Genomic DNA, 56,607 nt, shown 5'->3' with positions numbered 1-56,607 from the left:
TCCTGCTCAAGCCCGATGCGCTCGTGCGTGGCCTGGCGGGAAGGATCATCACCCGTTTCGAGGAAGCCGCACTGAAGATCGTCGGCACCAAGATGAAGTGGATGGACGAGGAGTTCACCCGGCGCCACTACTTCGATCTGGAGGAGCGGCTGGGGTCGGAGGTCTACCGCGTCACGTCGACGTTCATGCAGCAGGGACCGGTCATCGCTCTGGTGCTGGAAGGGTTCGACGCCATCGCCACGGTGCGGAAGATCGTCGGCAGCACGTACCCGAACCAGGCGCCGGCGGGGACGGTACGGGGCGATTTCTCGCACTACAGCGCCGCGGGCAGCATCGCCTCGGGCAAGGCCGTGGCCAACCTCGTGCACGCCTCCGGCAACAAGGAGGAAGCGCAGCAGGAGGTCGAGCTGTGGTTCGACAAGGACGAGCTGCACGACTACAAGACCCTCGCGGAGATCTACACCTACTAGCGGCGGGTTACGGCGTCACCGCGGGGACGCCGATGCGTTGAGCACCATCAGTGCACGACCGAACTTCAGAGGGGAATCCATGACCATCCAGACCCGCCTGGCCTCCGCCGAAGAGCTGGAATCCATCTTCCAGCGCGAACTGACGACTGACCGGTGGGCCGCCACCGAGACCGCGTACGCCCTGGCAGTACGCCACCGTGACCTGGGGGACCGGCCCAAGTCCCGTGAGTGGGTGCAGCAGTGCCTGCGACTCCTGGAGGGCTTCCCCAGCGACACCGAAGAGCAGGTCGCCACCAGCCGCACCTCGGTGGGCGGCGTCCAGCTCCCCACCTACCTGCACGAAGGCGTGGTCCGGGAACGCTTCGGCGACCTGGGCTGACCCCATGACCCACCCGGCGGGGTGGTGAACCAGGCCGAGCAGCGGCCACACCACCCCGCCCGTTCCCCCACAACCGCAAAAGCAGCAGCCGCCCGAACCGGCTACCCACCCCCTTGGCGCCGGTCCGGCTGGCTCCGTCATGCCTGATTCAGGAGGCGATACGCCCATGCCCATCGAGATCGAGATGCGCGCCCGCTTCAACAAGGAAGCCCGTGACCAGCTCGTCGACCGTCTGAAGAGGGACGGCGAGGACCTGGGCCCCGACGACAAGCACATCTACTTCTACGTACTGCCGGACCAGTTGCTGAAGGTCACCGACAACACGGCTGCCGGCACCGCCAAGATCACCCTCAAGGGAAGCAAGATCGGCCAGGGCGCCGCATTCGCGGAGACCGAGTTCGCCATCGCCCCGGCCGACGTGGACGCCGCGGTGAAGCTGTTCAACGCTCTCGGCTTCGAGGGAGCGATGCACGAGGCGTCCAATCTTCGGCACAACTTCCGCATCGACGGCGTCGAGATCGCGGTCAAGTGGAGCGAGGCATGGGGATACCACGCCGAATTCGAGGTCCTGCTGGACGACGACGCCCCCGACGCAGCCCGTGCCGAGGCAGCAGCCAAGATCACGAACGTCGCCAATGAGCTGGGCGTCACCCTGATGAGCGAGCAGGAGCTGGCCGAGTTCACCGCCGCCTTCGAAGCCGCTGAGAAGGAACGCAAGGAGCGCGAGCGGCAGGCCGCGCCCATCCGATAGGAGCACGTCACCGCGGAGACCACCAGGGGGTGGGCACTGATGAGCACGACCCCAACGACCGCAAGCCTGACCGATCTTGCTGCCCGCGGGCAGCTTCCGCTCCACCAGTACATGGACCGGGCCACCATCGACTGGATCACAGCGAACCGGCCCGATCTCCCGCCGTCACCGCAGCCGGCCCTCCGGCCGCTCTCGCAGTACCTCCTGCGGCGAGCCGCACTTCCGCGCGGCTGGATGGCCGAGCCCCGGCTGTACGACTCGATCCACGGCGTCCGGCACGCCATGCGCACCGCAGCACTGGCCGCCGTTCTCGCCGAGGCGAACGGCTTGGACGACGCCGACACCACCACCGCCATCGTTGCCGCCGCCGTCCACGACTGCCAGCGCCATCACGACAAGGACGACCGCGGACACGGGGAACGCGCGGCGATCTGGCTCGCCGCCAACGCGGACACCGTCTGGGGCCGCTTCGACCTCACGGCCACACCGCGACGCGTCACACGGGCCGCCACCGCCATCCGCCTGCACGACGTGCCCTACGGCGCATTCAGCCCCGACGACCAGGCCGACTACCTGCGGACCCAGATCATCTGCGACGTGGTGAAGGCCGCCGACGCCCTGGACCGCTACCGCCTGCCGAAGACCAGGTGGTGGCCGAACGCCCAGCACGTCAAAGAGCCCGCCTTCGACACGTTCCGCAGCCTCGCTTTCGGCCTCGTGAGCATCTCCGAGAAGGCCCATCTTGCCGGCGCCCACAGCCCGGCGGCCGTCCTGTACGCGCTGGCAGAGAAGGAGTTGGCGTGACCATGGACTTCCTCGACGCCTACCACCTCTGGGCCGACGCCCACGCCTTCTACGACACCACCCTCATCCCCAGCCCCGCTGACACAACCGACCCGCTGGCCCGGCAGTCGGCCACCTGGGACGAGCGGCTCGCTGCCACACCGAACGGGCATCTGCTGCGGCAGAACTCCCTCTTCGACGCCCTCAACGGCAACAGCACGCTGCACCTCCTCCACGTCACCCACGCCCTTGAACAGATCAACGAGCAAGGCGTCCTCTACCCGTCCGGCGGCTGCCTCGTCGGCAGCATCTACTGCGCCCCGCTCACGGCTACGGACCGGGGCCTGCGGATGCACAACCTGGCCGCGTACGTCCTGACCAAGGAGGCGCCGGCCTTCCTGGCCAAGCTCGGCGTCACCGACCGGGTACCCACCCCGCTGATCTTCGAGATCAACACCCCACCGCAGGCGTACCGAGGGCTGGCGGGAGTGGACTATCTGCGACTGGGCCTCATCCACCTGCGGATCTACTGCCACCTCGAATACCTGCTGAGCAAGAACGAACGCCACCGCTTACGCGAGACCGTCGTGGCCAGAGTGAAGAACTCCGCCGCCTTCCTCGCCACCGCGGGGGCCGTTGCCTACCAGGGCACTCGCATCGCGGCCAGGCCCTTCCTCGGCCTGCTCGACGAGACCATCCCCCGCTTACCGATCCTCGGCTACCTGTACTTCGAGGCGCTGGCGGAGTACCTGATGCTCCACTCAGGCTCGCAGCACACGCGACGCCTGGCTGACATCGGAGAGCTCAACAACTGGCTGTACAAGGAGCTGCTCTTCGCCTCCTACCCGAACATGGCCGGCAAGTTCGACCTCGCGAGGTTCCGCCCCAGGCCCAGCCAGCTTGCCGACCTCATCCACCAGGTCGATCCGACCATCGAGATCAACCACGCGACCGACTACCTGGTCGAACGAATCAGCCACCTCATCGCAGCCCGGCTCTTCGCCCCCGGGGAAGCCCCGGAAGCCTGGCACCACACCCGCTGGGAATTCGACGCTCTCTCCACCCAGCTCGGCCCCCTGCTGGGGCATCTCATCCACCGGGAACTGCGCACTTTCGGCCGCTACCCCGACTTCTACTTCTACTTCGACCAGTACAAGGCCCTGCAAGCCTGGAACTACTGGAACCACATGGACATCGTCGCCCCGTTCAACGGCACGATGCCCAAGGGCGAGATCGGTATCAACCCCGCCTATCCCAACCTCGACTACCGCGTCTGGCGCGCCGAACAGGACGACGCCGGCCATCTCCACCCGGCCGAGCAGCTCTCCCTGACCATCGCCCCGCGGCTGGTGGACATCAAGTACACCCTCATGCGCAACAACCAGTGGACCGCCCCGGCGCCCAGCGCCGCGTAGCCACCACTGTCCTCAGTACCGGCTGCCCCGCAGCCTCTCCCAAGGAGCCCCGCCATGAGTCACTTCGGTATGCCCTCCCTCGACTACCTCGGCGCACAGATCCAGACCGTGCTCAGCGCCCCCTCCACCACCCACGGCCTGGCCCGAGCACTCCGCAACGCGGCTAAGGAGATCGAACTCCACCGCCACCACCACGCCACCCAGCGCGCCTGGCCTGACGGCCGCATCGACCAGAAGCCCACCAAGGTCCAGATCGGCGGCGGAACCCACCGCATCGAGGACTTCTTCAATATCGACGCCGTCCCGCCCGCCGACCTCCTCTGGGACGTCCGCGAAGGCATCCCCCTTCACGACGGGACCGCCGAGCTGGTCTTCTCCGAGCACTTCCTGGAGCACATCGACTACCCACGCTCGGCCAAGAATTACGTCCGAGAGGCCCACCGCGTACTCGCACCGGGAGGCCGGATCATCACCGGCGTCCCCGACGCCGCCTTCGCCCTCAGCCAGTACCCCAGGCCACTGAACCCCGCAGACGAGATGATCGACCGCTGGTACGCCAAGCGCGACTGCCGCAACGACATCAACACCCGGCTCGACCTCGTCAACCTCGTCTTCCGCGACCAGGACGACGACCCCAAGTACACCCCACACCTCTGGGCGTACGACTACGAGAAGCTCGATCAACTCTTCACCGAGGCGGGTTTCTCCACCGTGGAGCCGTGGACCTTCGACCCCACGATCGCCAACCCGAAGCGCCGTTGGGGAAGCGTCTACGTCATCGCAACGAAGTAGCTCTACGCCGATCACTAACCATCCGGTGGCGGCCCTTCGGCCACCTTGCCTCCGTGAGGCTTGCCTACCGACAGAGGTCGGCATGCGGTACGCGCCAACCCCCAGCCATCCCTGCTGTGGGAGGCATCCCCGTGCATCAGGTCACCCGCCGCTCAGCTATCTCCCTCTCGCGGCCCCCGCCTCAAAGCCCCAGTCCGAAGTCCGTTGAAGGGTCTCCGGCATGCGTCTCCACAGCCAAAGCTTCCTTCTGGTCCGCGACCCGACCTCGGTGCCGACCAGCCGTCGCCGTCTCCAGGATCTGGTGAAAATGTGGGGGCTCCGCCTCGACGAGTCCTCCGATACCGCGCTGGCTGTTGTCACCTCGGAACTGGTCACGAATGCCGTAAGGCACGGCACTGGCACGGTTCTTACCATCACGGTGTCTGCCAATGTCAGCCGACGACGAATCCTGATCGAGGTCTACGACGGTTCGCTCATCCTGCCCGTTCCGCACTGGGCGGGCACCGCGGACGAGACCGGACGCGGTATGGCACTCATCGACCGCCTATCGCTCTGCCACGGGGCCGATCGCACCACCTGCGGCAAATGCGTCTGGGCAGAGATCGCCATGCCACCGCAGCGAGTCACTAGACAGCAGCTCATTCCCCACCCTCGACGAGCCGCCCGAGCCATCGCCCGCCGTTTGGGCACAGTGCGCCAGCCCCGGACGGCCGTACGCGTAGACAGCCGTTCTGGCCACGGGCGCCATGCATGGGCCGTTCTGCGCGAACTCTCATCGTCGCGGCCTGGTCACGAGCAGCGGCCGCAGGTCCGTGATCAGGAGGAAGGGGACCGGTGAGCCGCGGGACAAGGCCCGAAAGCTGCGAGAAGGCTACGCCCGTCGAGGCCGACACCAATCCGCCGAGCATGCGCGCGGATCCTGGCGAGGGCTGTTCTATTGCGTGGCGTCGCACGTTTCGCAGCGACTGACCCCGGCGAGGCTGACGTTGCCCTCGGTTGGCCGGAGCGGGTTGGCAGCCGACAGTCGCCTCCATGTGCCTGGAGCGGGATCGAGCACCCAACCGAACTTCGGCGCCTGGATGGCGCTTACGCTCAGGTGGGCACACCCGGGTAGGTGTGCTTTGCCTTGATCGTGAATGATGATCGCGCCTCTCGGCCAGCCTGCCCATGCCGGCTGGCCTGCGGCAGTTCGGCGGCCCGCACGTCGTATTCCGCCGTCGGGAGCGCAGTCGGCGCAGTTGTGCAGTTCATGGCGCTCGCAGTACAGCACGGCCATCCCCCTGTGTGTACGTCGTCCAAGCGTCCAGCCTAGAAGCGGCGTACCCGGCCCGTTAGACGATCTCGTCGATCAATCCGCGGATGCGCTGTTCGATCTCGTCGCGGATAGGACGGACGGCCCCAACTCCCTGCCCGGCGGGGTCGGGCAACTGCCAGTCGAGGTAGCGCTTGCCCGGGAAAACGGGACAACTGTCGCCGCAACCCATCGTGATCACGACGTCGGACGCCTGGACAGCTTCGGCAGTGAGCACCTTGGGCACTTGGGCGGAGATGTCGATGCCGACCTCGGACATCGCTTGCACGACGGCGAGGTTGACCGTGTCGGCAGGGGCGGAGCCAGCCGAGCGCACCTCGACGCGGTCGCCCGCGAGGTGAGTGAGGAAGGCCGCAGCCATCTGGGAGCGGCCGGCATTGTGGACACAGACGAACAGCACGGACGGCAGGGCGGCGGTGTCAGACACAGGTGGTTTCCTCCTGCGGTGCGGCGAGGGGTGAGGAGTAGAAGCGGCGGGCCCACAGGGCGACGTAGACGAGGCCGATGAGGACCGGTACCTCGATGAGGGGGCCGACAACGCCGGCGAGGGCCTGTCCAGAGGTGGCGCCGAAGGTGGCGATGGCGACGGCGATGGCCAGTTCGAAGTTGTTGCCCGCGGCGGTGAACGCGAGCGTCGTGGCTCGTGGGTAGTCCAGGCTGGCCGCGCGTCCGAGGGCCATGGATCCGGCCCACATGACGGCGAAGTAGACCAGCAGCGGCAGGGCGATACGGGCGACGTCCAGGGGACGGGAGGTGATGGCGTCGCCTTGCAGAGCGAAAAGGACGACGATCGTGAACAGCAGCCCGTAGAGGGCGAACGGGCCGATCTTCGGCAGAAGCGTGGACTCGTACCAGGTGCGGCCCTTGGCGCGTTCGCCCAGGCGGCGCGTGAGGTAGCCGGCGGCGAGGGGGATGCCGAGGAAGATCAGTACGCTGCGGGCGATCTCCCACACCGAGACGTTGAGGCCGGCCTGTTCCAGGCCGAGCCAGCCGGGGAGGACGGAGAGGTAGAACCAGCCGAGGGCCGAGAACGCGATCACCTGGAAGACGGAGTTCAGGGCGACCAGGACGGCGGCGGCTTCGCGGTCGCCGCAGGCCAGGTCGTTCCAGATGATCACCATGGCGATGCAGCGGGCCAGGCCCACGATGATCAATCCGGTGCGGTACTCGGGCAGGTCCGGAAGGAACAGCCAGGCCAGCGCGAACATCACGGCCGGACCGACGATCCAGTTCAACAGCAGGGACGGCAGGAGCAGGCGGCGGTCGCGGGTGACGGTGTCGAGTCGGTCGTAGCGGACCTTGGCCAGGACCGGGTACATCATCACCAGCAGGCCGAGCGCGATGGGCAGCGAGACGTCGGTGACGGTGACCTTGGCCAGCGCGCCCCCAAGGCCCGGCACCAAGCGCCCCAGACCCAGCCCCAGTGCCATCGCGGCCAGGATCCACACAGCGAGGTAGCGGTCGAGGAACGACAGGCGGCCGGCCACCCCCGACTCGGGTGCGGCGGCGCTCACGAGCAGCCCCCGGCGGTCTCGGTGCTCACGGGGAGGGGTTCGCCTGCGGGGCGGGTGAGGATGCCGGCGAGGCGGTCGGTCATCTCCGGCAGCAGCCAGTAGTAGACCCACGTGCCCCGCCGCTCGCAGTCGATCAAGCCAGCCTGCCGCAGGAGCTTGAGGTGGTGGGAGATCGTCGGCTGGGAGAGGTCAAAGGCGGGAGTGAGGTCGCATACGCAGACCTCGCCGCCAGCCCGGGAGGCGATCATCGACAGCAGCCGCAGCCGGACCGGATCGCCCAGCGCCTTGAACACCTTCGCCAGCTCCACGGCCTGCCCCTCATCGAGGGGGGTCGTCAGCAACCCCGGGCAGCAGGCATCGGCCACGCCGTCCTGGCCGAGCACCTCAAGCTCTTGATTCGACATGTGTCTATGTTGACGTTCTTCGATTCAGAGCGCAACCTTGCATCGACAGACTTCAATGCAAACCGATCGGAGGCATACCGTGTCCCGTGCCCAGCTCGCCCTGCGCGTCAGCGACCTGGAAGCGTCGATCACCTTCTACGCGAAGCTGTTCGGCACCGAACCCGCCAAACGCCGCGAGGGCTACGCCAACTTCGCCATCACCGAACCGCCCCTGAAGCTCGTCCTGATCCAGGGCGAGCCCGGGCAGGAGACCCGCCTCGACCACCTCGGCGTGGAAGTCGATTCAACGGAGCAGGTGACAGCCGCAACCAACCGCCTCAAGGAGGCGGGCCTGGCCACCTTCAAGGAGAACGACACCTCCTGCTGCTACGCCCTCCAGGACAAGGTCTGGGTCCACGGCCCCGGCAAGGAGCCGTGGGAGGTCTACGTCGTCAAGGCCGACGCCGACACACTCGGCAAGAGCGCCGACCCGAAAGCGGGCCCGGCCGGGGGAGGCTGCTGCACGACCGTCGCCGAATAGCCGGCCCCTCCCCGGCCTCTCCGCCCGCGTGACGAGCCGGGCCACCCGGCACGCCCCGTCACGCAAGCAATTCCCCGTACCGTCGGCAGCAGCATGCGAAGACACACCCACGATCTAGCCCTATGGAATCGCTCCCTACGGAGCCGTGGCGACCGCCGTGCCAGTGTCGTGCCAGATGGAGCGGTAAACCGCGGTCAATAAGAGTCAGAGACGTACCCCAGAGCGCCACCCCCAGCTGCGACATCTTCGCTGATCAGGCAGGCACAGGGCACCCGAAAGCCCCCTGATTCCCAAGCTCAGAGCGCGAGTCCGATTCCCGTCACCTGCTCCGGGTTGAAGCCCCCAGCCGGCGGCTTGGGCAGGCGCCTTGTTCGGCCCAATTTCCAGGCCGCGGGCATCAGACCACCCCGCTGGACCTGGGCCTCAATCCTTGCCACCTACAGCGATGCCAGATAAGAGAAGGGCGTTGCCCTCCACACCCCGCACCCGTGGACTGAGCAGGCAAAACTCGCTGCTCCGTGGTTGCAGTTCTGGTTGCATTCACCGGCGTACAGCACCGTTCAAAGACCCCACCCGACCCTGCTGCACCGCAGGTCAGAACGTTCCTGTACGCCCCAGAACCTCCAGACGAAAACTTGGAAAGCGTGTTGGGGGCAACCCCTCACGAGTTCGAATCTCGTATCCTCCGCCAGTGCTCTCACCGGGCACGATGTCGAAGGGCCCCACCGTTCGCGGTGGGGCCCTTCGACGTTCCTCAGCCCTCGTTGTCCTGGTCTTTGTCCACAAGGGGTGTCTCCGGGGCTCCCCAGATCGCTGTGCCGATCTTCTGGGCCACGTTGCCCCTGGTGGCCGGAGGGCGGCGTCAAGTGCCGTGCCCGGCCGCCTGGGTTGGTCCTGTGGCTCGCGTCACGGACGGCCACGGATCGACTCCGTTCCGGCCGAGCCGCCCGGTGACGGATCTTCCTGCCGGGTCGGCCGGAGTACCGCACCGGACGCGTCATCGTGGGACTGATGTGACGGGGCCGGCCGGTCATCGGTCGGCCAGCCGGTAGAGCTGGATGCCGGAGCGTTCCATGACCAATCGGTAGCCGAGGGAAGGAATCTGCGGCAGGCGGGGCAGCTCCCAGGGGAAGTCGGGCAGGCCGCCGCGGGCCGGGTCGCTGATCAGCAGCCACTCCGGCCTGGTGCCGCTGTCCAGGGCTTGCGGGAAGCGGTGGACGCGGGCCCGTGAGGTGAGCTGCGGGGCGAGGCGGTTGACGGCTGCGATCTCGGCGCCGTCCGGTACGGCGGCCGTGACCTCGCGGACCGCGCCGGCCCAGGGGCTGGGTCGCCACGCGGGGCCGGCCAGATCCCGCAGGGGGAGGAAGGGGAGGGCCAGCAGGCTTGCCGTGACGCTGACGGCCACGATCCGGGTGGTCGGTCCGGGCCGGTGCAGCCTGCCCAGTGCGTCGGCGAAGGCGAGGAAGACGATGGGCATCAGGACGGCGCTGTAGTGGTAGTCCAGCCCCCAGTACGCCGGGTTCGTCGACCAGAACCGCCAGGCGAGCGTGGGCAGCGCGAGGAGGATCAGCGGCGAGCGCAGGGCCAGGAACGCGGTCGGGGCGAGCAGCGCGAGCAGCGTGCCGAGTTTCTGCGGTGGCAGGAAGAGCCGGGTGAGCGGATCGCCGGCGGCCTGGGTGGCGGTGTGGAGGTAGTCGTAGTGACCACCGGGGTTGAAGGCCGGGATGACGACCAGCACGATCAGCAGGCCGGAGAGCACGCCGTAGGCCGCTACGGCAAGGCCGAGTCGGCGGCGGCCGGACAGCAGGAGGTACAGGCCGATCGCGGTGACGGTCAGCGGGAGGTCTTCCTTGACCAGGACCAGGGGCGCCGCCCAGGCGGCGGCGGTGCGCCAGCGGCGCAGCGCCAGGCTCTCCAGGCAGAAGGCGAGCAGCGGGACCGCGAAGGCCATCTCGTGGAAGTCGAAGGCGACGGCCTTCTGCAGGCCCCAGGACAGGCCGTAGGCGATGCCGATCGCGGTGCCGAGGCGTGGGGTGGTGGTGCGGATCGCCAGCCGGGTGACCGGGATGACGGACAGCGCGAACAGGGCGGCCTGGGCGGTGAGCAGGGTCATCGGGGTGGGGAAGAGCCGGTAGAGCGGGGCGAGGGTGGCCAGGATCGGGTGGAAGTGGTCACCGAGGAGGTTGTAGCCGGCGCCCTTGAGTTCGGATACGGGGGCGCGCAGCTGGGCGTAGGCGCGTACGGCCTGCTCGAAGATGCCCAGGTCGTAGCCGGTGGAACGGAGTTGGAGGTGCCGGGTGACCGACAGCGCGGTGTAGGCGGCGAGGAACAGTGCCGCCAGGAGGAGGGGGCGCGCAGTGTGTCGTCTGTGTCGGTGGGTGTCACCGCCGCCGGGCGGCGCCGGGTCCGTGTACGGACGGGGGCGGGACGGGGCGGGGGTGGACACCGGGCACTCCTGCGGGACGCGGACGGGGGCGTCCACCGTCGGCCGGCGGGCATGAAGCGGCGATGAAGCCGCATGAAGCGATCTTCATGTGGGGATTCGCGCCCATGGGACGATTGCGGAGTGCGCGTGCTGGTGGTCGAGGACGAGGAGCGGCTGGCTTCCGTGCTCCGCCGCGGCCTGGAGAGCGAGGGCTACGCCGTCGACGTGTGCCATGACGGCCGCCACGGCCTGTGGATGGCCCGGCGGCAGCCCTACCAGGCGATCATCCTGGACATCATGCTTCCCGGCCTGGACGGGTACCGGGTCTGCGACCGGCTGCGGCGCGAGGACGTCCGCACCCCGATCCTGATGCTCACCGCCAAGAACGGTGAGTACGACGAGGCGGAGGCACTGGACACCGGGGCCGACGACTACCTGGCCAAGCCGTTCTCCTACGTGGTGCTGCTGGCCCGGCTCCGGGCGCTGATCCGCCGCGGCGGCCCGGTGCGCCGGCCCGCCGTGCAGATCGGGGACCTGCACCTCGACCCGGCCACCCGCCGGTGCCGCCGCGGCGGGACCGAGATCGAGCTCACGGCCAAGGAGTTCGCCGTCCTCGCCTACCTCGGGCTGCGGGCCGGAGAGGTGGTGAGCCGCGCCGACCTGCTGGAAGAGGTCTGGGACGCCCATCACGAGGCCGCCAGCAACATCATCGACGTCCACATCAGGGCACTGCGCCGCAAGATCGACATCCCGTTCGGCCGCTCCGGCATCCGTACCGTGCGCGGCGTCGGCTACCGGCTGGTCGACGATGATCGGTAGGCGCCTGCCGATCCGCCTCCGCGCCGCCCTGGCCGCGGCCCTCACCGCAGCCCTGGCCTTCACCGCCGGCGCATGGTGGCTCCGCCACGAGGTCTACGCCTCGAAAATGGGCGACATCCGCAACCGGGCCAGAGCGAGCCTGGACGTCATCGAGCAGCGCTACAAGTACGGCTACGGCAGCGGCCAGGTCCTCTTCGAGACCCCCTACACCTGGGTGATCGTCGACCCTGCGGGCCGGTTCGTCGAAGGCGACCCCGACCTGAAGCCTTTCGTACCCGCCCCGCTGTACGGGCTCTCCGAGCGGCCGGGACCGACCGTCCCCATCGAGCAGGACCTCCACCTGGGCGCCGTTGCCGACGGCGCCCGGGCCGGCAGCAAAGAACTCGCCGACCAGGACTTCAGGGTGGTGACCTCGGCCTTCCACGGCCCCGGCCTGCTCGACGGCAGGGCGAGCGCCCCCGTCGAGACCCTCACCCTGCACATCCTCGTCACCCCCGAGGAGGCCGAGGAGGCCGTCGCCACCGTCGACCAGGTGCTGTACGTCGGCCTTCCCGCGGCGGTCCTCCTGGTCGCCCTGATCGTGTGGACCACCGCCTCGCGGGCCCTGCGCCCCGTGGAGGTCATCCAGCAGCGCCTGCGCACCATCACCAGCCGTGACCTGAGCCTGCGCGTCCCCGTCCCACCCCGCCACGACGAGATCGCGCGCCTGGCCGCCACCACCAACGACACCCTGGACCGGCTGGAACAGGCCGCCGAGCAGCAGCGGCGTTTCACCGCCGATGCCTCCCACGAACTGCGCACCCCTCTCGCCTCGTTGCGAGCCGACCTCGAAGTGGCCCTGCACTACCCCGACCGCACGAACTGGCCCGAGGTCATCCGCGGCACCCTCGGCGACGCCGAACGCCTGGAGCGGCTCATCGAGGACCTGCTCCTGCTCGCCGATCTCGACAACCGCACCCCGTCGACCGCCCACCCCGTCGACCTGGGCGCCCTGGCCCGGAAGGCAGCCGCACAGGCGCGCCGGCACGCGTCCGTGTCCGTGTCCATGTCCGTCCAGGTCGACTGCCCGGTGGGCGAGGGCGTCACCGTCCACGGCGATGCGCGGCAGCTGGAGCGGCTGCTGCGCAACCTCCTCGACAACGCCGTGCGCCACGCCCGCGGCCGCGTCCAGGTCACCGTCTCCGCCCCCGCCGGCACCGCCCTGGTCGACGTCCGTGACGACGGCCCCGGCATTCCCGCCGAGCACCGCGAGAGGATCTTCGAGCGGTTCACCCGCCTCGACGCCTCCCGCAACCGCACCAGCGGCGGTACCGGCCTCGGCCTGGCCATCGCCCGCGAGATCGCCCACAACCACCACGGCACCCTCACCCTCGGCGAGACCCCACCGGCCGCCGGAGCCCGCTTCGTCGCCGCACTGCCCCTCCAGGAGGGGCGAGCCCCCCGGTCGTCAACTCCTCATGAGGAGTCGTAGCCTGGAGGTATCCGGCGGAACGGTGAGGTTCCATGGCAGTGGCGTACGAGCGGATCGCGGACGAGCTGCGCACCGCCATCCGCGCGGGTCGGTTCGGGCCCGGCGACCGGCTGCCGGCGGAGACGAAGCTCGCCGAGCGGTTCGGGCGCAGTGTGCCGACCGTCCGGGAGGCGCTGCGTGCGCTGCGGGACGAGGGCCTCATCGAGAAGCGGCACGGCATCGGCAACTTCGTCCGCCGTGAGCGCACCCTCGCGCGGCGGACCAACCTCCGGCACCAGTGGGAGAAGGACCGGGCCCGTGAGCCGGTGGCGCAGCGGGCGATGACCGGTGCCACCGAGCACGACACGGGGCTGAAGGTGAACGACCTTGTCTTCCGGGCCCGTTATCGCGAGATACCGGCGTGTGCCGATCTCGCCGCGGCGCTCGGCGTGCGCGAGGGTGCGGCGCTTCTCGAACGCAGTTACCGGACGCGGCACGCCGCCGAGAGCGCGCCCTTCAGCCTGGTGACCTCCTACCTGGTGCGCGACATGATCGCGCCGAACCCCGATCTGCTGGACGAGACCAAGGAGCCGTGGCCCGGGGGTACGCAGAGCCAGTTCCATTCCGTCGGAATCGAGCTGGACCGCATCGAGGAGCGCGTCACCGCCCGCCCGCCGATGCCGGAGGAGGCCGAGGAGCTGGAGCTGCCGCCCGGGACGTCCGTGCTGGTGCTCCGGAAGACCTCGTACGCCACCGACGGCCGCGTCGTGGACGTCACCGACCTCGTCCTGCCCGGCGACCGTACGGAACTGCTGTTCACCACTCCCCTGGAAAGGTGGTGAGCCGTGCGCCGGCGCATCATCGTCGTCACCGCCGTCCACGCGCCCTCCGCGCGGTTTCTGCCGGACGCCCACGCATCGCTCACCCGGCAGGAACTCCCCGCCGGGTGGGAGTGGCACTGGGTGATCCAGGAGGACGGCACGAGCGGCGCGGTCGCCCCGCACGTCCCGGACGACGCCCGGGTGACCTTCCGGCAGGGCCGCCCCGGCGGTCCGGGCGTCGCGCGCACCATCGCCCTCGCGCAGGCGGACGGCGAGTACGTCAAAGTCCTGGACGCGGACGACCAGTTGCCGCCCGGCACGCTGGCCCGGGACTTGGCGGCGCTCGAAGGCGACCGCGGTATCGGCTGGGCGACCTCCCGCGTCCTCGACCTCCTCCCCGACGGCTCCACCGCCGGCTTCGACGGCGACCCGGAGCCCGGCCCGATCGGGCGCGGCGCCGTCCTCGACTTCTGGAAGGCGCACGACTTCCTCGCCCAGGTCCACCCGGCGACCCTTTTCGTCCGCCGTGACCTGCTCCTCGCCCTCGGCGGCTGGATGGCCCTCCCGGCCTCCGAGGACACCGGGTTGCTCCTGGCGCTGAACGCCGTCAGCCGCGGCTGGTTCTCCGCCGAGGTGGGCCTCCTCTACCGGAAGTGGCCCGGGCAGGCGACCGGGCAGGCGTCCCACACCGACGCCGCCGAGCGCGCCGCCCGCATGGCGGTGGTGGAGGCGCGGGCGCGGCAGCTGGCCGACCTCAACTGGCGCTATCCCGGTGTGGATTGACCCGGAGTGCCCCGGTAAGTCCCCTGGTCGGGTTGGCCCGACGGGGAGTTCGTGGGCGGTGGCGAGGGCGGTGCGGGCAGAAAAAGGCCCGATCGCTGGCGACGGGGGATGCACCAGCGATCGGGCTGTGATCAACCCTAGCAAGGCTGCCTGCGTGACGGGAGTCAGCTGCCGCATTGCGGGGCGAAGTTGTGACCGGGGTCACGTCCAGCGAGGGCCGGACCCCGGCTTCGTCACCCGTCGCACGGGGGCTCGTACGAGAGATGGGGCAGGTACTCATGCCACTTGTCCGGCGTCAGCACGCCCCGCGTGGTGGAGCAGATGCGGCGGATCGCCGTGTCCGTGTCCAGGCTCCACAGCCGGACGGTGCCCGCGCCGCTCGACACCCCCAGCATGTGGCTCTGGGGGCTGAACGCCAGGAAGTTGCCCGTCTTGGCGCTGGGGCTCGCGGCCTGGCCGATGGGTGCGGCCCGGTCGGGGGCCGCGACGTTCCAGAACCGGACCGTGTTGTCGTTGCCGCCGCTCGCCAGGGTGCGGCCGTCCTTGCTGAACGTCAGTGACACGACCTCTTCGGTGTGGCCGGTGAGGGGGGAGCCCAGCCGGGTCGCCCTGCCCGGGGCGGCGGTGTTCCAGAGGCGGACGGTGTCGTCCGCGCTGCCGCTGGCCAGGGTCCGGCCGTCCGGACTGAAGGCGAGCACGTTGACGGGTCCCAGGTGGCCGGTGAGCGGCGTGCCGAGCAGGGTGGCGTGCGCCGGGTCGGCGGTGTTCCAGAGGCGGATGGTGTCGTCCGCGCTGCCACTGGCGAGCGTCCGGCCGTCCGGGCTGAAGACGAGGGTGTTGACATAGCCCTTGTGGCCGGTGAGGAGGGGACCGAGCGGACGGGGGCGGGCCGGGGCTTCGACGTTCCACAGTCGGACGGTGTAGTCGTCGTAGGCGGTCGCCAGGGTGCGGCCGTCCGGGCTGAACGCCACGGTGTCGGGGCCCGCGAAGCGGATCGGCAGCGGGAGGGGCGGCCCGTAGGGGACCGGTCGGGCCGGGTCGGTGACGTTCCACAGCTGCACCGCGGGGCGGGGGCTTCCCGTGCGCACCGCGAGGGTGCGGCCGTCGGGGGAGAACGCCAGCGCGTAGACGTTGCCCTGCCCCGGCAGGAACGGCTCGCCCAGCGCCACCGGCCGGTTGGGCGTCTGCACGTTCCACAGCCGGACCTTCCGGTCGGGGGCGGCGGTGGCGAGCACCCGGCCGTCCGGGCGGAACGCGCCGATCCGGCCGACCATGTTCGACGTCGGCATCGACCACAGCCGCACCTTGCTGTCGCCGCTCCCCGTGGCGAGGGTCCGCCCGTCGGGGCTGAAGCCCACCGCGTACATCTCGCCGCTGCCGCCGGCGAGGGACTCGCCGACCTGCGACGGGTAGGCCGGGTCGCTGACGTTCCACAGGCTCGCGGTGCTGTCCGCGCTGCCCGCGGCGAGCATGTTCCCGTCGGGGCTGAAGGCCACGGACCACAGGGGCCCGGTGTGGGCGGTGAGCGGCGCGCCGATCGCCGCCGGGTGACGTGGGTCGGCGGTGCTCCAGAGGCGGAGGGTGTTGTCCGCGCTGCCGCTGGCCAGCGTCCGGCCGTCCGGGCTGAACGCCACGGAGTGCACGGTGGCCGTGTGGCCGGTCAGCACCGTGTCGACCGGCTGGGGAGCGCTCCGGTCGGCCACGTCCCACAGCCTGATCGCGGCGTCATCGCCGCCGGCCGCCAGCGTCCGGCCGTCGGGGCTGAACGCCACGGAGCGCACCGCGGCGGTGGGGCCGGTGAGCGGCGCGCCGAGCGGGGCCGGCCGGCGCGGGTCGCCCACGTCCCACAGGCGGACGGTGTGGTCCTCGGCGGCGGCGGCCAGCGTGTGCCCGTCCGGGCTGAAGGCGAGCAGGTAGATCGTGCCGTCGTGGCCGGTGACCGGGGCTCCGAGCGGGCGAGGGTGGTACGGGTCCCGTACGTCCCAGAGCCGGATGGTGCCGTCGTCCGAGGCGCTGGCGAGGGTGGTGCCGTCGGGGCTGAAGACCGCGGTACTCACCCAGCTCGTGTGGCCGGTGAGGGGCGTGCCCAGGGGTTTGGGGCGCGCCCGGTCGGACACGTCCCACAGCCGGACGGTCCGGTCGTAGCTGGCGGTGGCCAGGAGCCGCCCGTTCGGGCTGAACGAGGTGAGGTAGACGGCGCCGGTGTGGCCCGCCAGCGGCGTGGCCAGCGGCGCGTTCACGATCGAGATCAGGCGGTTGTCGGTGCCCTGGTCGCCGGGCCGCAGGCGATGTGCCACCAGGTCGAGCTGCGCGGACAGGGACGGGTCGGTGTACTGGGCGCGGTCGGCTTCGGCGAGCACCTGCTCGAAGACGGTGTCGTCCCGCTGCTGCCACGCGACCACGGCCGCGCCGGCGGCCAGCATCGCCATGACGACCAGCGCCGCCACCGCGCCGCGGCTGAGCCAGACCGTGCGCCGGCGCAGCCGGACCGAGGCGGCCAGGAATTCCACCGCGCTGCGGGTGAGGAAGGTGTCGCCGGCGGACTCCGCCCAGGTGCGGGCCTGTTCCAGACGGGAACCGCGGTAGAGCAGGGACGGGTCGCGGTGCGAGCCCTCCCAGGCCCGGCCGTCCTCCTCCAGCCGCTGCCGCAGCAGGTTGCCGTTGCGGTCCTCGTCGATCCAGTCGCGCAGCCGCGGCCAGGCGTGCAGCAGCGCTTCATGGGTGATCTCCACGGCCTCCGCGTCGAGCGTCACCAGGCGGGCGTGCACCAGCGCTTCGAGCGATTCCTCCGTTTTGCCGGGGTCGGTCGACTCCTCCGCCAGCTGGCGCCGCGTCCCCCGCCGGCGGGTGGCCTGGGTGTCCTCGCCGAGCCGGACGAGCCTCAGCAGGAGCAGCCGCGCGGCCGTGCGCCCCGTCGGGTCGAGGCCGGACCAGGCCCGCTCGGCGGTCGCCGCCACCGCCCCCTGGATGCCGCCCGCCGCACGGTAGCCGGCCAGCGTCAGCCGCCCCGCCTTCCGCCGCTGCCAGGTGGCGAGCAGAGCGTGGGAGAGGAGCGGCAGCACCCCCGCGTCGTGTGCCCCGCCGGGGCCGTCGGCGCTCACTTCACGGACGATCAGCTCCGCGAGCCCCGGTTCGAGTTCCAGGCCCACGGCCTTGGCCGGGCCGCTCACCGCCTCGCGCAGCTCCGCGGCGGTCAGCGGTCCCAGCACCATGTGCCGGTGCTGGAGGGCGTCGGCCAGTTCGGGATGGCCGAGGCACTGCTCGTAGAAGTCGGCCCGTATGCCCAGGATGACGAGCACCGGGGCCGGGTCGCCCGGGTCGGCGGGTGTGCAGGCGGCGTGCAGGAGCTGGATGAAGGTACGGCGGGCCGCCTCGTCGGAGCAGAGGGTGAACGCCTCCTCGAACTGGTCCACGAGCAGGACCGGAAGGGCGGCGGACGGCGTCCCGCGCCGCGCCCATGCCGTGGTGGCCTCCCGCACCGCGTGCGGGTCGGGCGGGGTACCGGGCTGCTCGGCCGCCGCGGCGATGACGGGGGCGAGTTCGGGGATCCGGCGGCCCAACTCCCCGAGGGGGTCGCCTCCCGGCACGAGCTGGAGCACCTCCCTCCCCTGGCCGTCCCCGTCATCGCCGAGAGCACCGCTCTGCAACGCGGGCACCAGACCGGCGTTCAGCAGGGAGGACTTGCCCGCCCCCGAGGCGCCCACCAGCATGACCAGGCCGCCCGTCTTCTCCGCGGCGCGCAGCTGGGCGACGAGGGCCTCCGTGCTCCGCTCCCGGCCGAAGAACCACCGGGCGTCCTGCCGGCGGTACGAGGCCAGCCCCCGGTACGGGCACACACCGGGAACGGCCGGGGCATCGGCCGGCGGGCCTTCCTCCTCCTGTCCGGAGGGCGCGGCGCGGTCACCCACCGGGCCGGCGACCGCGCGCTCCCACAGCCGCTGCCAGTGGGCCACGTCGTAGAGGCCCGCGGACACCGGAACGGGCCGCTGGCGCCGCGCCTGGGGAATCAGGACATGCAGCACCGCGGCGAGGGCGGCGAACTGTGCGGGCACGTTCCTGGCCCGCCGCCAGTCGCTGATCCGCTGCACGGACACCCGCACCGGGCGCCCTCGTTCGTCGACCCGCGAGAGCCGGACGACCGCCTCGGCCACCTGCTTGAGCGGCGGGTTTCCCGCCTCTTTGTAGAGCAGCGCAAGACGTTCCGCGAAGGCTGTGCGTGCCCCTGAGTCGGAACTCAAGGTCTCCACCCCTTTACTCCCCCGCACCTGTACATCCGGACCGGAAAACTCACCTTAACCGGCTGACCTGCGGCGAAGCAGGGGGCCCGAAACCGGAACCTCCTCGGCCGGGGCCGCAGCTGGCAGGATCGCAGCTCAGCGGCACCCCACCGGGAACGACCCGGAGGGGCCAGCGGCTCAGTATTCGGAAACACGCCCCCCACACGTGTTCTCGGCCACCGCCTCCGGAGTCATGACCCGGTGGTGACGTCTCGGCTCACGAAGCCGAGGGTTCCATGGCGCCGGTCCCCTGCGGACCGCTCACGTCGACCACGGATCCGGCCGTCCGCGATCCACGCCACCGCGGCGCGGATCGACGTCGCCTGTGCCATCCGGTAGCGGTCCCCACGAGGGGAGGGACCGGTACCGGATGGCGCGGCGCGTACGGGCATACCGGCCGCCGCCGGCCGCTACGGCAGCTCCTCGGCGTCCACCCGCGAGAAGACCAGATCGCTCTCCTCGACGACCGGCCCCCGCCAGCGCACCGGGGCGGCCACCGACCCGCGCACCGCCGCCGGGTAGCTGCCCGCGGCGTAGCTGTTCGTCAGCCGGTAGGCGTGGAACCCGTGCTCCCGCATCGTCTCCATCAGCTCCCCGACCGAGTCCCCCAGCCGCTCCATCCGCTCGGGGGTGACCTCCACCGTGATCTCGGCGTCCGGCCGCAGCCGTGGCAGCAGCGGCTTCAACCCCCGTACGACCGCGCCCTCCGCGCCCTCCACATCGATCTTGATCACCCGGGCCGCGGCGACCTCCTCCGGTGCGAGCAGGTCCGGTAACGGGTACGCCTCGACGTCGAACGTGGCCTCGGCCGGCCCCTCGTACGGCACGATGCTGGCCGCGCCCATGTTGTGGTTGCTGGCGAGGATGAAGGTCAGCGTCCTCGGGGTGTCGGACACCGCGGCGTTGAGCGCGCGGATGCGGGTGAGCCCGTTCAGCTCGGCGTGCCGCCGGAGACTGCGGTGGAACGCCGGCGTCGCCTCGATCGCCACGACCCCGCCCCGCTCGCCGACCAGTTGTGCGGCCAGCAGGCTGAAGTAGCCGATGTTGGCGCCGACGTCGACGAAGGTGTCGCCGGGGCGCAGCCGGCGCCGGAGCCAGTGCGTCAGGTGCGGCTCCCAGAGGCCGAACAGGTAGATGTAGCGCTGGATGAGGTCCTGTGTGTCGACGGCCATCCGGGCGCCGAACCGCGTCCGTACGACCCGCCGGCGCGGATGGTCCCGCAGCCGCGCGTTCAGGAACCGTTCCGCCAGCTCCGCCTTCCCCAGCACACCGGGGGCGTCCCGCAGATACCCGCGGCCGAGGGTGACCAGGGCCTCACTTAAGCTGTCGCTCATCCGATCGCCTCTCAGCGGGTCCGCGAACCGCCGCGCCGAGGGCCCGCGCCCCCGGCGCCCCATCGCGGCCCACGTCGGCCCGGACGATGGTCAGACAGCCGCCCGATCACGGTCGAACGGCAGGTCCAGCATACGAATCGCGTTGCCGCGCAGAAGCTTGTAGGCCACGTCGCGCGGGAGGTTGCCCACGTGGTCGGCCGCCACGTCCTTGGTGTGCGGCCAGGTCGAGTCGACGTGCGGGTAGTCGGTCTCGAAGGTCGCGTTGTCGACCCCTACCGTCTCGATCGCCTCGATGCCGTGCCGGTCGCGGAAGAAGCAGCAGAAGATCTGGCGGTAGTAGTAGGTCGACGGCGGCTCGGGGACCAGGTCCTTCACCCCGCCCCACGCCCGGTGCTCCTCCCAGACGTCGTCGGCCCGCTCCAGGGCGTACGGGATCCAGCCCATCTGCCCCTCGCTGTAGGCGAGCTTCAGCCGCGGGAACCTCACCAGCACCCCGCTGAAGAGGAAGTCCATCATCGAGGCCATGGCGTTGTTGAAGGAGAGCGACGCCTGGACGGCCGGCGGGGCGTCCGGGGAGGCGGCAGGCATCTGCGACGACGACCCGATGTGCATGTTCACCACCGTCCCGGTCTCCTCGCAGACCGCGAAGAACGGGTCCCAGTAGCCGGAGTGGATGGACGGCAGGCCCAGGTAGGTCGGGATCTCGCTGAAGGTGACCGCCCGGACGCCACGGGCGGCGTTGCGCCGGATCTCGGCGACGGCGAGGTCGATGTCCCAGAGCGGGATCAGGCACAGCGGGATGAGCCGGCCGCCGCTGTCCCCGCACCACTCCTCCACCATCCAGTCGTTGTACGCCCGCACGCAGGCCAGCCCGACCTCCTTGTCCTGTGCCTCGGCGAAGGTCTGACCGCAAAAGCGCGGGAAGGTCGGGAAGCAGAGCGACGCCTCGACGTGGTTGACGTCCATGTCCGCCAGCCGCGCCGCGGGGTCCCAGCAGCCGCGCCGCATCTGGTCCCGGGTGATGCCGTCGAGGGTCATCTCGTCGCGGGAGAAGCCGACGGCCGCGATGATGCGCTTGTACGGGAAGAGCAGCCCCTCGTACTCCCACCAGTCCGTGATCTGGCCGTCCGGGTCCGTGGTGAACCGGTACTTGCCGCCCACGTACTTCAGCTCGCCGATGCCGGCGGTGAAGGGCTTCGGGCCCCGGTCGCGGTACCTGCCCGGAAGCCAGGTCTCGAAGAGATGCGCCGGCTCGATCACGTGATCGTCCACGCTGATGATCTTCGGAAGCTCTCCACTGCCGCTCTTTCCGCTGGTCACGCCGTACCCCCAACTCCCGTACCGGTGAGTCCCGCCGAGCGAATCTGACGAACCATCAGTTCTGCTCGTGCGGAGGCTAGGGGTTCGCCCGTGCAACCACAAGGGAAGCCCGGCAACTCGCCCCCTTGCGCGATCGCGACCCCTCCGCTGAACTGACGACCCATCAGTTATGTCGGCGGCCACACCCGTCGCACCCACCCCGGAGCTGAGAGGAACGGCCCGTATGCACACGATCTGGCTCACCGGCGCCGAATGGTTCGCGGTTCTCCGCATCGGCCTCGGGCTGTGGTGGTGGGAGAGCTGGCGGCACAAGGACAAGAAGAGCTGGTTCGCCGGCGGCGGCATCACCTGGGCCGCGGGCATCGCCGACCAGCACCGCTGGCCGGTGGTCCGCAAGGGCTTCGACCGCATCGTGAAGCCCCGCCCACGACTGATGGCGTACGTGGTCGCCTACGCCGAACTGGCCCTGGGACTCGGCCTGATCGCCGGACTGCTGACCCCCGTGGCCCTGGTGGCCGGCCTCGCCCTGAACCTGGTCTACCTCGTGCTGATGATCCACGACTGGGCCGAGCAGGGGCAGAACCTGATGATGGCGCTGATATCCGCCACGGCGCTCTTCGCCATGAGCTGGCAGTGCTGGTCGCTCGACGCCGTCCTTTTCTAGCGGTCTGTCCGACGGGTCGGACGCTGTCACGCCCAGCACGCGAACGGCGCCGGCGACGCCCCTGCCGCCCGTCGACCTACATCCAGCCCGCCGCCTCGGCCGCCTCGACGGCCGCCGCCTCGTCCGCGTCCGCCTTGCGGTTCAGCGCCTCGTCCCGGCCCATCGCCGGTTGCCCTGCCGCGTATCCGCCGGTCAGGGAGGCGCTGACGGCGGCGCGGTAGGCGGCGTCCGCGAGGTCGCCGGGGCCCGCGTGGGACTGTGCGACCTTGGCGGCAACGGCCGCCGCCGCGGCGGCGTTTCGCGCACAACGGGCGTCCGCCGCCGGGTCGGGGGGAAGCTCCGACGCGTGCGCGAGCGCCTGAGCCGACAGGCGCACCGCGCTGGCCGCCTTCGCGGTCGGGCTCGTCGGCACCGCTCGCGCGTCGTCGTCCGCTATCCCCACGAAGCGGCAGAGGGCCCTCGCGCGATCGATGGCGCTCCGGCCGCGGGCCGCGTGCTGCCTCCTGAGGATCTCCTCGTGCGATGCGGTCTCACGCTCACCGCCATGGGGTTCGCTCACAGCCGTCTCCTTGTCGGTCGGGACGTCCGCGTCGGGACGTCCACGTCATCGGCTCACCGGCGGCCCCTGGCGGCCCGCGGCTCTGCAGGGCGCGCGGGCCGCCAGGGACGGGCGCCCGGCAGGGTGCCACGTAAACCGTGAACAGGCCAGAGCAGATGGGCGCGGTCGCCGGCAGCCCGCTCCCGACCGGCCGGGCCGCCCGCCTCCGCGCCCCGGCCTCCCCACACAGGGAGTAGCACGGCGACGCCGGACAGTACGGACGGGGCCGGCGGCAACGGCCGGGCTCCTCGCGACCGTCCGGACAGCGCGACCGTCCGGACAGCCGACCTCCCGTTCCGCGCGCGGGTGGCCGCAGCCCCCCGCGCGGCCCCGATACGTCGTACAGTCATGCGATATCCCGGCGTGGTGCGTATCGGACGCATAGTGCACGGGGTACATATGGGGCATGGCCCGAAAATCCGGCCGCTTTTCGTGGTCGCCGTCGCCGGCAGGGCGGCGGCTGCGGTCGGTGACGGGCTCCCGCAGCGTCGCCGGACAGATGTTCGTGCTCCAGATCCTCATCGTGGTGCTGCTCGTCGTGGCGGCGGTGGTCACGTTGCTGGTGCAGTCCCGCAGCGACCGGTTCCAGGGGGCACGGGACCGCTCGCTCGCCGCGGCGGAGGCGTTCGCGCACAGCCCGGGACTGGTGAACGTCATGCGCGGGCCCGACCCCGCGAAGGTGCTCCAGCCGCTGACCGAGGCCGCGCGCAAGCAAGGCGGGGTCGACTTCATCGTCGTCATGAACCGGCAGGGCATCCGCTACACGCACCCCAAGCCGCAGGAGATCGGGAAGCGCTTCGTCGGCACCATCGGGCCGTCGCTGCAGGGCCGCATCACCACCGAGAGCGTGTACGGCCCGCTCGGCCACGAGGCGCAGGTGGTGGTCCCGGTCATGGACGCCAGGGGCGCGGTCGTGGGCATGGTGTCGGCCGGCATCAAGGTCAGCCGGGTCAGCAGCGCGATCGACCGGCAGCTACCGGTCGTCCTCACCGCGGGGGCCGCCGCGCTGGCGCTGGCCACCACCGGCACCGCGCTGGCCAGCCGCCGGCTGCGGCGCCAGACGCACGGGCTCGGGCCGGTGGAGATGACCCGCATGTACGAGCACCACGACGCGGTGCTGCACGCCGTACGCGAGGGGGTGCTGATCGTCGACGCGGACGGGCGGGTGGTGCTGGCGAACGACGAGGCGCGGCGCCTCCTCGGGCTGGCCTCGGACGTGGAGGGCCGCCGGGTCACCGATCTCGGGCTCGCCCCCCGGACGACCGAGCTGCTGGTCTCCGGGCGGACGGCGACCGACGAGGTGCTCCAGGTCGGAGAGCGGCTCCTGGCGGTGAACAACCGGCCCACCGACCGCCGGGGCGGCCCGCCCGGCAGCGTGGCCACGCTGCGGGACTCCACCGAGCTGCTGGCCCTGGCGGGCAAGGCGGAGTCCGCGCAGAGCCGGCTGCGGCTGCTGTACGAGGCGAGCGTGGCCATCGGCACCACCCTGGACGTGCGGCGCACCGCCGAGGAGCTGACCCAGGTCGCGCTGACCTGGTTCGCCGACTACGCCACGGTCGACCTCGCGGAGCCCGTCCTCAGCGGCGAGGAGCCGCCCTCGGGGGCGTACCGCGAGGCGCCGGAGCTGCGCCGTGTGGCGGTCGCCGGGATCCGCGACGACAGTCCCCTCTACCGGCCCGGCGAGCTGCACCGGTACCCGGCGATCACGCCGATGGCCGCCGGTTTCGTCACCGGGCAGCCCGTGCTCGTCTCCGACCTGGAGGCCGCCGAGGAGTGGCTCATCCAGGATTCCGGGCGTCTGCGGCAGGTGATGAACCACGGATGCCGGTCCCTGATCACCGTTCCGCTCCAGGCGCGCGGCGTCCTTCTGGGGATCGCCAATTTCTGGCGCACCCAGGACACCCCGCTCTTCGAGGAGGGCGACCTGTCACTGGCCGAGGAGATGGCTGCGCGGGCCGCCGTGTGCATCGACAACGCGCGCCGCTTCACCCGCGAGCACGCCATGGCCGTCACCCTCCAGCACAGCCTGCTGCCGCGCGGCATGCCCGAGCAGAACGCCCTCGACCTGGCTCACCGCTACCTGCCCGCGCAGACCGGGGTGGGCGGCGACTGGTTCGACGTCATCCCGCTGCCGGGCGCCCGTGTCGCCCTGGTCATCGGGGACGTGGTCGGCCACGGGCTGCACGCCGCCGCCACGATGGGCCGGCTGCGTACCGCGGTGCAGAACTTCTCCACCCTGGACCTGCCGCCCGACGAACTCCTCAGCCACCTGGACGAGTTGGTCAACCGCCTCGACCAGGAGGGGGCCACCGGCAACGAGGAGGCGGTGGTCACCGGCGCCACCTGCCTGTACGCGATCTACGACCCGTCCAGCGGGGTGTGCAGCATGTCCCGCGCGGGCCACCTGCTGCCGGCGCTGGTCCGCCCCGACGGCACCGTGGAGTTCCCCGAGGTGCCCGCCGGACCGCCGCTCGGCCTCGGCGGTCTGCCGTTCGAGGCGGTGGACCTGGAACTGGCCGAGGGCAGCAGCCTCGCCCTGTACACCGACGGCCTCGTCGAGGGTCGCAACCGGGACATCAGCGGCGGGCTCGACACGCTCGCCACCGCTCTCGCGCAGCCCGGCCGGACGCCCGACGAGACCTGTGACGCGGTGCTCGCCGCCCTGCTGCCGGACCGCCAGCGCGACGACATCGCCCTGCTCGTCGCGCGCACCCGCGTCCTGCGGCCCGACCGCATCGCGCACTGGGACGTCCCGTCCGACCCGGCGGCGGTCGCGGACGCCCGGGCCGCGATCACCGGGCAGCTGGAGGTGTGGGGCCTGGAGGAGGCGGCCTTCACCACCGAGCTGGTGATCAGCGAGCTGATCACCAACGCCATCCGCTACGCCACCGGCCCGATCCATGTGCGCCTGCTCTACGACCGCACCCTGATCTGCGAGGTCTCCGACACCAGCAGCACCTCCCCGCACCTGCGCTACGCCGCCGACGAGGACGAGGGCGGCCGCGGCCTCTTCCTCGTCTCCCAGCTCACTCAGAACTGGGGCACCCGCTACACCCCGGAGGGGAAGATCATCTGGGCCGAGCTGTCGCTGGAGCAGGGCGGGTGGTGACACCGGACGCCGGCCGGCGCGTTGCCCGGGAACCGGTCAGTGGAAGCGCACCGCCCCGTCCCGCGTCTGCGGGTACGCCGCGAACAGCGTCGCGTACAGGCCGCTGCGGGCGAGGAGTTGGCGGTGCGTGCCGGATTCGACGAGGCGGCCGCGGTTGAGGACGAGGACCCGGTCGGCGTCGGCGGCGAGGTCCAGGTCGTGGGTGATGACGAGGGTGGTGCGGCCCTCGGCCAGGCGGTGCAGCGGGGTCAGGATGCGCTGCGCGGCGAGGGTGTCGAGGCCGGTGGTGGGCTCGTCGAGGATCAGCACGGGGGCGTCGCGGAGCATCGCGCGGGCGATGGCGATGCGCTGCAGCTGGCCGCCGGAGAGGCCGGCGGTGGCGGGCGCGATGACGGTGTCGTAGCCGTCGGGGAGGGCGGTGATGAAGGAGTCCGCGTCGGCCGCCCGGGCCGCGCTGACCACGTCGTCGTGGGTCGGGACGGGGTCGTCGCGGCCACAGGCGATGTTGTGTTCCACGGTGTCGTGGAGGACCAGGGTCTGCTGCGGCAGCAGCGTGATGCTGCTGCGGAGCTGGGCGAGCGGGAGGCGGTTGACGGGGACTCCGTCGAGGCGGATGGTGCCGGCGTCCGGGTCGTAGAAGCGCAGCAGGAGGGCCGCCAGGGTGGACTTGCCGGCGCCGCTGGGGCCGGTGACGACCAGGAACTCGCCGGGGCCGGTGGCGAAGGAGAGCGAACTGAGGGCGCGGTGCAGGGAGTTGGGGTAGCTGAAGCTGATCCGGTCGGCCTGTAGCGCGCCCCGTGCGCGGTGCGCGAGGCGGGTGGTGGCCCAGGGCGGCGGGTCGGTGACGGAGGGGTCGGCGTCGAGGATCTCCAGCAGCCGGTCGGCGGCGGCGGTCGCGGCGGTGGCGGTCAGGCCGAGGCTGCCCAGGGAGCGGATCGGCGGGTAGAGGTAGCCGATGAACGCGGCGAAGGCGAGCAGCTGGCCGAGGGTCATCCGGTCCTGGGAGATCTCCCAGGCGCCCAGGCCGATGACGGCCAGCACGCAGATCGTCTCCAGGACCTCGGTGAGCTGGCCGTAGAGCGCGTTGAGCCGGGCGCTGGTGACGCAGGCGCGCAGGAAGCGGCCGGCTTCGCGGGCCAGCCGCGCCTCCTCGTCGCGCCGCCGGTTGTACGCCTGGGTGAGCACGACGTTGCCGAGCGCCTCCTCCACGACGGAGGTGACCGCGCCGTCCGCCGCGCGCACCCGGCGCGAGACCGTGCGCAGCCGGTTGGTGAAGCGGCGGGTGGCGGCGAGGAAGATCGGGGCCGCGACGAAGGTGGCGAGCGCCAGCTCCCACCGCAGCCAGAGCGCCGCGGCGCCGTAGAAGAGGGCGCTGAACAGGGCCGTGGACGCCCCCAGCAGGCCGGAGACCACGAGGCGTTCGATGGCGTCGATGTCGCCGGTCAGCCGCTCGACGAGGTCGCCGCGGCGGTTGCGCTGGAAGAAGTGCGGCGGCAGCGTCTGGAGGTGGGCGAAGACGCGGGCCCGCAGGCGCAGCAGGAAGCGCTCCGCGGTCCAGGCGGCGAGGGATTCGCCCAGATAGCCCACCACGGCGCCGACGACGGCCACCGCGAGCCACTGGCCCGCCGGCGTCCAGAAGGCGCTCACCGACCCCTTCTGGAGGGCGTCGTCGGTGAGCCGGGCGAAGAGCAGGATCGCCACCGTCTCCGCGAGCGCGGCGATGACGGCGCACAGGCCGATCAGCAGCATCCACTTGCGGTCGCCCCGGGTCAGCGGCCAGAAGCGGCGGAACGCCTCCGCGGGGCCCACGTGGCGGGTGAGGATCGGGGCGTCGGCCGACAGGTCGGTTGCCTGCGGCGCGTCCGGGACGGCCTCCGGTGGCGGCGGGACGGCCTCCGGCGCGGGGTGCACGGGTCCCTGGGCCGTCGGCGGCGGTTCGGGGGCCGCCCTCGGCCCTGGACTGCGGCGTGCGCTGCGCAGATGCATGGCCGCCACGTCACCGCGTCACTGCGGATCCGTCATGGGGGAACTACGGACGGTACGGGCCCCGGTCATGAGACGGACCCGCGCCATGACGCGGGCCTGCCTCTATAACTCTGGGGTGCGGTCAGAACCGGCCGCCACGGCCGCCGAAGCCTCCGCGTCCGCCATAGCCGCGTCCGCCGAAGAAGCCACCGCGTCCACCGTAGCCGCGTCCGCCGAAGAAGTATCCTCCGCGTCCGCCGTAGCCGCGTCCGCCGAAGCGCCAACCGCCCCAGCCGCCGCAACCTCCGCCGTGGTTGATTACCCGGAAAGCCATCTCCGCCTCCTGTGATCGGAGCTTTCGCCGCGGCCCTCCGCATCGTTTCCAATCCGCGATTCGGATCTCTCCGGCCGCGACATCTCCGAGGCTACGTCGCCCAAATAGTCCCAACAAGGGCCATACGTGAAAATTCAGGCAAAAGCAGAGATCAGGGCAATTCACTTGCTGTGGACGGCTGTTCACACGGTGTGGGCACCCCCGACACACCGCCGTCCCGGTGGTGCGCGAGGCTCCACCGGGACGGGATGCGGGCGGTTGACGGGCGGCTAGCCGGCGACGGCGTCCCGGTTCGCGCGGGCGCCCAGCCGGTCGCGTACCAGCGAGATGCCGACCACGATCACCGCGAGCAGCAGCGACAGCAGCACCTGGATGCGTCCGCCGCCGGCGCTGCCGTCGGTGAGCATGTACGCCAGCACGAACGAGATCATCGCGACCGTCACCCAGGTCAGGTACGGGAACAGCCACATCCGCACGACCAGCTTCTCCGGGTTCTCGCGCAGGATGATGCCGCGCATCCGCAGCTGCGAGAAGCAGATGACGAGCCAGACGAAGAGCGCGACCGCGCCCGACGAGTTCAGCAGGAACTGGAAGACGGTCTTCGGCCACAGGTAGTTGAATCCCACCGCGACGAAGCCGAAGACGACCGAGGCCAGGATCGCCGTCTGCGGGACACCGCGCGCGCTCGTCCGGGCGAAGGACCGGGGGGCGTCGCCGCGCTGCCCGAGCGAGAACGCCATCCGGGAGGCCGTGTAGAGGCCGGAGTTGAGGCAGGAGAGCACCGCGGTCAGCACGATGACGTTCATGAACTGGCCGGCGTGCGGGATGCCCATCGCGTCCAGGGCGGCGACGTACGAGCCCTTCTTGACGATCGACGGGTCGTTCCACGGCAGGACGGAGACGACGACCAGGATCGAGCCGAGGTAGAAGATGCCGACCCGCCAGATCACGCTCTTGGTGGCCTTGGTCACCGCACCCCGCGGGTCCTCGGACTCGCCCGCGGCGAGGGTGACGATCTCGCTGCCCATGAACGAGAAGACGACCATCAGGACACCGGTGAGGATCGCGCTCGGCCCGTGCGGCAGGAAGCCGCCGTGCGAGGTGAGGTTGCCGAAGCCGCTCGCGGCGTGGCCCGTACCGGGCAGTACACCGGCGATGGCCAGCCCGCCCAGCACGATGAAGCAGGCGATGGCGACGACCTTGATGCCCGCGAACCAGAACTCGAACTCACCGAAGGAGGCGACCGAGGCCAGGTTCGAGGCGGTCAGGACGAGCATCACGATCAGCGCCCAGGCCCACTGCGGGACGGCCGGGACCCAGCTGGTGAGGATCGCCGCGCCGGCGGTCGCCTCGACGGCGAGCACCACGACCCAGAAGAACCAGTACAGCCAGCCGATCGAGAAGCCGGCCCAGCGGCCCAGCGCCCGGTCCGCGTACGCGGAGAAGGACCCGGAGGTCGGGTTGGCCGCGGCCATCTCCCCGAGCATCCGCATCACGAAGACGACCAGCATGCCCACCAGCGCGTACGACAGCAGGATGCCGGGGCCGGCCGCGGCGATGCCCGATCCGGACCCCACGAAGAGGCCCGCTCCGATCACGCCGCCGACGGCGATCATGGAAAGGTGGCGGTTCTTGAGGCCGGACTTCAGGCCCGGGGAGGCACCGGGGTCCGGTGCGGCCGGGCCGCTGTGCGGGCCGTCGGTGGGAGGAGACGCCACAGGGGCAGGGCGAGGAGAGGTCATCTCGATATCCATGACTTCGTCGGAGGGGCATGCCAGGCGAGAAAACGGCGGCATTCGGAGCCACGGTCTTCGGATGCCGGCGCGGTCCTGGCGTTGACCCCGCACGGTGCGGTGGCCTCGTGTTCCGCGCTTGTGCTCCGCCTCCTTTTGGGAGGTGAGAGCCGCATCACGTCCGGAATGGATTTGCGCAAGCGTATGTGCCGCCGCGCGGCGAGGTATTTGTACGGGCCGACAAACTCAGCCGTCAGGGCTGTCCGACCGGCCAATGCGCGGCGCCCGGCCGCGGGCGGGCGCCGCCCCCGGCGCCCTCACGGCACGCGGGCCGCGGCGTCACAGCGCGCCGGCCGCGCCCTCACAGCACGACGGCCGCGGCGTCCTTCAGCGCGTCCCGGTGCCCCTGCTCCGCCCAGATGATCTTCCCGTTCGCCGTGAACCGCGTCCCCCAGCGCCGGGTCAGCTGCGCGACGATCAGCAGCCCGCGCCCGCCCTCGTCCGTGGTCCGGGCGTGCCGCAGATGCGGTGCGGTGCTCCCGGTGTCGAACACCTCGCATATGAGGGCCGCGTCCTGGCGGATCAGCCGCAGCGTGATCGGCCCGCTGCCGTGCCGGATGGCGTTGGTGACCAGCTCGCTGACCACCAGCTCGGTGGTGAACAGCAGCGGCTCCATCCCCCACACCGACAGCTGCCGCCCGGCCAGCGCGCGGGCCCGCGCCACCACCGCCGGGTCGGTGGGCAGATCCCACGAGGCGACCTGGCCCGTGCCGAGCGCGTGCGTACGGGCCAGCAGCAGCGCGGCGTCGTCGGACGGCGGCCCGGTCAGCAGCGCCGCCACCACGTTCCGGCCGACCTCCTCCAGCGTCGCCCCGGGCGCCGCCAGTGCCCGGCTCAGCCGGGACATCCCGAGACCGATGTCCCGATCGCCGGTCTGCAGCAGGCCGTTGGTGTAGAGCGCCAGCAAACTGCCCTCGGCCAGCTCCAGTTCGGCCGGTTCGAAGGGCAGCGCGCCCAGGCCGAGCGGCGGTCCGGCGGGCAGGTCCGGAAACGCCACGGTGCCGTCCGGGGCGACGATCGCGGGCGGCAGATGGCCGGCGCGGGCCATCGTGCAGCGCCTGCTGACCGGGTCGTAGACCGCGTAGAGGCAGGTGGCGCCCATGAACCCCATGGGGGTGGCCGGGGTGCCGTCGTCCTCGCCGGCCGCCGACCCGCCGTCGCGCCGGGTCTCCATGAGCCCGATGACCAAGTCGTCGAGCCTGGCCAGCAGTTCGTCGGGCGGCAGGTCCAGGTTGGCCAGCGTCCGCACGGCCGTCCGCAGCCGCCCCATGGTGGCCGCGGCGTCGATGCCGTGCCCGACCACGTCCCCGACGACCAGCGCGACCCGCGCCCCCGACAGCGGGATGACGTCGAACCAGTCGCCGCCCACCCCGCTCGGCGCGTCCGCCGGGTAGTACCACGACGCCACGTCCAGCGCGGAGCCGCCGGCCAGCGCGTGCGGCAGCAGGCTGCGCTGCATCATCCGGGCCGCGGTGCGCTCGCGGGTGAACCGCCGGGCGTTGTCGATGCACACGGCGGCCCGCGCGACCAGCTCCTCGGCGAGCCGGACGTCGTCCGCCGCGAACGGCCCCAGCCGCCGGGACCGTACGAACGTCGCCGCGCCGAGCGTGATGCCCCGGGCCCGCACCGGCGCCACCATCATCGACCGGAACCCGAATTCCCGTACGACATCGGCCCGTTGCGGATCCTCGGTCACCCAGGAACTGCCGGCGGCCAACTGCGACTCCACCACCGACTCCCCCGACAGCAGACAGCGCGCCACCGCCGACGACGGCGCCCGCTGCACCGCCTCCCCCACCGCCGGCCCCGCCTCCGGGCACCCCTCGCGGACCGACCGCTGCCCCGACCGCCGCATCGTCGGCGTACTGTCGACCGGCCCCGGCACCGGCTCCTCGCCGCGGAGCACCGAGTCCAGCAGATCGACGGTGGCGAAGTCGGCCAGCGCCGGCACCGCCACGTCGGCCAGCTCCTGCGCGGTCCGCGTCACGTCCAGCGTGCTGCCGATCCGGGCGCTGGCGTCGTTCAGCAGCGCCAACCGCTCCTGGGCGCGCCAGCGCTCGGTGACGTCGATGACCATGTACCAGATCCCGACCTTCCGGCGGTGCGGGCCGGCCAGCCGGAAGAACGACGCGGAATAGGCCCGCTCCTGCGTCGGGTCCTCGTAGGTGGGGCTGCGGAACTCGTAGTCCATCACCGGCACCCCGGTCGCCAGCACCCGCGTCATCCGCTCGTCGAACGCCGCCGCCTCCTCCGGCGGCAGCACCTCCCCGACGGTCCGCCCCAGCCGCCGCTCCAGCGGTATCAGCCGCTCCAGCACGTCGTTGACCCAGACATAGCGCAGCTCGGTGTCCAGGACGGCCATCCCGACCGGCGCCTGTGCCAGGAACGGCTCCAGCATCAGCTGGTTCACCCCACCCCCCGGCACCCGCCACTCCTCCAGCGCCAGCACCGCCCACCGCTCGGCGCCGCGGCCCGCGCCGTCATCGGGCTCACCGTCGTCCGCCGTACCGGCGCCTTCCGTACCGGCCTCCGCGATGCCGGTCACCCGGGACACCTGCACCGCCAGCTGCACCGCGCGGCCGTCCCGGTGGCGCACCGCCACCGACCCGCTCCAGCCGTCCCCCGCCCGGCACCACCGCGCCACCGCCGCCGCCCGCGCCGCATCGCCCGCCACGGCCAGCAGCTCCACCGCGCCGCGCCCCAGCACCTCACCCGCGGGATACCCCAGCAGCCGCTCCGCCGCCCGCGTCCAGGCGACCACCGTCCCCCGCGCGTCCAGTTCGGCCACGGCCGCCGTGGCCATGTCCCAGGCCGCCCGGTCCCCGCCGTCGCCCACCCTGTCGCCCGCCCCGTCGCCCGGCCGCTCCGGCCGGTCCGTCTCCGAGGTCATCTCATCGCCAGCCCGTTGCAGACCATTGCCCCAGTGGCGCAAACACCATGCTCATTCTAGGAGAATCGGCGCCCGGGAGCCGGGGCGTACGGGGGCGGAGCAGGGCGTACGGGGGGCCACCCGGCACCACTGCGCGACACCGTTCACCCCTCCCCCGGCAGCCGCAGCTGGAGCATCGCCAGCAGCCGCTGATCCGGCCGGCTCAGATCGATTCCGGTCAGCGCCTCCGCCCGCCGGATCCGGTACCGCAGCGTGTTCGGGTGCACATGCAGATGCTCGGCCGCCGCCCGCACGTCCCCGAACGCGTTCAGATACGCGAGGACCGACTCCGCCAACCGCCCCTGGTGCCGCCGGTCGTGCGCCAGCAGCGCGCTCAACCGCGGATCCCTCAGGTCCCGATGCGCGGAGATCAGCGCCAGCACCTCGCTCACCAGCACCTCGGCCTGGATGTCCGGCAGCGCCGCGACGGCGGTGCCGACCCCCGCGCTCACCATCGCGTCCAGGATCCGGTCCGCCTCCCGTCGCGACTCCGGCACCCCGCCCAGGTCCGGTACAACACAGCCCACCGAACCGCGCAGCTCCAGCCCCAGATGGCGCCGCGCCGCGTCCGCGATCTCCTGCCCCCACCCGCGCAGCGTCCCGATGTCGATGCTCCGCGGCAGCTGCGGCAGCAGCACATAGATCCGCCCGTCGGCCTGGGTGACCAGGGCGCTGCGGTGCCGCGCCGCGGTGTGCACCGAGATCAGGTTGCCGACCTCGGCCCGGGTCAGCTCCGACTCGGGCGCCCCGGCGGCCCCGTACGAGAACCCCAGCACCACGGCCGGCCGCGCCACGTCCAGCCCCACATGCGCCGCCAGCGGCTGCGGCCCCGTACTCCCGTCCAGCAGCCCCGCCGACAGCGTCCGGGTCAGCGTCACATCCGCGGACAGCTCCCGCCGGCGCCGCACCAGATGCAGCGCCGCCACCCGCGCCGCCCCGGTCAGCGCCTGCTCCGCCCGCTCGCTCAGCGGCGTCGACCCCTCCTGCACCCAGATCGTCCCCAGCTGCCGCTCCCCGGCCCGGATCGCCACCGCCAGCCGCCGGCGGATGCCCAGCTCCGGATGGCTCTCGATCTGGATCACGTCGTCGGAGGCCCGCAGCCGCTGGAACACCCCCCACTTCCGCAGCCGCGCGAGATACGGCTCCGGCCCCTGCCACCCCAGGATCGACAGCCGCCGCAGATCGTCGACCTCCGCGGAGTCGGCCGACCGGGAGTAGGCCAGTACCCGGTTCGCCACGTCCTCGATGCTGACGATCCCCCCGGTCAGCACCGCCGTCGTCTGCGCCAGCGCGAACAGGTCCCCCTCTTCCCCGCCCTCCCCGTTGCGCCCCGACGCCACGTCCTCCAGCGCCGCCCGCGCCAGCGCGTCCACCTGGTCCCAGCGCGCGTCGGCCCGTACGGACAGCAGCGCCACCCCCGCCTCCACGGCGGTCTCCCGCAGCGCCGCCGCCTGCTCCGGCGTATCCAGCTTGACCGCCACCGCCGCGGCCCCGTCCCGCCCCCCGGCCCGCAGCGCCGGAAACGCCGCCCGCCCGCGCGCCCCGATCGCCAGCACCAGCTCCCCGGCCCGCGCCACCGCCGGATCCTCCGGATCCAGCAGCGCCACACTCCGGATCACCACGTCCAGCCCCACCGGCGCCGCCTGCAACGTCACCAACGGCTCCCCGAGTGCCATCAGCAACTGCCGCAGGCTGATCCCCTCGCCACTCGGAGTGCCCGCATCACCGCTCGGAGTGCCCGCAGCAGCGGAATCTGCATCCATGGTCGGTGCCTTGCTCGTTGTCTTGCCCACTCGGACAGGGCCGGATCGACCCCACGACCGATGCTAGCCGCGCGGTCCGGCGGCGGACCGCCCCCTCACACGAATCCGACCGCCTCCCCGGCGCGCACCGGGCAACGCGCCCCCGCACGCCCCACCACCGACAGAAAGACCACCGGACGCGCCGACCACTCCCCCCACACCCCGCCGCATTCCCACCCCGGCCCGCACAGCTCCCCCCGGTGCAACGCGGCGACGGCTCCTACGCGCCCGCCCCGTCCACCCCGGACAGCACCCGCCGCCGCGCCCGCCCGGACAGTCCACCGGCCATCCTCCGCGCATCCGCACCGATCGCCCCCGCCGCCTGCGCCGGCCTGTCCACGGCGCGCGTCACCCATGAGACGACGACGTCCGCGTCCAGCGACCCGTACACGACCATCTCCCTAAGCTGATCGAACCCTGTGAGGTAGAGGGCGATTTCGTGGGGATGGGTGATGCTCACCTCCGCCGAGACGGCTTCCGCCGGCACCGACTCTTCGTCATAGACGTGGAACGTCTTCTGTGGCCATCTCCACCTGGACGAGGGTCAGCCCAGCGCCTCGATGGACCGCACGATGAGTGCCCGCGCCGCGGCGCCGTACACAGCCATCTCCCGCAGGCGCTCGAATGCCTTGAGATAGAGCGCGATCTCGTCAGGCTGGGTGATCCTCACCCGGGCGGAGGCCAGTTCGATCGACACGATGCGGTCGTCGTACACGTGAAATGTCTCGATCGGCCACTGCTTTCGCTCCCGAACCGTCTTGGGAATGACGCCCAGCGACACGGCGGGGAGAGCCCCGGCGGTCAGCAAGTACCCCAACTGGGCTGCCATTGCGTCGGTGTCGCCCACCTGGTGGTACAGCACTGACTCTTCGACCAGGAGCACGACGCGGCGCCCCGACTCGTGGATGACGCGGGAGCGCTGGACGCGGGCCGCCGCCGCCTCGGCACCGTCGTTCACCGGGAGCCCGCGGAAATCGGCGATCGTGCTCAGCAGAGCCGCCGCGTAGCCCTCGGTCTGGAGCAGTCCCGGCACCAAAGTCGCTGAGTACACACGGAAGAGCCGAGTCTCACGGAACAACGGCGCCGAGCGATTCTGAAGCTGTCGCAGTCCGTCGCGCACTTGGTGGCGCCACTCGGTGTACATCGACTCGGCGTTGAGGGACTGGGCGACCAGCCCCTCCGCCTCGTTGTCGGCCCGACAGGCCCGGCACCACAGCCTGATGTCCTTGGCGGACGGGGCAGTGCGGGCGTTCTCGATACGCGAAGTCTTCGCGTGGTGCCACCCGCACTGGCCCGCCAGTTCGGTGACCGTCAGCCCGGCCCCTTTCCGAAGCTCACGCAGCCGCCGCGCGACAGCTTCGCGGGCAGTCTGCGCTGACGAGGACGGAGATATGGGCATGGGCCGGCCGGTCGATACCTTCTGTCAGCGAATCTCGTACTGGTCGTGCGGGACGGCCCGTGACCATACGGCCTCGAAGGAGTCGGCGCACAGTTTTGCCGCGGCGGGTTCCTCAGTGACTTCCTTGTCACCGGCGGTGCCGTCACCCGCGAAGTGGTTCCAGCGGACCACGCGCTCGTCGAACAGCCAGAAGTCGTTCCCTGGTAGAGCGATGTCCGACGCCCGACGACGCGGAAGCCACCGCACCTGTTCGCCCGCGGCGACATTGGTGAACGTGCCGTCGTACAGAAACCGGGTGTACTGGCTGACCGGTTCGGAAACGATCCGTGCCCGCCGCACGACGACTCCGCGGGACACCGTCTCCTGCATCAGGTCGAGCCAAGGCCGCCACCACGAGGCTTGGTCCGCGAGATCATGCCGGAAGCCGCGCTTCCAGTCAGCGAACGGCCCCTTCTCGTAGTCGACGGCGTATGCGTCGCGCATCTCCAAGTGCACAGCGGAGCGGCTGCACTTGGAGATCATCTCAGCGAACGTCGGGATGCTCGACGACATCGCACGCCTCCCTGATCATGTGAGCCATCCGCGCCGGGATGCGGACAACTGCCTCGTGCTCCGGGATGCCCTTCGCGTGACCGGGAAGGGTCAATGCCGCGCATTCAGCCTCAAGTTCGGCATTCGGCTTCCACCCCTGGAAGACGATTTCCTGCTTCTCCTGGTCCACCCACACGGTAGGGCTCTCGTCGTCTCCGCTGTTCGGGTCGATCCCGATGAACCGTAACGCCATACCGGCCTCCCTCTCAGACGGTGCAGAGATGTGCACGGTGCCTCTGCGCACGAGAGACAGCGTTGCGCTTCCCACGTAGCCGCGACAAGCAACAACCCACTCTCGTGCACAAAGCTGCACACGGCTCGATGTGGCCCACGCCACACCCCTACGGTCACGCGGAAGCAGTCCCGTTCGTCCCGCAGAACACGCAATCCAGCGCTCGGGACGGGCTCTCATAACTACCGCCCCGGCCGTCATTCCCTGGCAGGACACGGCCGGAGCGGGTGGGCCCACGGAGGGGCCTCGCAAGTGCACGACGGCGTACGGACAGTCCGTGCGCCGGTCCAGCACCCAGGAGTTCACCATGCGATACCGACCCAACCCGGTCAAGTACAGCGGCGGGGACGAGGACGACGGCGGCGACGCCAACCCCAGCGGAGGCTGCGGCGACGGCGACGGCTGCGGACGCAGCTGATCCGGCAGGCAACGCACCATCCGGCCCCGGAGCCCAGCAGGCCCGGGGCCGCCCACCCACCCGGAGAACCATGACCACCACCCCCCACCACCACCACGCCTACCTCTGGCTCGGCCACGGCGACGTCCTCGTCAAGCCCGGGGACGCCCAACGCCGCCCCACCCACCCCGAGTTCCGCTCGGCGCAGGTCATGCCGCTGGAGTGCGCCGACTGGCTGCTGAAGCCGGCCGCGCGGATCGAGGCCACGTTCCACACACCGGAGGACGGCGCGGACTGGTACGCGGCTCAGATCGCCCGGCACGCCGCGCTCTTCACCGGGACGTACGCCCCGCCCGCCGACCGCCGGAAAACCGTACGGATACTGGCGGCCGGCGAAGACCGGGTCGGCGGCTGGTGGGTGACCGGCAACCGCTTCCTGTCGGTCGGCGTCGTCGCGTGCAGCCCGCACCGCGTCCGGCCCGAGTACGGCTGCCCCCAACGACAGTAGGCGGCCGAGTAGTCCGGGAGAGCGGGCCGCGTCAGAGCGCACCAGCCCGCGCTACGCCACCCCAGCCCCCACCCCCACCGCAATCCGAGCCGCCGACGTCCCCAGCCCCGTGGGCGCGCCGGTCCAACCCGGGGAGCCAGGGTGGTGCCGCAGGTACTCCTCGCGGTAGCGGCGGCAGTTCTGGTGCCAGGTGAGGTTGCCGGCCAGCCAGTTCTCCAGTGCGCGTACGTAGCCGTCGACGGCGGCGCGGGCTCCGGCGGAGAGGTCGAAGTCGTCGTAGACGATGGGGAGTTGGTTGGCGGCGACGTGCTGGAACTCGCGCATGCGGGAGGTCATCAGGTCATGGACGACGGCCAGCGCGGTGGGGTAGTCGACGTCGAAGAAGTTCTGGACGACGAGGATGCCGTTGTGCACCTCGCCCTCGTACTCGATCTCCTTCTGGTACGAGAAGACGTCGTTGAGCAGGCCGGCGTAGTCGGCGGCGGCGTTCTCCAGGGCGCGCATCGGTCCGGTGCGGTAGATCTCCGGCGGAACGGTCCGGCCGTGGCCGAGGCGGCTGAGGGCCATGGTGAGGCCGGAGCCGGAGGTGGCGCGGCGCATCTCGATGTAGTCGACCGGGTCCGGGATGCGGTGCAGCACCTGGTTGTCGAGTTCCCAGAGCCAGCTCGCGGTCATCGCGTCGAGGGTCGCCTTGAAGGTGGCGCGCGCGTCGGGAGTCATCGGCCCCGCCGTACGGGCCCAGAGGTCGGCCAGGCCGCGTTCGAGGGCGTTGGCCGGTTCGGGGGTCGGATCGGAGGCGTCGACGGGCATGAAGGCGGAGAGGCGCTTGGTGGTGGCGAGCGCGCCGGCGACGTCCCGGGTGCGGCCGAAGACCGCCGGGTAGTAGTCGTCCGCGTACGTGCCCCAGGCCAGCCACTGGGTGCCGAGGTCGAGCTGTTCCGGGGTGGCGTCCGGGTGCAGGCCGGCCGCGTACAGCGCGAAGTCGAAGCGGACCAGGGCGTCCTCGTCCCAGACGTGGGAGTGCGGCACGCCGGGCTGCGGTTGCAGCAGCCCCATGGCGTGCGCCCAGGTGACGACGTTGCGCCGGGACGCCTCCAGGTGCGGGCTGTGGGTGGTGGTGAAGGGCAGGTGGAAGTCGGGGAGTTGGGAGGGGCCGACCCTCTGGTGGGGGGTGTGGGTGTGGCGGCGCACGCGCTGGGCGGCGGCCGTCGTCAGGGCGGCCTGCAGGTCGGCGGCGGAGGTGCCCAGACCCCCGAGGGCGAACGGCGACCAGGGCGCGGAGGGGTCGGCCGCCCCCGCCCCGCCCCCGTTCATGTACCGGCTGGACCGCATGTGCCACTGGTGCCCGCCGGACTGCCAGTCCTGGAGCCCCTTGGCGTACGCCAGCACCGCGGCGCAGGACGCCGCGTCCAGGCCCTTGTCCGCGAAGAGCGTGGGCAGTTCGGTGAAGACGGTGTTCTCGAACTGCTGGAGCCGGGAGGTGATCAGTTCGTTGACCGAGTCCGCGGCCTCCTGCGTGGTGCAGGCCAGGAACGTCTCCAGGACGAGGACGCCGTTGCTCAGCTCGCCTTCCTCCTCCGTCTCCCGCTGGTAGGAGAACAGGTCGTTGCGGAGGTGCACCGCGTCGGAGAAGGTGTCCTTGAGCACCCGCAGCGCCCGCGTGCCAGCGACGGCCGCCGGGATCTCGGCGCCGGTCGCGTACTCGACCAGCCCGGCCGACCAGGGCGCACCGCCCACCTTCCGCCGCATCTCGATGTACTCGACGGGGTTGGGGATCCGGTTGATGTTGATGTTGGAGAGTTCCCAGAGCGATTCGTTCAGCAGGTGCTCGGTGCTCTCGGCGAACCGGGCCCGCCACTCCAGCGACATGCTCGGCACGGTGCGCGCCCACAGGTCGGCGAGCCCCGCCTCGACCGGGTTGGTCGGTTCGGGCACCGGCGTGGCCAGGTCCATCGGCATGAACAGCGGCAGCCGGTCGAGATACGCCTTGCCGCCCTCCCGGTCGAGCGTGCGCTTGAACTTCTCCAGGAAGTGGTCGTCGAAGAAGAAGACCCAGACGTACCAGTCGGTGACGAGGGAGAGCGCTTCCTCGGAGCACTCCGGGTGGGTGTAGGCACACAGCAGCGCGTAGTCATGGGAGTCGAGGTCCCGCTCCTCCCAGATCCCGGAGCCTTCCAGCATCTCCATCCGCCGGGCCCACTGCTTGGAGTGCGTCCGCGCCGCCTCCAGGTGGGGGTTCAGCCGGGCCGGGTGCGGCATGTAGAACCGCGGCAATTCAAAGGGCTGCGCTGTGGGCTGCGCTGTGGGCTGCGACTGTGACTGCGTCACCGTTGGTGGCCTCTCCCGATACCGATGCCCCTCCGTACGGACGGGATGTACGGAAGGAGGGCGCGCCGAAACACGCCCCTTGACGGCGGCAGCACTACCCCGGGCGCCGCCGCCATAGGCTCCTCCGGTCGCCCTCGGCCGAACTGGCACTCGTTCGGGTTGAGTTGGGGGTCTCGGCGTTTGGATCACGGCGCTCGTGATCGCGGGCGCTCGCGATCAAGGGTGCCTGCGATCGGTCGTCGCCTGACGCACAGCTACCGTGAAGCCGCCCGATCACCGCTACGGACCACCGCTACGGATCACCGCTCCCGGACGCGGCTGCGGGTCACGGCCGCGGACGCGGCACCGCACCGAAGCCACCCCGACAACACGGGCAGCACAGTTAGCACAGGCAACGCGGACAACACGGGCAGTACAGGCAATACCCGCAACGCCGCAATACAGGCAACATGAGCACCACAAGAACCACGAGCGCCACAAGCACCACGAGCGCCACAAGCACCAACAGGGATGGGGAGGGCCGCCGCATGAGCACCAAGGCCACACCGTTCGACGAACTGGACCGCAAGATCGTCGCCGCGCTCATCGAGAACGGCCGGGCGAGCTTCGCGGAGATCGGTACCGCCATCGGGCTGTCGGCCACCGCCGTCAAACGCCGCGTCGACCGGATGCGGGAGAACAACGTCATCACCGGCTTCTCCGCCACCGTCCGGCCGGCCGCACTGGGCTGGCTCACCGAGGCGTACGTGGAGGTCTACTGCGACAGCGCCGCCCCGCCCCGGCGGCTGGCCGAGGTCGTCCGCAACCACCCGGAGATCGCCGCCGCGATGACCGTCACCGGCGCCGCCGACGCCCTGCTGCACGTCCGCGCCAACGACGTCGAGCACTTCGAGGAGGTCCTGGAACGCATCCGGACCGAACCGTTCATCCGCAAGACCATCAGCTACATGGTCCTCTCCCACCTCATCCCGGACAGCCCGGAGGCCGGCGCACCCCGCCCCGCCACCCCCGGCCACGCAGCGAACCGGCAGTAACCGCCACTCATACGCAGCAATCCTGCGCCACGACGCAGCTCTTGGCGCTTGTGGCCGGAATCCACCGATCCTTACCGTGTAGTGCCCCAGTGACGATGCCTCACGGTCCGTCACCACAGGAAGCGGAGGATCCGTTCCGTGCCCACACCCCCTCCGGCCGGTGCGCCGCGCGCCGCCGCCCCCCGGCGCTATCTGCTCTGCCGGCCCACGCACTTCGCCGTCCAGTACGCCATCAACCCCTGGATGCACGAGGACGCCCAGGTGGACACCGCACTCGCGGCCCGCCAGTGGGAGAACCTGGTCCGCGCCTACCGCGACCACGGCCACACGGTCGAGACCATGGAGCCCACCGCCGGCCTCCCGGACATGGTCTTCGCCGCGAACTCGGCACTCGTCGTCGACGGCCGGGTCTTCGGCTCCCTCTTCCAGGCGCCGCAACGCCGCCCGGAATCACGGGAGTACGAGATCTGGTTCAAGGCCGCCGGTTACGACGTCTACCGGCCGGAGTCCTGCTGCGAGGGCGAGGGCGACCTCGTACCGGCCGGCCGCTACCTCCTCGCCGGCACCGGCTTCCGCACCACGCGCGACGCCCACGCCGAGGTCCAGGAGCACTTCGGCATCCCGGTCATCAGCCTCCAGCTGACCGACCCGTACTTCTACCACCTCGACACCGCCCTCTTCGTCCTCGACGACGGCACGACCGGGGGCGGCACCGGAGCGGTCGGGGAACCCGGCGGGTCCGACCCCGGGCCCTCCACCATCGCCTACTACCCCGGCGCCTTCTCCACCGGCAGCCGCGAGGTGCTGCGCCGCCTGTTCCCCGACGCCGTCCTCGCCACCCGCGACGACGCCCTGGCCTTCGGCCTCAACTCCGTCTCCGACGGCCGCCATGTCTTCGTCGCCCCGCAGGCGACCGGCCTCATCGACCAGCTCACCGCCCGTGGCTATGTCCCCGTCCCCGTCGACCTCTCCGAGTTCCACAAGGCCGGCGGCGGCATCAAGTGCTGCACCCAGGAGATCCGATGACCACTGCGCCCACCCGCACCCGACGCACCTCGGACGACCTCATCCAGGCCGAGGTCCCGGTCCTCGCGCACAACTACCACCCGCTCCCCGTCGTCCTCGCCCGCGCCGAGGGCGTCTGGGTCGAGGACGTCGAGGGCCGCCGCTACCTCGACATGCTGGCGGGCTACTCGGCACTCAACTTCGGCCACCGCCACCCCGCCCTCATCGAGGCCGCGCACCGCCAACTCGACCAGCTCACGCTCACCTCCCGCGCCTTCCACCACAACCGCCTCGCCGCCTTCGCCGAGGACCTCGCCGAGCTCACCGGCCAGGACATGGTCCTCCCGATGAACACCGGCGCCGAAGCGGTCGAGAGCGGCATCAAGGTCGCCCGCAAATGGGCGTACGAGGTCAAGGGCGTCCCCGCCGACCAGGCCACCATCGTCGTCGCGAGCGGCAACTTCCACGGCCGTACGACCACCGTCATCAGCTTCTCCGACGACGAGACGGCCCGTGCCGGCTTCGGCCCCTACACCCCCGGCTTCCGCACCGTCCCCTACAACGACCTCGCCGCCCTCGAAGCCGCCATCGACGACACCACCGCCGCCGTCCTCCTCGAACCCATCCAGGGCGAGGCGGGCGTCCTCATCCCCGACGACGGCTACCTCACCGGCGTCCGCGAGCTGACCACCCGGGCCGGCTGCCTCTTCATCGCCGACGAGATCCAGTCCGGCCTCGGCCGCACCGGCACCACCCTGGCCGTCGAGCACGAGAACGTCGTCCCGGACGTCGTCCTCCTCGGCAAGGCCCTCGGGGGCGGCATCGTCCCGGTCTCCGCCGTCGTCGGCCGCCGCGACGTCATGACCGTCCTCGGCCCCGGCCAGCACGGCTCCACCTTCGGCGGCAACCCCCTCGCCGCCGCGGTCGGTTCGGCCGTCATCGACCTCCTCGCCACCGGCGAGTTCCAGACCCGCGCCGTCGACCTCGGCAAGGTCCTACACGCGGGCCTCTCCGAACTCCTCGGCCACGGCGTCACCGACTTCCGCACCCGCGGCCTGTGGGCCGGCGTCGACATCGACCCCGCCCTCGGCACCGGCCGCACCATCAGCGAACACCTCATGGACCAGGGCGTCCTCGTCAAGGACACCCACGGCTCCACGATCCGCCTCGCCCCGCCCCTCACCATCACCGAGGACGAACTCGGCACCGCACTGGCAGCCCTCAAGCGCACACTGCACCAGCTGAGCTAGCCCTTGGCCCAACCCTTGAGCCAGAGCCCTTGAGCTAGCCCTCACGTACGGAGTCCAGCAGGGCGGCGCAGCGACCGAGCAGGTCGACCAGCGCCGCCCTTTCCTCGTCCGTGAACTCCGCGGCCAGTGCCCGCTCCACCCGCACCGCCCGTGCGTCCGCCTTCGCCATCACGGCCCGGCCCTCGTCCGTGAGCCGGATCTCCAGCACGTTCTTGTGCCACTCGTGCGGCGTGCGCTCGATGAAGCCGCGCTCCTGGAGGTTCTTCAGCACCGTGTTCATGGTCGGCGGCGTCACCCGGCACGCGCGCGCCAGCGCGGCGGCCGAAATGCCGGGCTGCTCGGAGCTGTAGAGCAGCGCCGCGTACTGCGGGACGGTCAGCCCGGCAGGCTTCAACGCCGCGTGCTTGGCACTGTTCAGGGCCTGCTCGGCGCGCTTGATGTGGGAACCAAGCCGCTCGGACGCGGGCATCGACGTCGTCATCTCCGCATCGTAACGGCCGTATACCAGACAAGCCCCTCACCCAACCACACGAACCCGAATGATCATTAATACCTTGACGACCATTAGAACTCTAACTTACCTTCGCATGCATTCGATCGCCTGCGGCCACACCACCCCGCAGGCATCCGACAACGGGGAGGCACCCACCCATGTACCAACGCATTTCGTCCCAACGCATGTCGTCCCGACGCATTCCATCGCTCCGGCACCGCACCCTGGCCACGGCCGCCCTGACCCTGACCGTCGCCACCGTCCCCCTCACGGCAACCGCCCACGCGACGCCGGCCACAACCTCCTCGGCGACCAGGAACACGGCACCGGCGCCCCTCCACCCCCACCACCCCCACCACCCCCACCCCCAGATCACCACCGCCTTCGCCCTCCCCGGCAACCGCGCCTACCCCGAGAGCATCACCGCCGACCCGCACACCGGTGACCTCTACATCAGCTCGTACGTCACCGGCACGATCTACAAGGCAACCCCCGGCCACCACACCGCCCAGGTGTTCCTGCCCTCAGGCACCGACGGCCGCACCACCGCCAACGGCGTCAAGGTCGACCGCTCCGGCCGCCTCTGGGTCATCAACTCCACCACCGGCGTGGCCGTCTACGACCTCCACACCCGCCGGCTCATCGCCCGCTTCGACGCGACGGGCACAACCAAATGGTTCGTCAACGACCTGGCCATCACCCCGGACGGCACCGCCTACCTCACCGACAGCTCCCGCGGCATCATCTACCGCGTCACGCCCCACCAACTGGCCCACGCCGCCGCCACCCCCGACCACCGCAGCGCGCTGACCCCGGCCTACGACCTGTCCAGCACCCTCCCCAAGGACCCGACCGCCGTCTACACCCTCAACGGCATCGCAGCCGACCCCTCAGGCCGCTATCTCCTCACCGTCGACATGACCGCCGGCACCCTCTACCGCGTCGACGTCACCTCAGGCGCGATCCGCCAAGGCACCCTGCACGGCGGCGACCTACGCGACGGCGACGGCCTCGAAATCCACGGCAGCACCCTGTGGGCAACCCACAACCGCTCCAACACCCTCACCCGCTGGCGGCTCTCCGACGACGGCACCACCGCCCACCTGGAACGCCGCCTCACCGACGAGTCCCTCCAGACCCCGACCAGCATCGTCCACAGCCGCGGCCGGACCTACGTCACCCGCTCCCAGTTCACCAAGGGCGGCCCCATGGGCCAGGGCACCCCGCAGACCCCCTTCACGGTGGCCACGGTGAACGGCATCTGACCCTCAGCCGGCGAACCCGCCGCCCCTGACGGCCGCCACGAACGCCACCCAAGCCTCCGCCGGGACGACAACCACCGGCCCGCGCGGAGCCTTGGAGTCGCGGACGGGGACGGCGTGGGGGTCGCCGTCGAGGACTTCGAGGCAGCTGCCGTTCTCAGACCCGCTGTAGGAGGACTTACGCCAACCACCTATCGAGGCGGCATTCTGGATGGTGTGCCTAGTCATGGTGTCCGTATTCCTTCGCTGTCGCCCTCATGAGGGCAAGTGACTCCACCATCGGCAGGGCCTCGCCCATGGCCAGAGCGTAGGCGCTCTGCAGCCGTTCGACCACGGCCGGGGAATCATGCACCTTGCCGATGGACTGGGCCTCGGAATAGGCCACCGGGGGCTGGTCCTCGAACCACATAAGCGACAGCATCCCTTGCAACAGCGGATATGCGCCCCGACCCAGCGGCACTACGTGCACCCGCACCCGCTGCGCCTCTCCCAGGCGGACGATGTGCATGATCTGGTCCGCCATGACCTCTGAGCCGCCGATCGGGCGGCGTAGCACCGCCTCGTCAAGCAGCGCCCACAGCTCAGGCGTTACCGGATCGGCGAGGACCTTCGCACGTTCAAGGCGTGTGACAACGTGCCTGTCACGTTCCCCGTCGCTCCAGGGAGGGTACGCCGCCCCCAGAACCGCACGCGCATAACCTTCCGTCTGCAGAATGCCAGGCACGTACGACAGCGCGTACTCCCGTAGCACCGTCGCCTGTTGCTCCAGGTGCCGTGCCGCCTCGAAGTAGTCGACCACCGCCAGATCGTCCTGCGGCAGGAAGCTACTCAGCACATTTCCGGTGTTCAGGGCCTGGTCCAGCCGCCGCGCATCCTCCCTGGACGGAATCCGTCGCCCCGCCTCGATGTGCGCGATATGCGAGCGCGTCATGATCGCCGTATCTGCCAACTGCTGCTGTGTCAGCCCCGCCAGCTCCCGTTGCTGCCGCAGCCAGTCCCCATAGGTACTGCCCATGTGCGCAAACCCCCCTCGTGACATACGCGAAGGCACACCCTCCGTACTTCCGAGACTACTTGCCGTCACTGACACTCGTGGTTGTACGCACACCGGACCCCACGACGGAGGCACCCTGGCGATGCCCTACGACCCGGACAACCCCCAACCCCCAGGCTCCGAACTCCGCTTGCTCCCCTGGCAAACCTGGGACGGCCGCCCCTGCTACCTCCACCCCGCCGACAACGGCCAGGGCTACCTGTCCCGCAAGGCCGACCGCATGGAAGCCCAACAGATGCGCAACGCCTCCCGCGCCTACATCGACGCCGAGACAACCCTCCGCAACGAATCCGCGGGGCCCCTGCTCCTCCGCCTGACCCTCATCCGCACCACGGCCGCCCTCAACAACGTCCTCCGCATCGCCGACAGCCGAGCCGGCCGCCTGCCCGCGCCGTACGGTGGGAAACAAGAAGAATCAGACGACTGACGTAGCTGTGCGCCCCGCAGGACACTCCACACACTCAACTCGCCGAGCACGACGCAGCAGTAAGTCCCCTGGGAGCTACCCCTAATGACCGGCCGGCATCAGACACAGCCGGGTCGTTACAACGCTCCTTCGGGACTCTTCGTATTCGCTGAGGCCGTCGGGGCACCTACCATCCACGGGGGCTTGGATCGCGACCTTGTATGCCGCTTTGCTGCTGGAGCAGCTCACGACCTTCAGCACTACGGCGTCGCCCGATCCCGATTTCTCCACACAGTCGCCAACCTTCGCCGCATCAGCGAACTTATCGGAATGCCCATTCCCTACAACACGGCTCAAAAGCCATCCGCCGCCCACGAGAACGACGACCGCAATGAGAGCGATGATGCGCGCCCTCGTGGTATTGCCGGGCCGACTGCCCGGCGGCAGGACACCCGGCGTCGAGACGAAACCGCCCTGCTGAGACGATACTTGGCCGTTCGACTGTTGCATCGGATAGTGCGGCGCCCCGTAGGAAACCGGAGCTGGCGGCCCATAAGCCCCCTGGCCGGACTGCCCGTACGAGCCATGATGGGGTGGGCCATAGGGCCCAGATCCAGGCTGACCGTAGGGCTGAGGACCGCTCGGAGGCGGCACGTGCGCAGACAAAGAGTCCCCCATTAACCGTTCTTGATTGATCCACCACTCCGATGGCAACCTGGCCACATTACCGGCCGCCCATTCATGCGCGCACTCACGGTCCGTCCACGAACGCCATCACTGCTCATAGAGCCAGCGGATTCCGTCCAACTCCACGGAGAGGAAGGAGTCATTGGCGACCGGGAGTATCACCGGCGCACGGCGGAATTCGCCGACCAGCGCGGCTGGATTCGGCTCCCCCTCATGGAACGCCGCCACCTCGTCCGCCAACGGCATGGCGAGACCCCTCCCCCGATGTTCGTTCAGCTCACTACCGGACCCACTTTGACACACGGCACTGACAACGCCGCCGGGAGCCAACCCGAACAAACCGACTGGAGAGCCTTTTTATTTTCAATCATTGCGGGGCGATCACGACGGGAGGGGTAACACCGCAATGAGAGGGGGCTGTTAGGGGAGCTGTCACGAGGGCTGTTACGACGCACACGGACCGGAAATTCCGACGCCCGTGCGCTCGCCCTGGGCTCCCCGCAGCAGCGCCTCGGCCGCCGCGCGGGCGGTACGGGCGGCGGCCGGGTCGCCCGTGACCGCGGCGGCGCTGATCGCGCCATCGATCAGCAGCGCCAGCTGACCGGCGAGCACGGCGTGCCCTGCGAGCGTGGCGGGCCCGGCGTCGTCGGAGGCGGCGGCAGTAGCAGTAGCAGTAGCAGTCAACGGCCGTACCAGGTCGGCCAGATAGGCGCGCAGGGCCAGCTTGTGCTCGCGGGCGGCCCGGCCGACGCCCTCCGACGTGGCACCCAGTTCGCCGTACGCGTTGACGAAGGCGCAGCCGCGGAAGTCCGGTGCGGCGAACCACGTCTCCAGCCAGTCGAAGACCGCGAGGGGTGCGGCCCCAGGGACGCCGGTGCCGGAGTGCGTGTCCACGTAGGCGGCGAGGGAGGCGCGCCAGTGTTCGTCGCGGCGGCGCAGATACGCCTCGACGAGGTCGTGCTTGGCGGGGAAGGTGCCGTAGAGGCGCTTGAGGGAGACACCCGCCGCGGTGCGGAGTTCGTCCATGCCGACGGCCTGGATGCCGCGCGCGTAGAAGAGCTTCTCGGCGGCATCGAGTATCCGCGTCCGTACGTCGTCGTGGTCCTTCACGGTGGCCCGCCTTCCCGGGAGAACGATCGTTCTCTACACTAGCCGACGCACCGGAGAACGGGCGTTCTCGCCAGCGTTCTCCGGTGGTGGCAGCAGCATGCGCACCGACAGGAGGCCCCGATGACAGCTGTGACGCAGCCGCGTCCCCCCTTCCCGCCGTTCGACGAGGAGTCCGCGCGCCAGAAGGTCCAGGCAGCCGAGGACGCCTGGAACACCCGCGATCCCGAGCGCGTCGCCCTCGCCTACACCGAGGACTCGGTCTGGCGGAACCGGGACACCTTCCTCGCCGGCCGCGCCGCGATCGTGGAGTTCCTGCGCCGGAAGTGGGCCCGCGAGCTGGACTACGCACTGCGCAAGGAGCTCTGGTCGTACTCGGGGAACCGGATCGCGGTGCGGTTCCAGTACGAGTGCCGGGACACGAGCGGGCAGTGGTGGCGGAGTTACGGCAACGAGCTGTGGGAGTTCGACGAGGCGGGGCTGATGCGCCGCCGGGAGGCGGGGATTCACGACGTCCCGATCGCGGAAGCGGAACGGCGCATCCTGGGCCCGCGTCCGGAGGCGGAGCGGGGGCTCGACCAGCCGTCGCTCCCGGTCCGCTGATGGGCGGCGGGCAGTGGCAGGTCAGCGGCCGCGCCGCCCGTCGCCCCCACCACCACTTACGCCCCCGTCACGCGCCGGCCCGCCCTGGGTCTCGCGCAGCGCCGCGCCCAGTAGGGCGGCGCCCTCCGTCAGTTCCCCCGGCGTACGCGCCGCGTAGCCGAGGACCAAACCGGGGCACCCGTAGGGACGTTGGGCGTGCCAGGACAGCGGCTGGACCTTGACGCCGCGGGCGAGGGCGGCGGCGGCCAGCTCGGCGTCCGGTGGGGCATCGGGTGGGAAGGTGATCGTCAGATGGAGACCGGCCGCGGCACCGTGCACGGTCCCGCCCGGCAGATGGTTCCGCAGGGCGTCGATCAGCGCGTCCCGCCGGAGCCGGTGCCGTCGCCTCATCTGCCGCAACCGACGCTCCAGTTCGCCCGACTCCATCAACTGGGCAAGCACCAGCTGCGGCAGCACCGCGTTGCCGAGGTCCGCGAACCGCTTGGCGTCCACCAGCGCCTCCCGGTACGCCGACGGCGCCAGCAACCAGCCCACCCGTAGGGCGGGCGCGAGCAGCTTGGACGCGCTCCCCGTGTAACAGACCTGCTCGGGCAGCAGGGAGCGCAGCGCGGGAACCGGCGGGCGGTCGTAGCGGTGCTCGGCGTCGTAGTCGTCCTCGATGACCAGGCCGCCGGCCGTCGCCCAGCGCATCAGGTCGCGGCGGCGCCGGCCGCCGAGCACCACCCCGGTCGGGAACTGGTGTGCAGGGGTGAGCAGTACGGCCCGCGCACCGCTCGCCCGCAGGGCCTCGACCCGTATGCCGTCCTCGTCCACCGGGACGGGCGGGGTCGCCATCCCCCAGTGCCGGAGATGCTGGCGGGCGCCGAGCGAACCGGGGTCCTCCACCGCGACCTCCTCGATTCCGTCGCGGTGCAGCACCTGGGCGATCAGGCCGAGCGCCTGCGCGGTACCGGCGACGATCAGCACCTCGCGCGGATCCACCCGGATACCGCGGTTACGGGCCAGCCAGGTGGCGACGGCCGCTCGCAGCTCCGAGGTGCCCCGGGGATCCCCGTAGCCGAGGCCCGCCGACGGGAGGTCGCCGAGCACGGCGCGTTCGGCACGCAGCCAGGACGCGCGCGAGAACGATGCCAGGTCCGGCGCCCCGGGCGAGAGGTCGATCCGCGCGGACGCCGCCCGCAGCGCGTCGAAGACGTCGGCAGCGGGCGGGGACGAGAAGAGCGCCCTGGGGGAGCGAACGGGACGGCGGGCGGGACTCGTTCCGGGATCTCGGGCGGGGCCGCAAGCACCATCGCGGCCGGCGGCGCGGCCGAGGCCGTCGGCACAATCGGGGCCGTCGGCGCGGCCGGGGCCGCAACCGGGGCCGGGGCCATACGGAGAAGGCACCCCCACACCCACCCCCATCCCCGCCCTCACCACCGTCCCCGCACCCGTCACCGGCGCCGCCACCACGACCGTTCCGCCCCGCCCGCGCCCGGCGACCTGCCCGTCCTCCCGGAGCCGCTGATACGCCTCGGTGACCACCCCGCGCGACACCCGCAGCTCGGCGGAGAGCACGCGGGTGGCGGGCAGCCTGCTCCCCACCGGCAGCCGGCCGTCCGAGATCGCCCGCCGCAACTCCCCGGCCAGCCAGTCGGACAGCCCGCCTGCGGGCGCATCCGCCACCCTCAGCTGGAGAAAGTCCGACCCGGGAGCGGACGACTCAGCCGCACCGCGAGCCAACGCCATGTCCGACGGCGTGCCAGGCGCCCTGTCCGGCCCAGAAGCCGAGGAGACATCCGCCCTGGAAGCCGACGAGGCGTCCGCCCCGGGGGCCGACGCGCTCCCCGCGCCAGCGGCAGACGAGCCAGACGAGCCAGACGAGCCAGACGAGCCAGACGAGCCAATGGACCCCTCAACTGCTCCTTTATTGGACCTGCCCACCGAACCATTCCCCCGTCACCGTTATCCCATGAACGCCCGAGCCGAAGCCCACGGCAACGCCTCCCAGGACACCACCCGTCCCGCCCTCGGCGAGACCGGCCACGGCCCCCGCTCCCTCGCCCGGACACCGGCACACACCGGAAGCGAAACCCGGCCCCTCACCCCACCCCGGTCCGCGCCCCAACCTCCTGCCTCGGTCTCTGCCTCCACCTCCACCCCCACCCCTGCCCCCACCCCCGCCTACGTCCACGGCTACTCCCCCCGGGAAGCCCGCCGCCTCGGCGATCAGGCCGACACGTTGGCCGCGCTGCTGCACGCCGGTACGGCGTATCCGGCGGGCAGCCGCGTCCTGGAGGTCGGCTGTGGTGTCGGCGCGCAGACCGTCCACCTGGTCAGTGGCAGTCCGGGCGCCCGGATCGTCGCGATCGACCGCTCCGCGGCGTCCCTCGCCCAGGCCCGTGCCCACCTGGCCGCGCACGCTCCGGAAGCCGTCGCAGACGTGCGCTGGCACCAGGCCGACCTGCACCGACTCCCGTTCTCCGACGCCTCCTTCGACCACCTCTTCCTCTGCTTCGTACTGGAGCACCTTCCCGACCCCCTACGCGCCCTGACCGAACTCCGCCGTGTCGTGCGGCCCGGTGGCACCCTCACCGCCATCGAGGGCGACCACGGTTCGGTCGTCTTCCACCCGGACAGTCCGTATGCCCGCCGGGTGATCGACCACCAGACAGCGCTCCAGTCCGCGGCCGGCGGAAACGCCCTGATAGGCCGCCAGTTGCGCCCCCTCCTCTCGTCCGTCGGCTTCGCCGACGTCGACGTCAGCCCCCGTACCGTCTACGCCGACGCCCAACGCCCCGAGCTCGCCGACGGTTTCACCCGCAAGACCTTTGTCGCCATGGTCGAGTCCGTCCGCAACGAGGCACTCGCCGCCGGTCTCACCACGCCCGCCGACTGGGACCGCGGCATCACCGACCTGCGGCGCGCCGCGGAGCGGGGCGGCAGCTTCCACTACACGTTCTTCAAGGCCGTGGCGAGGGCGGGCAGCTTGCCCCGCGTCTCCTCGTCCGTCGGCATGCACACGAACAACTTCACGCCTGGCGCGTCCAGTGCCGCCAGCTTCACATAGTCGAATGTCAGCGACCCGACCCGCGGATGCCGGAACACCCGGCGGCTGGTGCCGAAGTCCGCGAGGTCGTGTGCCTGCCACCACTCACTGAACTCCCGGCTCACCCGCCGGAGTTCCCGGGTGAGCCGGTCGAATCGCGGATCGTCGAACCGCTCCCGCGCATCGGCCCGGAACTGGGCGACCAGATCCCGCGCCTGCCCCTCCCAGTCGGCCAGCAGCGTCCGCATAGCCGGGTCCGTGAAGACCAGCCACAGCAGATTGCGTTCGTCCGGCGCCAGTTCCCCGGGGTCGCCGATCAGCCCGGCCTCGGCGCTGTTCCAGCCGACCAGGTCCCAGTTGGCGTCGAGCAGATACGCCGGATGCGGAGCGAGCGCGTCCACCAGCCGCTGCAACGCGGGGCCGGGGCTGCGGACCGGCGGCTGCTCCGGGGGCTGCTCCCCGGCCAGCGCGAACAGATGCCGCCGCTCGACCGAGCTGAGCATCATGGCCCGCGCCAGGCTCGTCAGGACCTGTCTGCTCACGCTGATGTCGCGCGCCTGCTCCAGCCAGGTGTACCAGGTCACACTGACACCGGAGAGCTGGGCGACCTCCTCGCGCCGCAGCCCTGGCGTACGCCGCCGGGGTCCGGCCACGATGCCCGCGTCCTGGGGCGTGATCCGCTCCCGGCGCGAGCGCAGGAACTCCGCGAGTACGCGCCGCCGGTCCTGGTCGGTCATCGGCTCTCCCGGTGCGGCGGCTACCGGTGGGGGTAGTGGAAACACCAGCATAATCGGTCTCTGTATGTCTGTTCGGGGCTGTTTGATCGTTGCGGCATGACACAGACAACTCGCCCGTCGGATCCGGCGGCGGCGCAGGTCTCAGGGGCGAAGTGGGGCCGGCATTCCGGGCGGCGGGCTCCCGCGGCCACCGCGGCCCCCGGACGGGCTCTCGCCATCGTCCTCGCCGGCGCCTTCATGGCGGTCCTCGACACCTTCATCGTGCTGGTCGCCGCGCCGGCCATCCAGGCGGACCTGCACTCCTCCGCCGCCGACATCCAGTTGATCCTCGCCGGCTACCAACTCACCTACGCCGTCGCCCTGATCACCGTCGCCCGCCTCGGCGACCGGTTCGGCCGCAAGCGGGTGTTCCTGCTCGGTATGGGGCTCTTCACCGTGTCCTCCGTGGGCTGCGCCCTGGCCCCCGACTCGGGCACCCTGATCGCCGCCCGGCTCGTCCAGGGTGTGAGCGCGGCGGCGATGTTCCCGCAGGTATTCGCGATGATCCAGGTGCTGTTCCCGGCGGAGCGGCGCCCCAAGGCGTTCGGTGCGCTCGGCGCGGTCATCGGAATGGCCACCATCGCCGGGCAGTTGCTCGGCGGCGTCCTGATCTCCGCCGACCTCTTCGGCTCCTCCTGGCGACCGGTCTTCTGGGTCAACGTGCCCGTCGGCGTGGTCACCCTGGTGCTCGCCGCGCGCTACGTCCCCGAGTCGCGCGCCCCGGAGGCCCGCCGCCTGGACCTGCGCGGCGCCGCCGTCCTCACGCTCGCCCTGGTGCTCCTCGTCGTCCCGCTGGTCGAGGGGCGCTCGTCCGGTTGGCCGCTGTGGACCTGGCTCAGCCTGGCCGTCAGCGTGCTGGCGTTCGCCGTGTTCGCGCTGGTGGAACGGCGGGTGGAAGCCTCGGACGGCGACCCGCTCGTGCGGCTGCGGCTGCTTCGCGAGCGCCCCTTCGCGATCGGCATGACGCTCGTCCTGCTCGTCTACGCGGGCATCAACTCCTTCTTCCTCATCCTGTCCCTCACCCTCCAGGACGGCCTGGGGAAGGACCCGCTCGGCGCCGGTCTGGCCTATACGCCGTTCGCCGTGGTCTTCTTCGCCGCCAGCCTGCTCGCCGGCCGGCTCGCCCGCTTCGGCCGCCGCGTCCTCCAGGCCGGCGCCCTGATCGGCGGCCTGGGCTTCCTCGCCACCATCGTCGTGGCCTCCGCCGCCGGCCCCACGCTCACGTCCGCGGAACTGACCCCCTCGCTGCTCCTGGTCGGCGCCGGCAACGGGCTGCTGGTCACCCCGCTGCTCAACGCTGTGCTCGCCAACGTCGGTCCGCAGGAGGTGGGCATGGCTTCCGGGGTGCTGTCCACCGGGCAGCAGGTCGGCGGCGCGGTCGGGGTCGCGCTCATCGGCGTGCTCTTCTACGGCGCCCTCGGCACCGCCCCGCACCACGACACCGCCGCCTACGGCCACGCGCTGGCCCTCGCCGTCGCGTTCAACGCCGCGCTGGCGGTGCTGATCTCGGTGCTGCTGCCCTTCCTCCCGAACCCCGCCCGGTGCCGCGGGTAGTCGACCGACACCAGTCACTCTCCGTGAGGAATTTTTCGAAAACCCTTGGCGCGCCGCCGACTTGAGGCTATCTTGGAATGGTCGTTCCGGGATCACGGAGCAAGCCCGCTCCCGGCGCACCGAGACGGCGATGCCGCGACACGACGCGGCATGGCACGGCACGGCACGGCACGGCGCGAGACGAAGGGAGCAACTCATGCCCGACATCAAGCACTTCAACCCCGATGTGGTGCTGGACGAGATCGTCCAGGTCTTCTGGCACCAGGGCATGGCCACCACCGGAATCCAGGCACTGGTGACCGCGACCGGCGTGAGCCGCTCCAGCCTCTACGCCACGTTCGGTAACAAGGACGACCTCTACGCCGCCGCCCTCAGCCGGTACATAGAGCAGCACTCCGCACCGGCCTTCGCCCATCTCGCCGCGACGGAGACGGGACTGACCGCCATCGAGGAGTTCTTCGGCACGCTCATCGACGTCCGCTGCTCCGGCGCGGTCGCCGGCTGGGGCTGCATGGTCACCAACGCCTACGCCGGTCCCGAATGCGCCGCCCCCGACATACGCACCCTGCTGGAGACGCACCACGGCACGCTCCAGTCGGCCCTGCTCGCCGCGCTGAGCACGGCCGCCGGCCTCGGCCAACTCCAGCCCGGTACCGACCTCGACGCCGCCGCGTCCGTGCTGTCGACCCTCGCGTACGGCGTGAATCTGCGCTCCCGCGCGGGCGCCGACACCGGGGCACTGACCGACACCGTCACCGCCGCCCTCGCGCCCCTGCGCGCCGCATCCACAGCTCACACCACCCCACAGGAGTGACCGGCCCATGAGCCTCCAGGACGAACTGACCGCCTTCTTCCGCACCCTCTACCCCGAGATCCCGGACGCCGCCCGCGAGGTGATGGAGCGCGCCGGCCGCGAGCTCGCCGCCTCGGGCCAGGCCGGGCGCGCCCGCCAAGTAGGCGAGCGGGCCCCCGCGTTCGGCCTCCCGTCGGCGACCGGCACCACCGTCTCCCTCGACGCCCTGCTCGCCGCCGGGCCCGTCGTCCTCACCTTCTACCGCGGCGCCTGGTGCCCGTACTGCAACATCGCCCTGCGCGCCCTCCAGGAGCGGCACGCCGAGATCACCGCCCGGGGCGCCCGCCTGGTGGCCGTGTCCCCGCAGATACCGGACGAGTCGCTCTCCCTCATCGAGAAGCACGGGCTCGCCTTCGACGTCCTCAGCGATGTGGGCTCCGATACGGCCACGCGGTACGGCCTCAGCTTCGACCTGCCCGACGACCTGGCCGCCGTGTACGAATCCTTCGGCTTCGATCTCCAGCGCGTCAACGGCGGCCATCCGCGCACCCTGCCGCTGCCCGCCACCTATGTCATCGACCGCGGCGGCATCATCCGCTGGGCCTTCATCGACACCGACTACACCGCCCGCGCCGAGCCCGCCGACATCCTGGCCGCCCTCGACACCCTGGAGGCTTCACCCTGACCCCACTCCCCCCGCCCACCGCGGATCCATGCCACCTCAACGGCCCATCAACTCGCCGCCGTCCCGCCATAGGCCCCCGTTCACCGGAGCGCTATCGTCGGATTCCAGGAACGCAACGGGGGGAGGGCAGCCGTCGATGGCGCAGGACGATGCCGTGATCGGCTGTACCGGAGTGCTGCTGATCGGCACTCGTGGGGCTGCCGGACCCGGTGAGGTTCTGGTGCGGGTCCGCGGGGGTTCCGAAGCCTTCCTCGCGTGGTCCGCCGAGCCCCTTCCGGTAGGGGCGACCGTGCTCGTGATCGAGTCCCGTGGCAATCGCCAGGTCGACGTCATGGAGTGGGCTGATCCGTTGGACGCGTTGCCCGGCAATGCCGGCGACGCCGGTTGAGGAGACAAACGATGTTCGGTTACCGCGTTCCCGCCCCTGATCAAGCCATGCTGATCTCAGGAGGCAAGCGTGGCCAGGGCGGCGCTCCGTTCCGAGTGGTCACCGGCCACGGCAAGTTCGTTCTGCCGGTCTTCCGCAAGGTGCGCTTCCTTACCCTGGCCATGTGTGAGGCCGAGGTCGCGGAGAAGTGCGTGACCCGGCAGGGCATCGCGCTCACGGTCCGTGCCGTGATCGCGTTCAAGGTCGGCAACGACACCGAGAGCA

The 56,607-nt window shown here is 71.1% G+C and carries 51 protein-coding genes and 1 pseudogene (1 of these 52 only partly in view); 27 read left to right on the top strand and 25 right to left on the bottom strand.

What is annotated here, in order from left to right:
- The 7 genes from ACO1BR_RS09295 to ACO1BR_RS09265 form a co-directional block, all read left to right on the top strand.
- Window positions 1–470 carry the 3' portion of a nucleoside-diphosphate kinase gene (locus ACO1BR_RS09295; RefSeq protein ID WP_261951409.1) on the top strand. 40 nt of this gene lie to the left of the window's left edge, so only the last 470 of its 510 coding nucleotides appear in the window; its start codon lies beyond the left edge, outside the window; the stop codon is at window positions 468–470.
- A gap of 79 nt (window positions 471–549) precedes the next feature.
- Window positions 550–849, top strand: a complete 300-nt coding sequence (locus ACO1BR_RS09290; RefSeq protein WP_426794555.1) for a hypothetical protein — start codon at window positions 550–552, stop codon at window positions 847–849.
- Window positions 850–1,015: 166 nt separating this feature from the next.
- Complete coding sequence (locus ACO1BR_RS09285) at window positions 1,016–1,600, top strand: hypothetical protein (protein WP_426794554.1); 585 nt, start codon at window positions 1,016–1,018, stop codon at window positions 1,598–1,600.
- A 39-nt stretch (window positions 1,601–1,639) separates the two neighbouring features.
- A complete protein-coding gene (locus tag ACO1BR_RS09280; protein ID WP_426794553.1) occupies window positions 1,640–2,404 on the top strand; it encodes a hypothetical protein in 765 nt (254 codons plus the stop codon).
- Window positions 2,405–2,406: 2 nt separating this feature from the next.
- Window positions 2,407–3,798 carry a hypothetical protein gene (locus ACO1BR_RS09275; protein WP_426794715.1) on the top strand — a complete coding sequence of 464 codons (1,392 nt, stop codon included), beginning with the start codon at window positions 2,407–2,409 and terminating at the stop codon, window positions 3,796–3,798.
- A 54-nt stretch (window positions 3,799–3,852) separates the two neighbouring features.
- Window positions 3,853–4,590 (top strand): class I SAM-dependent methyltransferase, encoded by a 738-nt coding sequence (locus ACO1BR_RS09270; protein ID WP_426794552.1) that lies wholly within the window; start codon window positions 3,853–3,855, stop codon window positions 4,588–4,590.
- A gap of 220 nt (window positions 4,591–4,810) precedes the next feature.
- Window positions 4,811–5,428 (top strand): ATP-binding protein, encoded by a 618-nt coding sequence (locus tag ACO1BR_RS09265; protein WP_426794551.1) that lies wholly within the window; start codon window positions 4,811–4,813, stop codon window positions 5,426–5,428.
- 493 nt (window positions 5,429–5,921) lie between these two features.
- Here the strand turns inward: ACO1BR_RS09265 and ACO1BR_RS09260 are convergent, their stop codons facing one another.
- Genes ACO1BR_RS09260 through ACO1BR_RS09250 form a run of 3 tightly spaced genes read right to left on the bottom strand, consistent with a single transcriptional unit; the run spans window position 5,922 to window position 7,820 of the window.
- Complete coding sequence (locus ACO1BR_RS09260; RefSeq protein ID WP_426794550.1) at window positions 5,922–6,329, bottom strand: arsenate reductase ArsC; 408 nt, start codon at window positions 6,327–6,329, stop codon at window positions 5,922–5,924.
- On the bottom strand, window positions 6,322–7,416 hold the full coding sequence (gene arsB, locus ACO1BR_RS09255) for an ACR3 family arsenite efflux transporter (protein ID WP_426794549.1): 1,095 nt from the start codon (window positions 7,414–7,416) through the stop codon (window positions 6,322–6,324). The genes ACO1BR_RS09260 and arsB overlap by 8 nt, the downstream gene beginning before the upstream one ends.
- Window positions 7,413–7,820 (bottom strand): ArsR/SmtB family transcription factor, encoded by a 408-nt coding sequence (locus ACO1BR_RS09250; RefSeq protein WP_426794548.1) that lies wholly within the window; start codon window positions 7,818–7,820, stop codon window positions 7,413–7,415. Before ACO1BR_RS09250 ends, arsB begins: the two co-directional genes overlap by 4 nt.
- Window positions 7,821–7,899: 79 nt before the next feature.
- Between ACO1BR_RS09250 and ACO1BR_RS09245 the strand changes: the two genes are divergently transcribed.
- Complete coding sequence (locus ACO1BR_RS09245) at window positions 7,900–8,340, top strand: ArsI/CadI family heavy metal resistance metalloenzyme (RefSeq protein WP_426794547.1); 441 nt, start codon at window positions 7,900–7,902, stop codon at window positions 8,338–8,340.
- A gap of 1,030 nt (window positions 8,341–9,370) precedes the next feature.
- Here ACO1BR_RS09245 and ACO1BR_RS09240 read toward each other — a convergent pair.
- Window positions 9,371–10,786 (bottom strand): DUF2079 domain-containing protein, encoded by a 1,416-nt coding sequence (locus ACO1BR_RS09240; RefSeq protein WP_426794546.1) that lies wholly within the window; start codon window positions 10,784–10,786, stop codon window positions 9,371–9,373.
- A gap of 120 nt (window positions 10,787–10,906) precedes the next feature.
- Between ACO1BR_RS09240 and ACO1BR_RS09235 the strand changes: the two genes are divergently transcribed.
- The 4 genes from ACO1BR_RS09235 to ACO1BR_RS09220 are packed head-to-tail and all read left to right on the top strand — an operon-like array spanning window position 10,907 to window position 14,638.
- Entirely contained in the window at window positions 10,907–11,584 is a 678-nt protein-coding gene (locus tag ACO1BR_RS09235) for a response regulator transcription factor (protein ID WP_426794545.1), read from the top strand.
- Complete coding sequence (locus tag ACO1BR_RS09230) at window positions 11,574–13,055, top strand: sensor histidine kinase (RefSeq protein ID WP_426794544.1); 1,482 nt, start codon at window positions 11,574–11,576, stop codon at window positions 13,053–13,055. The genes ACO1BR_RS09235 and ACO1BR_RS09230 overlap by 11 nt, the downstream gene beginning before the upstream one ends.
- 32 nt (window positions 13,056–13,087) lie before the next feature.
- Entirely contained in the window at window positions 13,088–13,876 is a 789-nt protein-coding gene (locus ACO1BR_RS09225) for a GntR family transcriptional regulator (protein ID WP_426794543.1), read from the top strand.
- A 3-nt stretch (window positions 13,877–13,879) separates the two neighbouring features.
- Window positions 13,880–14,638, top strand: a complete 759-nt coding sequence (locus ACO1BR_RS09220) for a glycosyltransferase family 2 protein (protein ID WP_426794542.1) — start codon at window positions 13,880–13,882, stop codon at window positions 14,636–14,638.
- A gap of 233 nt (window positions 14,639–14,871) precedes the next feature.
- Here ACO1BR_RS09220 and ACO1BR_RS09215 read toward each other — a convergent pair whose 3' ends face one another.
- The 3 genes from ACO1BR_RS09215 to ACO1BR_RS09205 form a co-directional block, all read right to left on the bottom strand.
- Window positions 14,872–18,885: a hypothetical protein gene (locus ACO1BR_RS09215; protein ID WP_426794541.1), complete on the bottom strand. Its 4,014-nt coding sequence runs from the start codon at window positions 18,883–18,885 to the stop codon at window positions 14,872–14,874.
- Between the two features lie 440 nt (window positions 18,886–19,325).
- Window positions 19,326–20,249, bottom strand: coding sequence for an FkbM family methyltransferase (locus ACO1BR_RS09210; RefSeq protein WP_426794540.1), 924 nt, complete (start codon window positions 20,247–20,249; stop codon window positions 19,326–19,328).
- A gap of 90 nt (window positions 20,250–20,339) precedes the next feature.
- Window positions 20,340–21,569, bottom strand: coding sequence for an amidohydrolase family protein (locus ACO1BR_RS09205; protein WP_426794539.1), 1,230 nt, complete (start codon window positions 21,567–21,569; stop codon window positions 20,340–20,342).
- Between the two features lie 223 nt (window positions 21,570–21,792).
- On the opposite strand from ACO1BR_RS09205, the gene ACO1BR_RS09200 reads away from it, so the two are divergent.
- Window positions 21,793–22,233 (top strand): DoxX family protein, encoded by a 441-nt coding sequence (locus ACO1BR_RS09200; RefSeq protein WP_426794538.1) that lies wholly within the window; start codon window positions 21,793–21,795, stop codon window positions 22,231–22,233.
- Window positions 22,234–22,309: 76 nt separating this feature from the next.
- On the opposite strand, the gene ACO1BR_RS09195 is transcribed toward ACO1BR_RS09200, so the two are convergent.
- Complete coding sequence (locus ACO1BR_RS09195; protein WP_426794537.1) at window positions 22,310–22,792, bottom strand: hypothetical protein; 483 nt, start codon at window positions 22,790–22,792, stop codon at window positions 22,310–22,312.
- A gap of 445 nt (window positions 22,793–23,237) precedes the next feature.
- On the opposite strand from ACO1BR_RS09195, the gene ACO1BR_RS09190 reads away from it, so the two are divergent.
- Window positions 23,238–25,940, top strand: coding sequence for a SpoIIE family protein phosphatase (locus ACO1BR_RS09190; protein ID WP_426794536.1), 2,703 nt, complete (start codon window positions 23,238–23,240; stop codon window positions 25,938–25,940).
- Between the two features lie 36 nt (window positions 25,941–25,976).
- On the opposite strand, the gene ACO1BR_RS09185 is transcribed toward ACO1BR_RS09190, so the two are convergent.
- The 8 genes from ACO1BR_RS09185 to ACO1BR_RS09150 all read right to left on the bottom strand — a co-directional run bounded on the left by ACO1BR_RS09185 (window position 25,977) and on the right by ACO1BR_RS09150 (window position 36,946).
- Window positions 25,977–27,926: an ABC transporter ATP-binding protein gene (locus tag ACO1BR_RS09185; RefSeq protein ID WP_426794535.1), complete on the bottom strand. Its 1,950-nt coding sequence runs from the start codon at window positions 27,924–27,926 to the stop codon at window positions 25,977–25,979.
- A gap of 582 nt (window positions 27,927–28,508) precedes the next feature.
- Window positions 28,509–29,981, bottom strand: a complete 1,473-nt coding sequence (locus ACO1BR_RS09180; protein WP_426794534.1) for an amino acid permease — start codon at window positions 29,979–29,981, stop codon at window positions 28,509–28,511.
- Between the two features lie 352 nt (window positions 29,982–30,333).
- Window positions 30,334–32,922 carry a SpoIIE family protein phosphatase gene (locus ACO1BR_RS09175; protein WP_426794533.1) on the bottom strand — a complete coding sequence of 863 codons (2,589 nt, stop codon included), beginning with the start codon at window positions 32,920–32,922 and terminating at the stop codon, window positions 30,334–30,336.
- 143 nt (window positions 32,923–33,065) lie between these two features.
- On the bottom strand, window positions 33,066–34,724 hold the full coding sequence (locus tag ACO1BR_RS09170; protein ID WP_426794532.1) for a helix-turn-helix domain-containing protein: 1,659 nt from the start codon (window positions 34,722–34,724) through the stop codon (window positions 33,066–33,068).
- Window positions 34,725–34,983: 259 nt separating this feature from the next.
- Window positions 34,984–35,250: a hypothetical protein gene (locus tag ACO1BR_RS09165; RefSeq protein ID WP_426794531.1), complete on the bottom strand. Its 267-nt coding sequence runs from the start codon at window positions 35,248–35,250 to the stop codon at window positions 34,984–34,986.
- Window positions 35,251–35,307: 57 nt separating this feature from the next.
- Complete coding sequence (locus ACO1BR_RS09160; RefSeq protein WP_426794530.1) at window positions 35,308–36,162, bottom strand: helix-turn-helix domain-containing protein; 855 nt, start codon at window positions 36,160–36,162, stop codon at window positions 35,308–35,310.
- Window positions 36,163–36,186: 24 nt separating this feature from the next.
- Window positions 36,187–36,714 (bottom strand): DUF6879 family protein, encoded by a 528-nt coding sequence (locus tag ACO1BR_RS09155; protein WP_426794529.1) that lies wholly within the window; start codon window positions 36,712–36,714, stop codon window positions 36,187–36,189.
- The gene (locus tag ACO1BR_RS09150) at window positions 36,686–36,946 is read right to left on the bottom strand and encodes a hypothetical protein (RefSeq protein ID WP_426794528.1); all 261 of its coding nucleotides are present in this window, start codon (window positions 36,944–36,946) and stop codon (window positions 36,686–36,688) included. Before ACO1BR_RS09150 ends, ACO1BR_RS09155 begins: the two co-directional genes overlap by 29 nt.
- A gap of 527 nt (window positions 36,947–37,473) precedes the next feature.
- On the opposite strand from ACO1BR_RS09150, the gene ACO1BR_RS09145 reads away from it, so the two are divergent.
- The gene (locus ACO1BR_RS09145) at window positions 37,474–37,890 is read left to right on the top strand and encodes a hypothetical protein (protein WP_426794527.1); all 417 of its coding nucleotides are present in this window, start codon (window positions 37,474–37,476) and stop codon (window positions 37,888–37,890) included.
- A gap of 51 nt (window positions 37,891–37,941) precedes the next feature.
- Here ACO1BR_RS09145 and ACO1BR_RS09140 read toward each other — a convergent pair whose 3' ends face one another.
- On the bottom strand, window positions 37,942–40,149 hold the full coding sequence (locus ACO1BR_RS09140; protein ID WP_426794714.1) for a terpene synthase family protein: 2,208 nt from the start codon (window positions 40,147–40,149) through the stop codon (window positions 37,942–37,944).
- 596 nt (window positions 40,150–40,745) lie between these two features.
- Between ACO1BR_RS09140 and ACO1BR_RS09135 the strand changes: the two genes are divergently transcribed.
- The 3 genes from ACO1BR_RS09135 to rocD all read left to right on the top strand — a co-directional run bounded on the left by ACO1BR_RS09135 (window position 40,746) and on the right by rocD (window position 43,507).
- Window positions 40,746–41,252, top strand: a complete 507-nt coding sequence (locus tag ACO1BR_RS09135) for an Lrp/AsnC family transcriptional regulator (protein ID WP_426794526.1) — start codon at window positions 40,746–40,748, stop codon at window positions 41,250–41,252.
- A gap of 138 nt (window positions 41,253–41,390) precedes the next feature.
- Window positions 41,391–42,278, top strand: a complete 888-nt coding sequence (gene ddaH / locus ACO1BR_RS09130) for a dimethylargininase (protein WP_426794525.1) — start codon at window positions 41,391–41,393, stop codon at window positions 42,276–42,278.
- Complete coding sequence (gene rocD, locus ACO1BR_RS09125) at window positions 42,275–43,507, top strand: ornithine--oxo-acid transaminase (RefSeq protein WP_426794524.1); 1,233 nt, start codon at window positions 42,275–42,277, stop codon at window positions 43,505–43,507. The genes ddaH and rocD overlap by 4 nt, the downstream gene beginning before the upstream one ends.
- A gap of 34 nt (window positions 43,508–43,541) precedes the next feature.
- Here the strand turns inward: rocD and ACO1BR_RS09120 are convergent, their stop codons facing one another.
- Window positions 43,542–43,988, bottom strand: coding sequence for a MarR family winged helix-turn-helix transcriptional regulator (locus ACO1BR_RS09120; RefSeq protein ID WP_426794523.1), 447 nt, complete (start codon window positions 43,986–43,988; stop codon window positions 43,542–43,544).
- Between the two features lie 197 nt (window positions 43,989–44,185).
- On the opposite strand from ACO1BR_RS09120, the gene ACO1BR_RS09115 reads away from it, so the two are divergent.
- Entirely contained in the window at window positions 44,186–45,265 is a 1,080-nt protein-coding gene (locus ACO1BR_RS09115) for an SMP-30/gluconolactonase/LRE family protein (RefSeq protein WP_426794522.1), read from the top strand.
- Window positions 45,266–45,268: 3 nt separating this feature from the next.
- Here ACO1BR_RS09115 and ACO1BR_RS09110 read toward each other — a convergent pair whose 3' ends face one another.
- The gene (locus ACO1BR_RS09110) at window positions 45,269–45,490 is read right to left on the bottom strand and encodes a DUF397 domain-containing protein (protein ID WP_426794521.1); all 222 of its coding nucleotides are present in this window, start codon (window positions 45,488–45,490) and stop codon (window positions 45,269–45,271) included.
- Window positions 45,483–46,277 (bottom strand): helix-turn-helix domain-containing protein, encoded by a 795-nt coding sequence (locus ACO1BR_RS09105; RefSeq protein ID WP_426794520.1) that lies wholly within the window; start codon window positions 46,275–46,277, stop codon window positions 45,483–45,485. The genes ACO1BR_RS09110 and ACO1BR_RS09105 overlap by 8 nt, the downstream gene beginning before the upstream one ends.
- Before the next feature lie 121 nt (window positions 46,278–46,398).
- Here ACO1BR_RS09105 and ACO1BR_RS09100 point away from each other — a divergent pair, with 121 nt between their 5' ends.
- The gene (locus ACO1BR_RS09100; RefSeq protein WP_426794519.1) at window positions 46,399–46,743 is read left to right on the top strand and encodes a hypothetical protein; all 345 of its coding nucleotides are present in this window, start codon (window positions 46,399–46,401) and stop codon (window positions 46,741–46,743) included.
- 81 nt (window positions 46,744–46,824) lie between these two features.
- Here ACO1BR_RS09100 and ACO1BR_RS09095 read toward each other — a convergent pair whose 3' ends face one another.
- The 3 genes from ACO1BR_RS09095 to ACO1BR_RS09085 form a co-directional block, all read right to left on the bottom strand.
- A complete protein-coding gene (locus ACO1BR_RS09095) occupies window positions 46,825–47,232 on the bottom strand; it encodes an LppU/SCO3897 family protein (protein ID WP_426794518.1) in 408 nt (135 codons plus the stop codon).
- A 264-nt stretch (window positions 47,233–47,496) separates the two neighbouring features.
- Window positions 47,497–47,655, bottom strand: a complete 159-nt coding sequence (locus ACO1BR_RS09090) for a hypothetical protein (RefSeq protein WP_426794517.1) — start codon at window positions 47,653–47,655, stop codon at window positions 47,497–47,499.
- A gap of 198 nt (window positions 47,656–47,853) precedes the next feature.
- Complete coding sequence (locus tag ACO1BR_RS09085; protein ID WP_426794516.1) at window positions 47,854–48,519, bottom strand: TetR/AcrR family transcriptional regulator; 666 nt, start codon at window positions 48,517–48,519, stop codon at window positions 47,854–47,856.
- Between the two features lie 120 nt (window positions 48,520–48,639).
- On the opposite strand from ACO1BR_RS09085, the gene ACO1BR_RS09080 reads away from it, so the two are divergent.
- Window positions 48,640–49,119 carry a nuclear transport factor 2 family protein gene (locus ACO1BR_RS09080; protein ID WP_426794515.1) on the top strand — a complete coding sequence of 160 codons (480 nt, stop codon included), beginning with the start codon at window positions 48,640–48,642 and terminating at the stop codon, window positions 49,117–49,119.
- A gap of 21 nt (window positions 49,120–49,140) precedes the next feature.
- Here ACO1BR_RS09080 and ACO1BR_RS09075 read toward each other — a convergent pair whose 3' ends face one another.
- On the bottom strand, window positions 49,141–50,847 hold the full coding sequence (locus tag ACO1BR_RS09075) for a PLP-dependent aminotransferase family protein (RefSeq protein ID WP_426794514.1): 1,707 nt from the start codon (window positions 50,845–50,847) through the stop codon (window positions 49,141–49,143).
- A 223-nt stretch (window positions 50,848–51,070) separates the two neighbouring features.
- Here ACO1BR_RS09075 and ACO1BR_RS09070 point away from each other — a divergent pair, with 223 nt between their 5' ends.
- Entirely contained in the window at window positions 51,071–52,168 is a 1,098-nt protein-coding gene (locus ACO1BR_RS09070) for a methyltransferase domain-containing protein (RefSeq protein WP_426794513.1), read from the top strand.
- On the opposite strand, the gene ACO1BR_RS09065 is transcribed toward ACO1BR_RS09070, so the two are convergent.
- Window positions 52,051–52,884 carry a helix-turn-helix transcriptional regulator gene (locus ACO1BR_RS09065; RefSeq protein WP_426794512.1) on the bottom strand — a complete coding sequence of 278 codons (834 nt, stop codon included), beginning with the start codon at window positions 52,882–52,884 and terminating at the stop codon, window positions 52,051–52,053. The genes ACO1BR_RS09070 and ACO1BR_RS09065 overlap by 118 nt on opposite strands.
- Window positions 52,885–52,980: 96 nt before the next feature.
- On the opposite strand from ACO1BR_RS09065, the gene ACO1BR_RS09060 reads away from it, so the two are divergent.
- The 5 genes and pseudogenes from ACO1BR_RS09060 to ACO1BR_RS09040 all read left to right on the top strand — a co-directional run.
- The gene (locus ACO1BR_RS09060) at window positions 52,981–54,477 is read left to right on the top strand and encodes an MFS transporter (RefSeq protein WP_426794511.1); all 1,497 of its coding nucleotides are present in this window, start codon (window positions 52,981–52,983) and stop codon (window positions 54,475–54,477) included.
- A gap of 196 nt (window positions 54,478–54,673) precedes the next feature.
- Window positions 54,674–55,291: a TetR/AcrR family transcriptional regulator gene (locus ACO1BR_RS09055; RefSeq protein ID WP_426794510.1), complete on the top strand. Its 618-nt coding sequence runs from the start codon at window positions 54,674–54,676 to the stop codon at window positions 55,289–55,291.
- Between the two features lie 7 nt (window positions 55,292–55,298).
- Window positions 55,299–55,955: a peroxiredoxin-like family protein gene (locus ACO1BR_RS09050; RefSeq protein WP_426794509.1), complete on the top strand. Its 657-nt coding sequence runs from the start codon at window positions 55,299–55,301 to the stop codon at window positions 55,953–55,955.
- Window positions 55,956–56,091: 136 nt separating this feature from the next.
- On the top strand, window positions 56,092–56,343 hold the full coding sequence (locus ACO1BR_RS09045) for a hypothetical protein (protein WP_426794508.1): 252 nt from the start codon (window positions 56,092–56,094) through the stop codon (window positions 56,341–56,343).
- A gap of 11 nt (window positions 56,344–56,354) precedes the next feature.
- Window positions 56,355–56,607 (top strand): annotated as a pseudogene (locus tag ACO1BR_RS09040) (flotillin); the annotation flags it as partial.

Origin of the sequence: Streptomyces sp. YGL11-2, assembly GCF_050054615.1 — a bacterium.
GTDB lineage: Bacteria > Actinomycetota > Actinomycetes > Streptomycetales > Streptomycetaceae > Streptomyces.
This window is presented reverse-complemented; position numbering and strand designations above follow the sequence as displayed.

Bases quoted from the DNA above. Each gene is read 5' to 3' on its own strand.
- ACO1BR_RS09265 (WP_426794551.1), top strand. From the start codon at position 4,811: ATGCGTCTCCACAGCCAAAGCTTCCTTCTGGTCCGCGACCCGACCTCG.
- ACO1BR_RS09090 (WP_426794517.1), bottom strand. From the start codon at position 47,655: ATGCCGTTGGCGGACGAGGTGGCGGCGTTCCATGAGGGGGAGCCGAAT.
- ACO1BR_RS09250 (WP_426794548.1), bottom strand. From the start codon at position 7,820: ATGTCGAATCAAGAGCTTGAGGTGCTCGGCCAGGACGGCGTGGCCGAT.
- ACO1BR_RS09140 (WP_426794714.1), bottom strand. From the start codon at position 40,149: ATGCCGCACCCGGCCCGGCTGAACCCCCACCTGGAGGCGGCGCGGACG.
- ACO1BR_RS09155 (WP_426794529.1), bottom strand. From the start codon at position 36,714: ATGTCGTCGAGCATCCCGACGTTCGCTGAGATGATCTCCAAGTGCAGC.
- ACO1BR_RS09110 (WP_426794521.1), bottom strand. From the start codon at position 45,490: ATGACTAGGCACACCATCCAGAATGCCGCCTCGATAGGTGGTTGGCGT.
- ACO1BR_RS09180 (WP_426794534.1), bottom strand. From the start codon at position 29,981: ATGACCTCTCCTCGCCCTGCCCCTGTGGCGTCTCCTCCCACCGACGGC.
- ACO1BR_RS09280 (WP_426794553.1), top strand. From the start codon at position 1,640: ATGAGCACGACCCCAACGACCGCAAGCCTGACCGATCTTGCTGCCCGC.
- ACO1BR_RS09200 (WP_426794538.1), top strand. From the start codon at position 21,793: ATGCACACGATCTGGCTCACCGGCGCCGAATGGTTCGCGGTTCTCCGC.
- ACO1BR_RS09210 (WP_426794540.1), bottom strand. From the start codon at position 20,249: ATGAGCGACAGCTTAAGTGAGGCCCTGGTCACCCTCGGCCGCGGGTAT.
- ACO1BR_RS09275 (WP_426794715.1), top strand. From the start codon at position 2,407: ATGGACTTCCTCGACGCCTACCACCTCTGGGCCGACGCCCACGCCTTC.
- ACO1BR_RS09135 (WP_426794526.1), top strand. From the start codon at position 40,746: ATGAGCACCAAGGCCACACCGTTCGACGAACTGGACCGCAAGATCGTC.
- ACO1BR_RS09075 (WP_426794514.1), bottom strand. From the start codon at position 50,847: ATGGCGTTGGCTCGCGGTGCGGCTGAGTCGTCCGCTCCCGGGTCGGAC.
- ACO1BR_RS09160 (WP_426794530.1), bottom strand. From the start codon at position 36,162: ATGCCCATATCTCCGTCCTCGTCAGCGCAGACTGCCCGCGAAGCTGTC.
- ACO1BR_RS09270 (WP_426794552.1), top strand. From the start codon at position 3,853: ATGAGTCACTTCGGTATGCCCTCCCTCGACTACCTCGGCGCACAGATC.
- ACO1BR_RS09095 (WP_426794518.1), bottom strand. From the start codon at position 47,232: ATGCAACAGTCGAACGGCCAAGTATCGTCTCAGCAGGGCGGTTTCGTC.
- ACO1BR_RS09285 (WP_426794554.1), top strand. From the start codon at position 1,016: ATGCCCATCGAGATCGAGATGCGCGCCCGCTTCAACAAGGAAGCCCGT.
- ACO1BR_RS09175 (WP_426794533.1), bottom strand. From the start codon at position 32,922: ATGACCTCGGAGACGGACCGGCCGGAGCGGCCGGGCGACGGGGCGGGC.
- ACO1BR_RS09055 (WP_426794510.1), top strand. From the start codon at position 54,674: ATGCCCGACATCAAGCACTTCAACCCCGATGTGGTGCTGGACGAGATC.
- ACO1BR_RS09050 (WP_426794509.1), top strand. From the start codon at position 55,299: ATGAGCCTCCAGGACGAACTGACCGCCTTCTTCCGCACCCTCTACCCC.
- ACO1BR_RS09225 (WP_426794543.1), top strand. From the start codon at position 13,088: ATGGCAGTGGCGTACGAGCGGATCGCGGACGAGCTGCGCACCGCCATC.
- ACO1BR_RS09150 (WP_426794528.1), bottom strand. From the start codon at position 36,946: ATGGCGTTACGGTTCATCGGGATCGACCCGAACAGCGGAGACGACGAG.
- ACO1BR_RS09170 (WP_426794532.1), bottom strand. From the start codon at position 34,724: ATGGATGCAGATTCCGCTGCTGCGGGCACTCCGAGCGGTGATGCGGGC.
- ACO1BR_RS09290 (WP_426794555.1), top strand. From the start codon at position 550: ATGACCATCCAGACCCGCCTGGCCTCCGCCGAAGAGCTGGAATCCATC.
- ACO1BR_RS09060 (WP_426794511.1), top strand. From the start codon at position 52,981: ATGACACAGACAACTCGCCCGTCGGATCCGGCGGCGGCGCAGGTCTCA.
- rocD (WP_426794524.1), top strand. From the start codon at position 42,275: ATGACCACTGCGCCCACCCGCACCCGACGCACCTCGGACGACCTCATC.
- ACO1BR_RS09100 (WP_426794519.1), top strand. From the start codon at position 46,399: ATGCCCTACGACCCGGACAACCCCCAACCCCCAGGCTCCGAACTCCGC.
- ACO1BR_RS09105 (WP_426794520.1), bottom strand. From the start codon at position 46,277: ATGGGCAGTACCTATGGGGACTGGCTGCGGCAGCAACGGGAGCTGGCG.
- ACO1BR_RS09185 (WP_426794535.1), bottom strand. From the start codon at position 27,926: ATGCATCTGCGCAGCGCACGCCGCAGTCCAGGGCCGAGGGCGGCCCCC.
- ACO1BR_RS09145 (WP_426794527.1), top strand. From the start codon at position 37,474: ATGACCACCACCCCCCACCACCACCACGCCTACCTCTGGCTCGGCCAC.
- ACO1BR_RS09120 (WP_426794523.1), bottom strand. From the start codon at position 43,988: ATGACGACGTCGATGCCCGCGTCCGAGCGGCTTGGTTCCCACATCAAG.
- ACO1BR_RS09230 (WP_426794544.1), top strand. From the start codon at position 11,574: ATGATCGGTAGGCGCCTGCCGATCCGCCTCCGCGCCGCCCTGGCCGCG.
- ACO1BR_RS09065 (WP_426794512.1), bottom strand. From the start codon at position 52,884: ATGACCGACCAGGACCGGCGGCGCGTACTCGCGGAGTTCCTGCGCTCG.
- ACO1BR_RS09070 (WP_426794513.1), top strand. From the start codon at position 51,071: ATGAACGCCCGAGCCGAAGCCCACGGCAACGCCTCCCAGGACACCACC.
- ACO1BR_RS09190 (WP_426794536.1), top strand. From the start codon at position 23,238: ATGGCCCGAAAATCCGGCCGCTTTTCGTGGTCGCCGTCGCCGGCAGGG.
- ACO1BR_RS09080 (WP_426794515.1), top strand. From the start codon at position 48,640: ATGACAGCTGTGACGCAGCCGCGTCCCCCCTTCCCGCCGTTCGACGAG.
- ACO1BR_RS09115 (WP_426794522.1), top strand. From the start codon at position 44,186: ATGTCGTCCCGACGCATTCCATCGCTCCGGCACCGCACCCTGGCCACG.
- ACO1BR_RS09045 (WP_426794508.1), top strand. From the start codon at position 56,092: ATGGCGCAGGACGATGCCGTGATCGGCTGTACCGGAGTGCTGCTGATC.